This is a genomic window from Pseudoalteromonas sp. SR43-5 (genome assembly GCF_014163835.1).
Lineage (GTDB): Bacteria > Pseudomonadota > Gammaproteobacteria > Enterobacterales > Alteromonadaceae > Pseudoalteromonas > Pseudoalteromonas distincta.
Genome location: NZ_JACJEA010000002.1, coordinates 173015 through 221897 on the forward strand (window position 1 = coordinate 173015; position 48883 = coordinate 221897).

Consider the following 48883-nt stretch of genomic DNA (forward strand, 5'->3'; position numbering starts at 1 on the left):
GCGTGGGATGGTTATCCAAGCGAGCGCGAAGCATTATACAAAAGCGTTACCGCATTAAATAAAAAGTTAGTCGTGGTTGCAGGTGATACGCACAATGCGTGGCATGGCACATTAAAAAATGCAAAAGGCGAAAGCGTAGGAGTAGAATTTGCAACGCCTGGTGTTACATCCCCGGGTATGGAGCATTATTTAGCGCTTAATACAGCACAAGCAAAGCAAATGGCTGACTCGCTTTCATTGTTAATAAACGACTTAAACTATTGTGACTTATTACACCGTGGATATATGTTAGTGACTATTACTAAAGAGCAAATCACAACCGATTGGCGCTATATAGATAACATAAACTCCCCTAGCTACAACATCATTAATCAACACCAAAGTGTTTATAAAGGCTAATACTTTTAAAAAGAAGGTAAATGTATTATTTACCTTCTTCGCATATTTTATTTAACGCGTTTAACTACAGCTATAGATAAGCGTCCACGAAGCATCACTTCCTGGAATGCTGTTTGTATACCAATTTGCGCTGTATGCATTACCTTGATATTGCATTTTATCGTCGGTGTTATTGTGAGTAAACGGACCACCTGAGTAATCTTTGTTCACCCAATTAGGGTATGTATTAATGCCATTACAATCGGTTGAACTTACAACACTGCATCCATTTGTATCTACACTTGTACCAACGGGTGTATCTGGGCACTGATCAATATCATCATTCACACCATCGTTATCCACATCGCTTTGTGGTTCAACTACTTCAACAACACAGCCTACATTATTAACAGTTTCATCTGCAGGTGTATTAGGGCATTGATCAACACTATCGCTGTCAGTTACTGCACAACCAATACTATCAACCGTTGTACCTGCGGGAGTGTTATCGCACTGATCGTTACTATCACTTATACCATCGCAATCAGAGTCTAAAGCAACCGTACTACCACCCCAACCTTGAATGATCTCTTTAACTTTAGTGCCTGACGCGGTTAGTGAATTCCAACTACCGCCTGGAGTAAATAACGAAGCACCTTCGTTTTTATCGTTTAAAGCCCAGTTAGCGTGGCTAATATTGTTTGTTTTAAAAAATGCCATCCATGCATCAGTTTCATTAATATTAACACCCCCATTGCCATCAGCATTAACTGTTCCCCACTCTGTAGCAAATAGTGCAATGCCGTTATCGAGTGTTGTTTGTGCTTTATTTGGATACGATTGACCATGCGTGCCAGCATAAAAATGTAGAGTGTAAGCAATATTGGCGCGATCAATTGGGTTTTGTGATGCCACATCAACATCTTGCGACCACGTAGGTGTACCAACCACAATTAAGTTATCAGGGTCGATTGCTCTAATTTTATCAATAACTGTTTCTGCGTAAGGCTTAATATCGTTAACCCACGAAATTTGTAACGGCTCGTTATAAATTTCATAAATAACATTGTCGTACTGCCCATATTTAGTAGCTACCTCTTCAAAAAAGCGAACTGCAGTTGCTTGATAGGTATGTGCTTCATGGCTATGAAAATCAATAATAACGTACATATCTTCGCTAATAGCTGCGTTTACAACAGTATCAAGACGGCTCATATTGCCCTGCCAATCAAAGTTCAAACTACCACCAGTACTCGTACCATGCCCAATAGCTGCACGAATTAATGTTGCATTAAATTCAGTTTTTGCCTTTGCTACTGTTTGTGCTGTATAGAACTTTTCAGCGCCCCACCCCGTATTACTCCAAAATCGGCTAGGTCCTGCAAAGCTTGTGTTTTCTCCACCTGCAAGAATTTGATTCCCACTCACGTTAACTTCTCAACAGCGGCATTGGCCATGGTTGAGCATCCTAATAATAAAGCTAACGATAAGCTCGCCACTTTAAAATCCTTTCTTTTGTGATTATTTGAACTGTTATTCATCGTATTTCCTTAAATTGAAATTATCAGTCGTCATTGCTTGACGTAATAAATTGATACCAAACCAATACTTAATAGCTAAGCAAAGTTAATTTGGCGAGCAGAAAGTATCATTTATTTATTAACATTAAATGAATAAAAAGGTACAAGGAGAAGGGATTTAATTAACTAAATATCAACAAATGAGCAATTTAACGAGGTTTGAGGATTTTACTAGGTATATACAGGCATTTACACGATGCTTAAATGATGCAGGCAAAAAATCTCCGTTACAAAAAATATATATAAAAATGAAAAGGCGGTAATAATAATTATTACCGCCATTAATAATAGCTAAATATCAGGAATAAATATTAGGGAGGCAATTAATAAGCCAACCAAACCTAGCTCTAATTAATTGGCTTATTTTTTGTGGGAAGTACTTTTCTGCCCAAACGGTATGCATCCATCATGCTCAGCACCCAAATTATAATCATTAAAGGTACATACTTATATTCAGCGAGTTTAGCGCAGGCTTCGGAAGGTTGTTGCGCGGCTTTTAAAATGGCCGTAACCGACATGGGGATTTTACCGTGTACAATTTCATTTGCAGTACACTGTGCAATCGCAAATATATCTTGAAAGGTTAAAATTAAAAAAACAGTAAATACACCCGCAAAAATAGCGCCTATTAGGTGTTTTTTTAAAGAAAAATGCCCCGCTCCAGGATAAACAATGGCGGTAAGTAAAGCAGCTTTTAGATCTTGTTTCATGGTTATTTCAGCTCGTAATATGTATTACACTAGACACCAATATAGTGAATTAATTCTCTTTAAAATCAAGTAAAAGCTAAAGTAGCGTATCAAATAAAGTTATTTAGAATTACTCACAGCTAAGATTGAAACTTTCAGCGTACAGTTGTACATTGAAATTAATTCCAATAGTGGTAGGAACAGTTATGTCGTTAGAAGCGCCTTATTCCCGTAAAGAAGAGAAATTAAACGTAATCAGCCATGCACTCGGTATTATATTTGCCGCATTTGTTATGTGGGATTTATTTAGCCAAGCCACCAGCACTAAAGCGTATATTAGTACTGCAATTTATGGCAGCAGCCTATTTGTGCTGTTTTTGTCATCCACTTTGTACCACGCCAGTATTCAACCGCGCTTAAGAGCCTTTTATAAAAAGTGCGATCACTGCGCCATATACTTATTAATTGCCGGCACCTACACTCCCTTTTTATTAATCTCATTATCCGGTGCTTGGTCATGGGCCACACTTACATTTATTTGGGCGGTGGCACTGGCGGGCGTGGCGTACAAAGTATTTGTAAAAAACGGTAATAAAAAAATATCACTCGCCACCTACTTACTCATGGGCTGGTTTGCACTGGCTATTGTATATCCGCTTTATTCAAGTGTTGATGTAAAAGCACTTTACTGGCTACTTGCCGGCGGTATTTTTTATAGTTTAGGTACATTATTTTACAGCGCTAAAAGCACCCAATTTAGCCACGCTATCTGGCACTTATTTGTTATTGCTGGGTGTGTTTGCCATTATATTTCAATTAGTAATTATGTTTATTAGGCAGGTAAAGCCAATTAGAATGGTCTGGTTTGAGCGAGAAGCAGACGGTCGATCAGACTCATTTTTGGACAAAAGCTCGTCAGAGTAAATAACCTAGAACCCCGCTTTCAGATAACTTCTCGTATCTCAAAACGTCAAAGACCACCGTTGTCAGCGGTGGTCGGTTTGCGCGGAACTGGACAGTTTCGAGCATGGTCGATTTTGGGAGTGAATTATTTTTTGCTGCAATACTGTATATTAATCCACGAAACACCATCACGAAACGATTTGTGCCACTTTCTTCCTGAGCAGTTCCCGAAAAGCAATAACAGCGGGGCTAACCTGCTCTCTGCTTGGACAGATTAGATTTAACTCAACAGGTGGTGATTCAAAGCCTGGTAAAAGCCGTACAAGTTGCCCACTCCGAAGTTCTGAATGGACATCTATCTGAGAGCGATACGCTATCCCTTTACCACTAACAGCCCATTTACGAACAATGTCAGTATCATTGCTGACTCGATTGCTATCCACTTTGACTTTGTATGAGCCAGAATGACCAGCGTATTCCCAGTTGTTCAATAAACGACCAGCTCGACGGTGCAATAAGCAATTATGCTCCTTTAAGCTGTTAGGATGCGTTAGCTCACCATGTTTAGATATATAGGATGGAGAGGCGCAGGTGATCCTGCTCACGGTGGCGATATGAAATGAAACCATCGATGAGTCTTCTAGCTTCCCATAACGAAGTGCCATATCAACTTGGTCGAGAAAAAAATCTGAAATTGAATCGCCAACCGTAAGGTCAATCGACAATAAAGGGTGTTCATCCAGTAACTCTTCTACCCAGTGTAAAAGAGTATTGCGCCCTAAGTCAGATGAAACGGACAACCTTAGCTTACCACTCACCTTACCTTGTGTCTGATGTGCAGCTATACGACCTTGCTCCAAACTGGCTAATGCCTGGCGACAATGAAACAGAAATTGTTCGCCTTGAGGTGTGATCCTTAATTGCCTTGTGGTTCTGATAAGTAGCTGTATATCCAACTTTTTTTCCAGTCTTTTAAGCGCAGAGCTGACTGCCGCAGGAGTGACACTCAGTTGTTTTGCGGTTTCCGTTATGCTGCCTGTTTCCACTATTCGTATGAATAGATTGAGATCTGATGTATTCATTATTAAATAATATTTAAAAGTGTTTGAACTATTGCTATCTTTTTAGTTTAGTAAAAATCGGGGACAATGTCTCTACCGTTATTAATTAACACCGTACATAAGTATTGGTGCCCCGAGAGGTAGATATGACCCAGCCATTACACACCGCGAACTTACTTGATTCTCCTTTAGAGCTCCCTTGTGGCGCAGTCATCAAAAACCGTCTAATAAAGTCAGCAATGTCTGACTCACTCGCTGACGGTGAAGGGAACCCTACTGAAGCTCAGTCTCGACTCTATGAACGATGGGCAGAGGGTGGTATTGGGTTATCCGTCATTGGTGAAGTGCAGGTAGATCCCAGGTTCCCTGAAAAACCAGGAAACCTGGTATTAACTAATCAATCCAACCTAAAAGATTTACAAATGTTAACCTCCCGCGCATCGATTAATGATGCCCACATATGGCCTCAGTTAGGTCATGCAGGAGGACTGGCTTACAAACTACTTAGCCAGCCCAAAGGTCCATCACCTCTTAAGATAAGTGAATTTGAATGTGCAGGTATGTCAGAGGAAGAAGTATCTTTATTGCCAGATGTGTATGCCAGAGCTGCGAAGATTGCTAAAAAAACAGGGTTCACAGGTGTTCAGATACATGCAGGTCATGGTTTTCTGCTTAGCCAATTTCTGTCTCCGCTATTCAATCACCGCAAAGACCAATATGGCGGTTCAATACAAGCACGTAGCAGAATCGTTATAGAGATAATAGAGAAAGTCCGAGATGCGGTGGGGGGGACTTTTCCTATTGGCATCAAGATGAACTCTTCTGATCAACTAGAAGGAGGATTATCTCAAGACGACGCTCTAGAAGTTATTCGCATCCTTAATAAAACGTCTATCGACTTGATTGAGATAAGCGGCGGTTCTTATTTTCCTGGAGCAAAATCCAGCTCTGACAGTGCTTCAAGCGGCCCGTACTTCATTGACTTTGCAATAAAGGCTAAAAGCTTAACAAGTATTCCTTTAGTAGTGACTGGCGGTTTTAAAAAACGGGAGCAGGTAATAGATGCCTTATCTATAAATGCAGCGGACTCCATTGGTCTTGGACGAGCATTGATACTCAGACCCGATTTGCCAAATGAATGGATAGATGGAGAAGGTGTTACTCCTCGCTTTCCAAAGTTTAAGTCACCACCTCAGGGGGGAATTACAGCCTGGTACACAATGCTTCTCACGGCGATAGCTAATGACAACGAAAGAGAGTTCAACTTAGAACTATTACCAGCGATTCAGGCCTATGAAAATCGTGACAAAGCGCGTGTTATGAGATGGCAGGCTAAGTATCAATTATAACCCAACACCTACACACCAAAAAACGCATCGTTATGCGTTTTTTGGGATCGCAATATCTGAAGTGCAATTTGCGTATCTATGGGAGATTCCGAGCACAGCCCCTCAATCGCCACCCATGAGGAAAAGTACTTCGATGTCAGTGGCTCGATCTGCCACCGAGTAATCAAACTAACGCAGAAAGGGGCAGAAACGAGTTATACCGGAATGGCTGCAATTGGCACTGAGCCGAACTTTGGCACAGAGCCATGAGTAGCCACTCAAAACTGTAATGTAAGAAATCAAGATTCTTCCTTTTTTAATTGATTTATCTTCAACCTAGCCTCTGCGGTGTTCGTAAGACTTACCTGTAAAGTGGTCTTCGCCTCATAAAAAAAACACGGTGCACGCACAGTGATAAAAGATAATAATATTTTGTATTAAACAAACTTACTTGACGTTTTATTGCAATTACCATGAAACCCCAGCTTATTTTTACACTAAAGAAAAGCTAACGTCGAAAAGTACAAAATTTAGTTCGAGTGCCACGCATACTTGCGATAGGTGAAAATTTTATATTTGGCTTCTATAATTTTTCGGGGGGATTAGCATATCACTTAACGACACACTTTAACGTGCTGCTATTTTCTGGCTTAATTATAAGCCCATCAGTGCAGCCATAAACGCACCTTCCCAACTTGATTGGCTAAATGAACGGTGTGTAATATTTTCGGTACTAATATCCAATTTTTACCCGTCATCCGCACTTATATTTTCAACAGTTTAAATATAAACACTTTAAAATAAGTAACATAGCTTAATATTTAAAAAGCACCTCTGTGGCATATCTATTGCTTTTTATAAAGAAGGTGGTGTACGTAAACAGCTAAAAATGTCAATTTTAAAGGGGAGACAAAGTGGGAGCATTACAAGCTAACTATAATATTGCTATTCGTGCTAAATCAGTTAGTCGCTCTTTAGCTTCGACACTTTACAACCACACACGCCTCTTATGTTTTTTACATCACCCAATTCACGCTAAGCAAAGAGAAGTAACAGCATTGCTGTGCTGTCTGAGATTACGCTCTTTGTAATTACATGCAATTAACCGAACTTAAACTTTACGTTGAGGAGACTTTGATATGCCAACTAATCAATTTACTATGCAAGATCCTAGAAGCCAATATCAGATGGGACGTACCGAAAAAGACAGTAATCAACCGGACCCAGGGCTAGATGAAATTTTAAAACCTAAAGCAGATCATGGCGAAGACACCTATGAGGGCCACGACAGGTTAAAAGGCCGTAAAGCTTTGATAACCGGCGGCGACTCTGGGATTGGAAGAGCCGTAGCGATCGCATTTGCAAGAGAAGGTGCGGAAGTTGTTATTAATTACTTACCCAGCGAAGAAACCGATGCGAAAGACACACTCGATATACTAAAAGCCAGCGGTAACAAGGCTTGGGGCATTGCAGGTGACATATCTGATGAAGATTTCTGTAACAGCCTTGTCGCTCAAAGCGTTGAATACTTGGGATCAATTGACATACTAGTTAATAATGCTGGTAAGCAACAATTTGTCGCCGAGTTAGAAGATTTATCTACCGAACAATTTTGCCAAACATATGCAACAAACGTATTTGCTATGTTTTGGATAACAAAGGCCGCAGTAAAGCATATGCCACCCGGGGCAAGTATTATTAACACAACCTCTATCCAATGTTACCAGCCTTCTGCTGGACTTCTTGATTACGCATCAACTAAAGGCGCAATTACTAGCTTTACTAAAAGTTTAGCAAAAATGGTAATAGATAAAGGCATTCGGGTTAATGGTGTTGCTCCAGGGCCAATTTGGACTCCGCTACAACAAAGTGGCGGCCAACCGGCGAAAAAACTTCCCGAATTTGGTGATAACGTGCCACTAGGTAGACCAGGCCAACCTGCCGAGCTAGCCCCAACATATGTATACTTAGCTTCGCAAGAGTCAAGTTACATTACCGCTGAAATAATGGGCGTGACAGGTGGGCAACATCTACCTTAATCATCAACAGATGATTGTTAAACAACATAATAGCGGCGAGTATACGCCGCTTTTATTACCTACTCTTTTTGCATCACATCTAAACAAAATCCACTAAGTATTCGTGAAACTGTGGTTATAAACACCCTAAAAGCCTGAGCTACCCACTGCACTATTTGACTTAGTACGAGGTTAAGTGAGCCTATTTAAGCACGCATAAACAAACTGCTTAAACAACTAGAGCTGATTAAGCAGTCAACTTAGGCTTTATACCTATTTATCAAACTGGTTTTATGCGTCGTCTTTTTTAGCACGTATACCGCGAATGAACTCTTCTAAATAAGGCATAAACTCTAGCACGAGTGATATGAATAGCACTGTTATCAAGTAAGTTATTGGTATTGGTGACTCTTTTAATTGGAGCGTAAATTCAGGTGGAAAGCCCCCTGGAGTAAATAATGCTGTAAATTGCTCCCAGTGCCGCGCAATAATTAATACTAAAGCCAACAGCGGTATCATTTCTAAAAAGCTATGTATATGCTGCTCTATTGGCCCCACTCTACGTTTACTTACCGCGTAAGTTACATCCCACATTGCTGTAAGTTCATGAATAAAAAACAACAAGATACTAATAGCAATAATCAAACTATTAACTTCAAAAATTAAAACAAGAATTAACGGTATACCAACTTCGGCAAACATTAATAGATGAATAAACGACTCTTTTGCACCACTTGTTGTAGAAATATTACTACGTCGATGACAAAACCAATCCGCAATGCCAGCTACAAGCCAAATAGGGATCACAAAGTACATCAAAATAACTAAAGTAGGGTCAGTCATATTTGGTTAGTCCTTAAAATCAAGTTTTTAAAAATTGTCACACTCAAAACTAAATATATACGCTTGGTCATTTCGATAATTAATAACGTACCGATGAGCATAAATCGTGTTCTTCAAACACGTTCTTAGCCACCTTTATTATAGCTTTAAGAATTTTTACTTAGCTGTATATGAGATACCTCTTAAAGCGAACTCTTGAACCACCACGGGTATGCTCATTATTTTCTACGACAGATTGTTACTTCAAGTGGTATGCCAAACTTTTATTTTTAGTGGATTGCATGAAAACGCAGGTATAAGTAGGTGTGGAAGAGTTTTAGACTCACCTCTTTGTATTTTTGATGGCTAGAAAGTAGAAAATATGCCCCTTTTTTGTAACTTTTTCATTTATCGATAATCTAGGTTAGTAAGGAGCTTGTATTGAAGATAAAACTAAATGCTCAAATATCAGGTTATTTATATGTATTGCTAAACTTCATAAATAAAAAAGTGGTCAACATGCTTGGTTTGGTAACAGTCCTTAAATACTATTATTAAGCCATTCCTTGTCTTCTACTGCCATCGGCACTCGCGCATATTCACTTTGTCGTTTTTAAACAATACGCCTTCTGATAATAGCTTTTCACGCTGTTCTTGGTATTTTTCGCTACCTTCAGGGAATGATATTTTACCTTGGCTATTCACCACCCTGTGCCAAGGTATAACTGAGTCGTTTGGCATCACTTTTAATAAGCGCCCCACCAAGCGTGAGTTTTGCGGATAGCCTGCAAGAGCAGCAACTTGCCCATAGCTTGCTACTTTTCCTATTGGTATGCCTGCGATAACAGTATAAATAAGTGTTTCTTTATCAATATCAGCGTTCATTTAAATACGCCTCACTAAGTACTTTAAATTGCTCCCAAATAGTACGCGCTACAGGGCCGTGGTGCATTGCATGCTGCCTAAAGGCTCTAATTTGCGCACTAAACTTATGCTCTCGGTCAGTTATGTGTATTTCTTGAAGTAAGCCAGCTTTTATTTCAGAGTCGCAGTGCTCTAAGCTCATCATTGCCCAACCCGCGCCTGAGAGTAAAAACGATTTTAAAGTCGATACATCATCAATTTTCATCATGGCGGAGCCTTTTGAGTACGATAGCCTGTCGCTGTCGATACTCAAGTCACTTTCAAACATGGCTAAACACGGATACGTTTGCAGTTCGTTATAGGTTAGCTTTTTAGGGAGTACGCCTTTAGCGCTGACAATGCCAATATCGAGCCTGCCTATAGGTACGCTTTCTAAATCGCCTGTCGCATGAAATAAGTCAAACCACGGGCCAATGCCTAATTCGGCTTGCCCACTGTTTACTTGCTCTAATGAGATAAAGCGTTTTCCGCTTGTTAAGCTAAATTCGGTGCTAGTAAACAACCTAAAAGTATTACTTATGATCTCGTTGTAACTTTGCATATGGCACAGTTGTTCGTAACAAATTCTAAATTGAGGCTCATTGCCTAATGCTAATTCTTCAGCAAGTTGTGCCAGCTCGTCGTTGGCATGCAGGAGTTGCTTCGCTTCGCGGTGAAAAATTCGCCCTTTTTCAGTAAGCTGTAATCGGTACTTACTTCTGTCTAGTAACTCAAATCCTATTTTGGCTTCTAAGTTTTTAATGGCGAGTGTAAGCGCTGGCTGCGTTTTATGTAGCTTTAGTGCTGCTCCGCTTAAGCTTGCGCTTTGTACTATGGCATCTAAAATTATTAATTGATTCAGCTTCATATACCGCCCTGCAACATCATAAGTAAAACTTATTGAGTTTCTAAAATTTAATGATTTTTATTTTATATGTTTGCAGCGTATGCTGCACTTAATTATTTTGCCATCATTGCAACGGAGAAGACATGAAACTCTTTCGTCTATGTTTATTAACAACGACCTTACTTAGCTTAATAGCCTGTTCTGAGCCAGAACAACAAGTTAAAGAAGAGCCTATTCGCCCTGTTAAATTATTCAACATAGGTCATGATACGCAAACTAACATTCGCAGCTTTCCTGCTGAGGTTGTTGCAAACCAAGGCTCTTACCTAGCTTTTAGGGTAAACGGCGAACTTGTTAAGTTCCCTGTGCTTGCTGGTGAACACGTTGAAAAAGGTGATTTATTAGCAAAACTAGACCCAGAAGATTTTCAGTTACAGTTTGACGAACGTAAAGCACGCTTTGAGCTGGCAAAGTCACAACTTGGCCGTATTGAGCAATTGTTTGAGAAAAAAATCACCAGCCAATCAGAATTAGATGAAGCCACTGCTAATATGCAAATTGCCGAATCTGCATTTAAAATTGCACAAACAAACCTTGAGTACAGCGAGCTGCGCGCGCCATTTTCAGGCACGGTCGCAAAAGTATTTGTTAAAAACTTTGAAAATATTCAAGCAAAACAAAATATATTACGCTTAGAAACACGCGATTTAATGGATGTAGAAATCCAAGTTCCTGAAAAAATAGTCGCTCGTTTTCAAAAAGGCACTGATTACCACCCTACTGTAAAATTCGATGGCTTTGACGATAAAGAATACACACTTGATATTAAAGAGTGGGATACCCAAGCAGACCCTGCAACACTTACCTATAAAGTTGTGTTTTCGCTACCAGTACCTGAGGACTTTAATTTACTAGCGGGTATGACGGGCAGTGTATTTATTGATTTAAGTAAAGTAACGCGCTCGCAAGTGTCTTACACAATACTGCCAATCGAATCAGTGTTTTCTGAACCTCAAGAGTCTATTAAAGATAATGCCTACGTGTGGCTTTTTGATTCAAAAACTAGCCAAGTACATAAACAAGCAGTAAAAATTGGCCAGCTACACCGCGATGGTATTGAGGTGTTAAGTGGTATTAAAGAAGGCCAAATTGTTGTTTCTGCCGGTGTGCATTCACTAAAAGAAGGCATGAAAGTAAGAGCATGGAATAAAGAGCGAGGCTTATAATTATGAGCTTTGCACAACTCTCCATAGAGAAAAAAGTAATCAGTTGGATGTTTACGCTGCTGCTATTAATTGGCGGTACCGTGTCGTATTTTGACTTAGGGCAATTAGAAGACCCTGAGTTTACGCTTAAAAAAGCCATGGTTATTACCATGTACCCTGGCGCATCGCCGCAACAAGTAGAAGAAGAAGTAACTTTTCCTCTGGAAAACGCGATTCAGCAATTACCTTATGTTGATTACGTTACTTCTATTTCATCTAACGGCAAGTCGCAAATTTCGGTAGAGATGAAAAGCACTTATCGAAAAGAGCAACTTCGCCAAATTTGGGATGAAATGCGTCGTAAAATTAACGACCTCTCCCCTTCGCTGCCCAGCGGCGTTTACCCAAGCACTATTTTAGATGACTTTGCCGATGTTTACGGTGTTATGTATTCGGTAACCGGTGATGGCTACTCATATGACGAGCTTAAAGACTACGTAGACTTTTTAAAGCGCGAGCTAGTCTTGGTTAAAGGCGTAAGTAAAGTAACGGTTGCAGGTGAGCAACAACCGCAAGTAATGGTTGAAGTCTCAACGCGTAAATTAGCTCAATTAGGTATTGCACCAAGTCATATATTTCAGTTACTGCAATCGCAAAATACGGTTTCTAATGCGGGTAAAATTCGCGTGGGCGATGAGTCAATTCGCTTGCACCCTACTGGCGAATTTAAAGATGTAAAAGAGCTCGAAACGCTATTAATTTCAAAACCTGGTGCAAGTGAGCTTATTTATTTAGGCGATGTTGCAAAGGTTTACAGAGAGTACGCAGAAGTACCTAACAATGTTATTCGTTATAATTCTCAGCAAGCTTTGCTTATTGGCGTGTCGTTTATGTCGGGAGTTAACGTAGTTGATGTGGGTAAACACATTGACGATCACTTAGCCTCACTTGAGTATCAACGCCCTCATGGTATTGACATAAATTCGGTATACAACCAACCACAAGAGGTTCAAAAGTCGGTTGATGGTTTTATTATCAGCTTACTTGAAGCCATTGCGATAGTTATTGTAGTACTGCTGTTATTTATGGGTTTAAAAAGCGGTATTTTAATTGGTGGTATTTTACTGCTTACTGTACTGGGTACGTTTATATTTATGAAGTTGTTTGCCATCGATTTACAGCGTATATCACTTGGAGCACTTATTATTGCTCTTGGGATGCTGGTTGATAACGCAATAGTTGTAACCGAAGGGATACTAATCAACCTTAAACGTGGGCAAACAAAACTCAAAGCGGCGGTTAATATTGTTGAGCAAACAAAATGGCCCTTACTAGGTGCAACAGTTATTGCAGTCACTGCATTTGCGCCAATTGGTTTAAGCTCTGATGCCAGTGGTGAATTTGCCGGTAGCTTGTTTTGGGTGTTGTTTATTTCGCTTTTATTAAGCTGGATAACAGCCATAACGCTAACGCCATTTTTTGCCAATTTAATGTTTAAAGAAAACGAATTTAAAAACGAAGAAGGCCAAGAAGATGGAGACCCATACAAAGGTTTTATTTTTAACGGTTACAAAGCGATTTTAGATTTAGCGCTGCACTTTAGAAAAACCACGCTTATATTAATGGTTGTTTTACTGTGTACAGCGGTTGTTGGTTTTGGCTCAGTAAAACAGTCGTTTTTTCCTGCCTCTAATACACCTATGTTTTATGTAGATTACTGGCAAGAGCAAGGATCTGATATTCGCTCAACCCTAGAGGGCGTTAAAAAACTTGAAGAGTTTTTACAAAAAGAAGACCTTGTTGAAGAAGTAACAAGTACAACAGGCCAAGGTGCACCGCGCTTTATGCTTACCTACGCGCCAGAAAAATCATACCCCGCGTACGGCCAATTAATTATTCGTGTTGCCGACAGAGAAGCCGTAGCGACTGTAATGCAAACTGTACGTGATTACTCAAATAATCATGCACTCTCTGCACAGCTTAAAATTAAACCGATGGAAATTGGCCCTTCTACTGATGCAAAAATAGAAGCGCGTTTTTCGGGCCCTGATCCTGTTGTTTTAAGACAACTAGCCGCTAAAGCCGAAGAGCTGATTGGTGAAGACGAAGGTGCATATAATATTCGTGATGACTGGCGCGCACGTACCAAAATGATTCGCCCGCAGTTTAACGAGCAAAAAGCACGTCGATTAGGTATTAGTAAATCAGACTTAGATAATGTGTTGCTAACGAGCTTATCGGGTAAACAAGTGGGCGTATATCGCGATGGCACGCAGTTGCTGCCTATTATTGCTCGCTCTCCTGCTAACGAGCGCTTAAACGTAGAAAGCGTACACGACCTTCAAATATACAGCCCAGTTCTTGGTGTATTTATACCAGTGACTCAAGTTGTAGACGAATTTGATGTGCAGTGGGAAGACAGCCTAATAATGCGCCGCGATCGCAAACGAACTATTACAGTAATGGCCGATCACAATGTATTAGGGGACGAAACACCCGCTAAATTATTTGCACGTATTCGCGGCCCAATAGAGAACATGGAACTACCACGTGGTTACCAACTAGAATGGGGCGGTGAGTTTGAGTCATCAAGCAAAGCGCAAAAAGCAATATTTGGCTCATTACCACTGGGCTATTTAGCTATGTTTGCAGTAACCGTACTACTTTTCAACTCGCTCAAACAGCCACTTGTTATTTGGGCAACTGTGCCTTTGGCTATTATTGGTGTAAGTGCGGGATTGTTAGCGATGAATGCTCCGTTTAGCTTTATGGGGCTACTTGGTTTGTTAAGCTTAAGCGGTATGCTAATTAAAAACGGTATTGTATTAGTTGATCAAATAAACCTTGAATTAAGGGAAGGTAAATCGCCCTATGAAGCCGTGTTTGACTCTGGTGTGAGCCGTGTACGACCAGTTGCAATGGCAGCTATAACTACTATTTTGGGTATGATCCCGCTGTTATTTGACGTGTTTTTTCAATCAATGGCGGTAACAATTATGTTTGGTTTGGGCTTTGCTACAATTTTGACTCTAATTGTAGTGCCGGTACTGTACACCGTGATATTTAGAATTGATTACGAGCCACGTAAGTAGTTAAACATATAATTGGTTAACATTAAAAAATGCCACAGGCTCAAAATCCTGTGGCATTTTTATTTAATACCGATAAAAAAAGAAAGGCTACATATTTAGTTGTTAAGAAACTAACCGCAACACTTTTTATATTTTTTGCCACTACCACATACACAAGGTGCGTTACGCTCTGGTACTTTATCAAATACTTGTGGTGTTGATTTACTAAGCGCAAAGTCTAGTTCGCGAATATCTTCTGGTACGTCTGCTTTAACTTCAATTGAAGCAAACAGCGAATGCTCTTCTAATATGGCTTCTATTTCTGATTGTCGTTCAGCTGAGTTTACAATTAGCGTTAACGGGTGTAACTCTGTGCCTGGCTTTGCGGTACGATTTGGCGCAAATCCATTACTGTTATTTTTACCCATTATGTCGGGCTTACCCATAAAGAAAAATTTTGACATGTTACTTCTATAACCTTTCTACATTATTAAGACGGCGCATCTTAACAGCTTACCCAACATATAACTAAGGTGTACTTGCTAATGCACAATATAAATCAGGCTTTAGCGTATATACGCCTAATATAGCGACATAATGAGGCCATTTAATGGATTTAGGCAAAATTTAAATTCGAAATATAGTAAAATTATCATGACTCAACTTAGTGCCGTTTTAGTATCTAACTCAATATTATGGAAAAACCTTGGAAAATTTTAAAACCGCGATACTAATAGCGGGCAGCCTTTTTATACTTTTTGGTTATCTACGCTTTATAACTGACGATAATGGTAACGTGAACTTAAACAACTACCGTTTTACAGGGGGCATACTACTGGTTATTTCCGGTATGTTTGATGGCACACGCGATCTAGGGCGTGTTGATCTTTGTGGATTGAAATTTGTTCAATCTAGGGGCGATTTAATCGCGGCGCGAGGTTTGTAACCTAGTGGGCTAAGTAAAAACTGAGCAACAAAGAGTTAATCGTCCCTAGAAAGAACCCAAAGGGCAGCGCATGTTTGGTCTTTATGCTGCGTTATCGCCAATTTATGGGGAATAACCACACTACATAGGCTCCGCCTTGCCTAAAAATCAAACACGCTGCTGCAAAATCAATCACGAAAGGTCAACACGCCCTAATTAAGCGCCTGCGCTCTAAAAACTCGTTATCGGCGATTGCTGTTTATTTAGGTATACTCTTATTTTATATTGGCTTTAGCATTTAATAGCGAAATATTAAGCGCTAATTTGGGCTTTATACAAGCAACATTTTATAAATGAATACCCTTTGACCTTTAAGCAACTCTTCAACAGCGCCATATTACTCTTAGTAACAGCACCTCCGCTGGTTTTACTTGCATGGGATGAACAAGCCGACCCCGCTTTTATCCCCAACAGTATATATAACACCTTAACATTTACGTTATTTCCAATAACGGCGATAGTGTTGTCGGTTGTTTTATTAAGGCACCTATATAAAAAATACAATAATAACTTTGAATTTAAACATACAGTTAAAAATTATATTGCTGAGCATGGGAAGTTCCGCAGCGCATTTATACCACTGTTTTTGCCTATTTTAATTTACTTATGGTTATGGACGTCAGTTTGTATTTCTGTGAAATTATGGGCCAATAAATACAGCAATAATATATGGCAGCAAGAGCATCAATTACTCGAGGTAGGTAGTTGCCCAAATGATTATGAGTACAGTTGTGCAACGCTAACTGTGCTTAGTTTACAGAACTACAGAAAATACACTTTTAGATGGTATTTAGATAAGAATAAATTGGTGACTTTACAAAATAACAATATAAATTTAGTGGGCGTTACAAGCCCACTTGGTAATATAGTACAAGAAATACAGTGGTAGCAGAATACCACTTAGGTGCAGATTATTTTTTTAAGCTAAGGGTACGCCCCGAGCTAGGTTTTGACTGTGACGACTTGTTCTCTTTAATACTTTTTGGCTTACCAACATACGTGGTAGAACGCTTTTGATAAGGTGCTTTACTGCGCTCATTTTTGCGCTCGCCATTAGCATTACTGCGATCAGAGTTGCGACTTGAATTTCGCTCAGTACTACGCTCGCCACTTTGTTCGCCTTTATTAAAACGGCGAGGATTTTCACCCTGAAAATCACGCTTTTTAGGAATCGACGGCGTATTATTTTCTGATTGTTTATTAGCATCAAGCGAATGTTCTTGAGTTTTACCTGAGTCAGAAATCGAGTCGTTTATTTGCGCCATTTCAGTATCAGATAAATGACGCCACTGCCCTACCTTTAAACCTTTTAGTGTTACGTTCATTATACGAGTGCGCTTTAACGTCACCACTTCGTAACCTAAATATTCACACATACGGCGTATTTGGCGGTTTAAACCTTGTGTAAGTACTATTTTAAATTCTTTAGGGGCAGTTTGTGTCACTTTACACTTTTTAGTCACGGTATCTAAAATAGGCACGCCATTGGCCATTTTTGTAACAAACTGACGATTAAGCGGTTTATCAACCGTAACAACATATTCTTTTTCGTGGTTATTACCCGCACGCAAAATTTTATTAACGATGTCGCCTTCGTTAGTTAAAAATATAAGCCCTTCAGAAGGTCTATCTAAACGCCCTATTGGAAATATACGCGTAGGATAATTTACCGCGCGAATTATATTACTTTGAATTTTACTTTCGGTAGTACACGTAATACCAACTGGTTTATTGTAAGCGATATAAACGCGCTTTGGTGTGGCTTTAAGTGGCTTGCCATCAACCAATACAACATCGGTAGCAGCAACTTTTACGCCCATTTCAGGCGAGTAGCCATTAACGCTGACACGACCTTGCTCAATATATTTATCGGCTTCGCGGCGTGAACAAAATCCTGTTTCACTAATAAATTTATTTAAACGTTTTAATTCGGTCATGGCACTTATAGCGTAGTAATTTTTAAGGCGAGTAGTGTAAACCACCCACACTATTTTTTCGCCCCTAATTTAAAATTTATAGGTGTTTAAGCATTAATTTTTGCTTTCGTTAATTTACGCCATACAAATTCAAGCGGGCCTTGGTTAAAATAGCGGCTGTATATAAAGGTAAATATGAGCTGCAGTGCAACTAATGCCGTTGCAACTAACCAGTAGTCAATACGATCAAAATTGAGCACCCAGTGCGTAAATAGCACTTTATATAACAACAGTTGTATGAGTGTTTGGCTAATATATAAAGTAAATGCTAAGCGCCCCGCTTGTTGAATAAGCGTGCCAACGTGTGCGCTGTTATTGCAAAATTTAACAATTAAATGAATATACAGCGTAGCCATACCTAGCGCCGCAAAAATATTTACAAATTCTTGCACCCCATATCCTAAGCTGCCATTAAGCTGTGATGCATAAAGCCTGATTCCACAAAAAACAAGGGTCATTGCACCGCAAACTATTAATTGCTGAGTCGTTAAGCCTTTACTAAAAACGTCTTGTTTATATAAATAAATGCCAATGAGCATAAGGCCCACGCACATCCACATTGTCATTATTGGCACCATAACAAGCATTAACGTGTTCATAGCAAGGTTACTAATAAAGTAATCAATATAGTGTGGGTTATATAATTCAATAAACTGTGCTGTATCGCGGTAAATTATTTCATCGGGTACGCTAGACATAACAAGTAAGGTAATCACAGCCGACAACAAGGTAAATGCAAACCCTCTTTTTAAAAGTACGTTGCTATCACTTTCTAAATATTTAATAACAAACCAGCCAGATACACCGTAAACAAATAAAATATCACCGGCCCAAAGTAAAAAACCATGCGCTAAACCAAAGAGGATTAACCAATAGAGCCTGCTTTTTATCTGCACTTCAGACTTGTAACGTTGCCACTGAATATAAAGCCCAGCACCAAAAAGCAAACTAAACAGCGTTCTAAAACGCCCGTCTACAAACACGCTGCTAAGGGTGTGAATAATTGAGTCGCTAACAGGAGGATTAGTTAAGGAGGAATACCCATATTCAAAAATGCCGAAGGCGTAAGCATTCATGTAAACGAGGCCAAGCACGGCAACGCCGCGAATAAAGTCCATATTATAATTGCGCATTAAAGCTATTATCCGTTAAATATTATTCTTATAACTGTCAGCCCAATCGACTGACTGCTGGTAAAGTGAAGGTAGTATAGCACTGTCAATATTCAACAAAAGTACAGCTTGTTCAAGTGCCCACCAGCTTCCTGTTTCATATGCTTTAACAACGTTTAAAATATAATAAAGTGTGTTTTTGTCCCCTAATAATGCCGTTTTTATTTCATCAGGGAAAGGTAGCTTTTCAACAAGCAAGCTCATTGGTTGATCAAGGATTGCATCTAGCAGTGAAAATAATCCTGTTAAAAATGCTTCGCCTGACTGACTTTTATTAACCTTTTTTGCCACAAGCTCACAAAAACGAGCACGTACAACACACACTTGCATTAGCTCTGCAGGTTTTTTACCCGCTGTATGAGCAGTAACAATAAGGCTCACAAACTTTTTAAGGCGTTCGTGTCCTAAATACACGAGCGCTTGCTTTAATGACGATATTTGGCTTTGTATAGGAAACACACCGCTGTTTATTAATCTCAGTAACTTATATGCGAGTGCAGCATCTAGCTCAAACAGGCTTGCGATTGTTTTAATGTCAGGGCTTTGCTTCATTATTTCTGCGTAAATAGCGACGACTAAACCATAATTATAATCAATGTCGTTTTGCTTGATCATGGTAGGCTTTGCAAAAAAATAGCCTTGAAAATAATCAAACCCCATATCAAAGGCAAGCTCATAGTCTTCTTGTGTTTCTATTTTTTCGGCTAGTATTTTTATTTGTTTATGCGCTTGTAACTTAGTAACTATGGGCTGTATTTCGCTAAGAGGTGTAATTGCAATATCAAATTTAATGAGCTTCACAAGCTTTAGAAAACGATCCCATTGTGGTTTATATACAAAATCATCGAGCGCGAGTTTGTAGTTACTATGAAATAAACCTCGGCATAGCTCATAGTTGTCGTCGGTAGGTTCTATGGTTTCGAGCAACTCAATCACAACGTCTTGGCATGGTAAGAAAGCACATAAATCGAGTTTTAATGATTCAGGTCCTATATTTATAAGCGCTTTTTTGCCTGATGTAATATGGCGTGTACCTAAATTTAATTGATTTTCCATAATAAGCCTTGCTGTTGCTTGGCCTTCTGCAATATCTGGAAAATAATTTTTTGGACTATCACGAAAAAGTAGCTCATAGGCTACTACTTTTTTACTTCGATTGAATATTGCTTGCCTTGCAACAAATACAGACACATTACCTACTTCTTAGCTTTTATATAATACTAAGTAATTAAACCCTAAGCAGGTAGATTTGTCACTAAACTTTAAAGTACAGAAACGATTTACCGGTATAAGGTTGTTATATAATCAGTTGCCACTTGTGGCCACGAAAAACGCATTTGCTCTGCGCTGTGCTTAATTTTATGCCACTTTTTAGGATTTTGCTTTTTAATTAAGAGAGTTTCGTCTAAACAGCTAATTAAATTACGCGTTTGCGTTGCTAACGTATCTCCATTAAAGCTAAAACCATTTTCGTGGTGTTTAACTGTATCTTTTAATCCACCAACACTGTGTACTAAACACGGTTGCCCCGCTCGCATTGCTAGCATTTGGCTAATACCACACGGTTCAAACGAGCTTGGCATTAAAAATAAGTCACCTAATTGATACATTAAATCGCCAACACCTTGCCCATACCCCTTTAAAAATAAAAGATTGGAATTACGCGCCATTGCTTTGGTAAATATACTTTCGAGCTCTTTGTCACCCGAGCCGAGAATAATAAGTCTGCCGTTATGCTCATTAATTAATTGGCACACTTTATCAATAGCTAAAACCCCATTAACCTGCTGGCACAATAACAACACTTTTTGCTCAGTAAGACGGCCAACGCTTGTAACTAATGGACCGTTATTAACCGTTGCTTTAAATTGTTGTAGTCGTTGGTGGGCAATATAGTAGCCACTTTGTAACTGCTCGCTATTTGCCATCCAAGTAAATAAAGTGTTCTCGGCTTGGCTATAAAAATCGGCGAGAGTTGCTCCTTCAAGTGCATTGCTTGGATATTCGCAGCCATTTAAAATACCGACAAGCTTTCCTTGGCTTGCTGCATTTTGCAGATCTTGCTCAAGCCCTTCGCCACCAAAAAAACCATGTTCGTAATTACTAGGTTCAAGAACCTCTTGGCTATAAGTTGGCGATACAACATGTATTTTATCGCATAGATTTATTGCACTGCGCATGGGATTAAAACAATGAGGGTAACGCGGGTCGCATAATTGCTGGCCATTATAACTAAGTGATGGAAACCACGCCTCTAAGCTTGAATCATCATGTTTGAAAGGCCTTATCCCTTGCAGTGCAATATTATGCACTGTGAAGGCAATAGGTAAGGTATTAAGTGAGCTATAACGTGGCTCAAACTTAAGTAAAACTGCAACGCAGGCACTGTGCCAATCATGTAAATGCAGCGCTGTAGGGCGCTTTAATACACCTTGTAATAACGCTTCGCAGACGGCTGCGTTAAATAGAGCAAATTTAGTCGCATCAGTTGCAAAAGGCCTCCCCGGTGCATCATTACAATATACACTGCCTGATTCACTAAATAACGGGTGGCTAATAACAATTTGGCTTACATTATTTTCGGCTTGTTGTACTTTAAAAATGGTTAATACATGGGGTTGAGCATTAAATGCAACAGTTACTTCACCTATATAAATACGCTCAAGCGGCTCAAACCCGTAGTCAGGAATAACAATATCAACCGTTATACCTTGCTTTGCGAGAGCCTTAGGTGCATCGCGTACTACATCTGCCACACCGCCTACTTTTGCGCCTGGTAACGCGTCATTTTCTGCTGCAACCATTAATACATGCATTAATTTATTATTTCCTTTAAACCTGTGTGAGCTTGCTCACAAATGAGCAAGCTATGTTGTCGTGCTTATCTAACTTGTTGTTACGCTAGCTTTTTATTTTCTCGCGCTTGGCGTTCTAACTTTTTTGCAAGCTCAGTGAGCATATCACGTGTAACAAGAACGATACCTTTTTTAGATACCCTAAAGCCGTTTTCTTCATCTGTTTTTTTGTCAAAACCGATTTCAAGACCTGCAGGTATTTCACAGCTTCTATCTATTATTGCGCGTTTAATTTTACAACCTCGGTTTATAACTGCACCGGGTAAAATTACCGACTGCTCAATGGTACAAAATGAGCGAACGTGAACGTTAGAAAACAATAGGGATTTTCTAACCGCAGAGCCCGAAATAATACACCCACCCGAGACTGTTGAGTCTAAAGCCATACCACGTCTATCTTCATCATCAAAAATAAACTTAGCAGGTGGTAGTTGCTCTTGATAAGTCCATATTGGCCACGTTGGATCGTATAAATCAAGTTGTGGTTCTGGCATTACCAGTTCCATATTAGCTTCCCAGAACGAATCAAGCGTACCTACATCTCGCCAATAAGGTTGCCCTTCTTGGTTTGGATCTCTAAATGGGAAGGCAAACACATTATGCTCTTCTATAATCGCTGGAATAATATCGTGACCAAAATCGCGTCCAGAGCCTTCATTTTCAGAATCTTTTTTAAGTTGCTCAAACAAAAATTCAGTATTAAAAATGTAGTTCCCCATTGATGCTAAACATGTACCTGGCTTGCCGGGTACGGAGCTCGGCATTGCTGGTTTTTCATCAAAACGACACACTCTACTTTCTTCATCAACGGTCATTACACCAAACGTGTCTGCGGCTTCCTCTACTGGGACTTCAATACAACACACAGTCATATCTGCGCCTTTTTGCACATGTTCAGCCAATAAAGCACCATAGTCCATACGGTACACATGATCTCCAGACAAAATCATCACATATTTAGGAAGCTCGTGACGAATAATATCTATGTTTTGAAAAACAGCATCTGCGGTTCCACAATACCAATCATCACCTTGGCGCTGAGATGCAGGTAGTATTTCAACCGACTCTCCTAGCTCTTTTTTAAAGTGCCCCCATGCGCGGTTTACATGGCGTATTAATGAATGTGATTTATATTGTGTAGCAATACCAACACGTCTCACACCCGAGTTAATGCAGTTTGATAGTGGAAAATCGATAATTCGATGTTTACCACCAAAGTAAACTGCTGGCTTTGCTCGCCAATCGGTTAACTCATGCAGGCGAGAACCGCGACCGCCTGCCAGTATTAACGCGTAAGTTTCTCTGGTTAGGCTACTTATGTAGCGATTTGCATAATTAGGCATAATACTCTCTCCATTTAGTCTAGGCTGTTAGTGGCATGGCTTTTAGTTGTCGTTAAGTCTGTTTCACTAATATTGAGGGGTTCTAAATGCCAAATATCTTCACTGTATTGGCTTATGGTTCTGTCACTTGAAAACATACCACTGGCTGCTGTATTTAAAATACTCATTTGTGTCCAGTAGGTCTGATCTGCGTAAGCTTTATCAACTTCTTTTTGAGCTGCTACATAACTTTCAAAATCGTGAGCAACAAGCCATGGATCGTGCGGGCTCTTAATTGCATTTGTTATGTCGTCAAATAAGCATGGTTCAAATAAATTAAAATGCCCGCTCTCGAGTAATTGCATCACATTCTTTAAATCGCTATTTTGCGATATTAAATGCTCTGGATTATAACGTGATTTAATATCGTCAATTTCGTGCGCTTGTGCGCCAAACAAAAAGAAGTTATCAGCACCAACAGCATCTCTAATTTCAATGTTTGCGCCATCCAGCGTGCCTATTGTCAATGCACCATTCATCATAAATTTCATGTTGCCAGTACCAGACGCTTCTTTGCCTGCGGTAGATACTTGCTCTGAGAGATCAGTTGCAGGACAAATAACTTCCATTGCAGTTACGTTGTAATTAGGCAAAAAGGCGACGCGTAAATATGGCACAGCTTGAGGGTCTTTATTTATAACCTCTGCCACGTTATTAATAAGCTTAATAATTTTTTTAGCCATGTAATAACCCGGCGCTGCTTTACCACCTAATAGAACACAACGAGGAACAAGCCCTTGGGTATCCCCACGGCGAATACGGTCATATAAATGAATCACATGAAGTATGTTTAATAGCTGACGTTTGTATTCGTGGATACGTTTTACTTGTACGTCAAACATCATTGATACATCAAAATCGATATCGCAGCGCGCCTTAACTAAATCAACTAAACGTTGTTTGTTTTCACGTTTAGCATTTTGCCACTGCTCATGAAATGCCTTGTCGTCATAAAAACGACGTAGGTCACTAATTTTTGAAAAGTTTTTAACCCAATCATGGCCAATTTTTTCACCAATTAATTCACTTAATACTGGATTACAATGCGCAAGCCATCGACGAGGCGTTACACCATTTGTTTTGTTATTAAACTTATCTGGCCACAGTGCATAAAATTCTTTAAATAATCCCGCTTTTAACAGTTCAGTATGAAGTGCTGCTACGCCATTTACAGAGTAACTACCTACAATAGCTAAATAAGCCATACGAATTTGCGGCTCATCACCCTCTTCAATCAGTGACAATGCACGTTGCTTTTCAACATCTCCCGGCCATTGCTGTGCAACTTGTGCTAAAAAGCGTGCATTTATCTCGTAAACTATTTCTAAAATACGTGGCAATAATTTTGAAAACAACGAAACAGACCATTTTTCAAGCGCTTCAGGAAGTAGCGTATGATTTGTATAGGCCATTGTTTTAGTTGTGATTTGCCAAGCATCGTTCCAATCTAATTCGTAATCATCAATTAAAATACGCATTAGCTCTGCAACAGCAATACTTGGGTGCGTGTCGTTTAACTGAAAAACATGAAAATCAGCAAAGTCACTAAAGCTCTCGCCATGTTGGGAAACCCATTGGTCTACTACGTCTTGAATACTCGCCGATGATAAAAAGTATTGTTGGCGTAACCTAAGCTCCTTACCATTTTCGCTGCTGTCATTTGGATACAGCACCATGGTGATTTGTTCGGCTAGATTTTTTTGTGCGACGGCTTCTGAATAACTGCCCGCATTAAATTCGGTTAAATTAAATTCATCTGTTGCCTCTGATTTCCACAGACGTAGTGTATTTACGATATTGTTTTTATAACCAGGGACAGGTACATCGTACGGTACAGCTAATACATCTTGTGAGCCCATCCATTGACGGTGCTCTCTGCCAAATTTATCTGTGTAACTTTGCACATAGCCACCAAACTTCACACGTTTTGCATGCTCTGGTGCGCTTAGCTCCCATGGATGTCCTTCACGTAGCCAGTTATCTGGTTGCTCAATTTGGTTACCATCTTTAATCGATTGATTAAACATGCCGTATTCGTATCGTAGGCCATAGCCAATAACAGGCAACGCTAAACTAGCACAGCTATCTAAAAAGCAGGCTGCAAGGCGCCCTAGCCCACCATTTCCTAGGCCAGCGTCGTGCTCGGCGTCTTCAATTGTTTCTATTGTTGTGCAGTACTCTTGTAGTGCTGAGCTTACTTGTTCATCTAAATCTAGATTTAAAACAGCATTACCTAGCGCACGCCCCATCAAAAACTCAAGAGAAAGGTAAGCCGTTTTGCGGCGTTTCTCTTGCTTAATTTGTTGATTCGTTTCTCTGCAGCGGGCCACAAGTCTGTCGCGAATAGTAAGCGCTAATGCGTGATACAAATAATGCTGCGATTCCCCCACCTTATCTCGGCCGAGGGTATAATAAAAATGCCGTGTTAAGTCATCTTTAAGCGTACTTTCATCAATAACAGGACCTTCTTGCCAGCCCTTTACTACACACACTTGATCACTTTGTTTAACCATGACTAACATCCTCTAAATTGGCACTAAAAACCCAACTACTTTGTGCTGAAATTTCAACCATCGCATCTTCATTACTGCTCACAGATGCATTATGTACACTTGATAGAATCATTTGCCACGGCGCATTAATTGGCGATGGGGGCATTTGACAAAAAATTGTTTTTTCACTGGCATTAAATACAATCAGCAATGCATGATTGTTTTGCTTATCAAGTAAGCTATACATTAAAAACTGCCTGGTATCTTCATGCCAGTGAGCATCAGTCATGGTTTTACCTTGTTCGGTAAACCACTTAACGGTAAAACGCTCGTCTATATCATCTAAAAATACACTGTGTTTAAACGCACTGTGCGCACGTCTAATTTTTAATGCATCATCAATAAATCGTGTTAACGAATGATTAAGTTGAGAATCTTTCCAGGCAAGCCAACTAGTGCGATTATTTTGGCAATAAGCATTGTTATTCCCCCCTTGCGAGTGCGCCATTTCGCTGCCAGCGGCAATCATTGGAACACCTTTTGAGAGAATTAAAGTAAGTAAAAAGTTCTTTTGTTGCTGTAAGCGCAGTGCGTTTATTTTAGAGTCGCTGGTAAAACCTTCTACCCCACAGTTAAACGAATGATTTGCACTGTGCCCATCTCGATTTTGCTCGCCATTAGCTTCGTTATGTTTATGCTCATAACTCACTAAATCGGCAAGGGTAAAACCATCATGACTCGTTATGAAATTAATACTATTGAGCGGCCCACGTTGGCTGTGCTCAAAAATATCAAACGATCCATGCAAACGTTTTGCAACGCTTGCAATAATGCCTGTTTCACTTTGCCAAAAACGTCTAATTACATCGCGATATTGATCGTTCCATTCTCGCCATGGCGGCGGAAATGCACCAAGCTGATAACCACCTGGGCCTATATCCCAAGGCTCACTTATTAACTTAACTTTGTTAAGCACAGGGTCTTGGGCAACTACTTGTAAAAAAGTATGTGCGGAGCTAAAGCCTGCTTTTGAGCGGCCTAAAATGGTCGCTAAATCAAACCTAAAACCATCAACTCCCATTACTTCAACCCAATAACGAAGGCTATCAAGTACAAGTTGCAGTGTTTTAGGGTGGTCAATATTTATGGTATTACCACAGCCGGTATCGTTTATATATACGTCAGGCTGGCCATCTACTGTGCGGTAATAGGCTAAGTTATCAAAGCCTCTAAGCGATAGTATAGGGCCATCCGCCCCTGCTTCAGCTGTATGGTTGTAAACAACATCTAATATGACTTCTATGTCTGCAGCATGGAACTCTTGCACCATTTGCTTAAACTCGTTTATATCGTCGTTTACCAAATAGTCTTTATGGGGCGTAAAAAAGTTAAGCGTGTTGTAACCCCAGTAGTTTTGCAAACCTTTCCCTGTTAAAAATTGCTCACTAATAAAAGAATGAACAGGCAAAAGCTCAACGGCTGTAACACCAAAGCTTTGTAAGTGTTCAATAAAGCTTGGGTGGCTTAACCCTAAAAACTTCCCTTGTAGAGGTTTAGGAATTTTAGGATGACGACACGTTGTACCTTTCACATGGCACTCATAAATAACCGTGTTTGACCAACGGTGGTTAGGCTTTTTATGCCTATACAACGTAGGAGCCGCTACTTTTGATTTAGGTATATCAATCGCATTATTTACAGTGCTTTTAGTACCGATTGGCATTTGCCCGTAATGGCGTTCACTCCAAGTAAACTCACCAAACAAGTCTTTTGCATATGGGTCTATCAGCAGCTTATTTTCGTTAAACAGTTGACCATTTTTAGGGTTATATTCACCCTCAACTCTAAAACCATAAAGCGCACCGGCGTTTAATGGCGAAATATGAATACTCCAAATGCCACCTTCGTTAATATTCATCGCCATTTTTAGAATTTCTGAATGGCCACTTTTATCAAACAAACACACATAAGCTTGGCTTGCACCTGGCGCATAAAGCGCGAAGTTAACTCCATTATTGATAACACTAGAGCCTAGCGGTTCTACATTACCGGGGGCTACATCAAATCGGTTACTCATCATCAACCTTTTGTAAGTAAATAGTTGTTAAGCCACCAATGGCAATTGAAATACTGTGTTTAAAGCCATGATTTGATTCATTTGTAGCGTGAACTATCTGCGATGAATCTTTAGTTACCTCAACGCCAGAGCCAAAAAACTGAGTATCGTCTGTATTTACAATGACCTTGTAACGCCCTTTACTCGGTACGCCAATAACGTAGTTTTCATAGGACGCGGGGGTAAAATTAGCAATAACAACCACAAAGTTTTTTGCGTTTTTAGCATAGCGAACAAAGCTTAAAATGCTCTGCTGATTATTATTGTTATCTATCCAGGTAAAACCAGCCGCGCTCGAATCTAGCTCATACAACGCAGGTTGGTTTTTATAAACGGTATTGAGCGCTTTTACGGTGTGCTTTATACCGCTGTGGCTTTGGTGCTCAAGTAAATGCCAATCGATAGAATGATCGTGCCCCCACTCTTTTCGCTGTGCAATTTCACCGCCCATAAATAAGAGTTTTTTACCCGGGTGTGCCCACATAAATGCGTAATAAGCGCGTAAATTTGCAAATTTTTGCCAATCATCGCCTGGCATTTTTTCAATTAACGAGCCTTTACCATGTACTACCTCATCGTGGCTTAATGGCAATATATAGTTTTCGCTAAACGCGTATACCATCGAAAAAGTCATTTCATGATGATGATGCTGACGATATAAAGGGTCGTGCTGCATGTAATGCAAACTATCGTTCATCCAACCCATGTTCCACTTATAACCAAAGCCTAAACCGTTGTGCTCAACACTTTGGGTGACACCCGGCCATGCTGTCGACTCCTCAGCCACCATCATAATGCCTGGGTTGTTTTTATAGCTGCGCATATTGACTTGCTTTAGGCACTCAATTGCACCTAAGTTTTCACGCCCGCCGTAACAATTAGCAACCCACTCGCCTTCTTTTCGGCTGTAATCTAAATACAACATAGAAGCTACGGCATCCACACGCAGGCCATCTAAACCAAATTGATGTAGCCAATACATAGCATTTGATATTAAAAAGCTTTTAACTTCAGGACGGTCGTAGTTATAAATGTAGGTATTCCAATCAGGATGAAACCCTTGGCGCTTATCAGCATGCTCATATAAATGGGTGCCATCAAATCGATGTAAGCCATGCGGATCGCTTGGAAAATGCCCTGGTACCCAATCAAGCAAAATACCTAAATTAGCTTTGTGGCACTGCTCTACAAAGTATTTAAAGCTGTTGTAGTCGCCAAAGCGGCTGGTAGGTGCAAATAATCCAACAGGCTGATACCCCCACGAACCATCAAACGGGTATTCACTTATTGGCATAAGTTGCAGGTGAGTAAAATTCATTTCAAGGGCATAGCTAACGAGTTTGTCGGCAAGCTCTGTGTAACTTAAATAGCGGTTGTTTTCAGCCCGTTGCCATGAGCCTAAATGCACTTCATAAATACTAATTGGTGCATCTATATGATTACGCTTTTGTCTGTTTTGAAGTGCCTGCTCGCCAAGCTTTATAGGTTCTGGTTTATACTGCAGTACACTTGCAGTGCCAGGTGCTTGTTGCATTTTAAATGCATAAGGGTCGGCTTTTTCGAGCACCTCTCCACTTTGCGCGGTAATTGCAAATTTGTAGCACATGTCAGCTTTAAGGCCTGGTACAAATAACTCCCATACACCACTTGCAGGATGAAAGCGCATAAAGTGGCGATTCGCTTGCCAAAAGTTAAACTCACCAATAATAGAGACACTTGCCGCATTAGGCGCCCATACACAAAAACGTACACCGTCTACGTTTTGTTGAGTACTAAAATGTGCACCAAAATGCGAGTAAGCATGTTCAAGACTGCCTTCGTTAAATAAATACATTGCCTCTGCATCAAGTGTGCTTTGGAAACTGTATTCATCATAAAAGGTAACGCTGCTATCTGTGTACTGAGCAATGCATTCATATGGCGCAGTGGGCAAAGCATCAACTTTGGCTATAAATAAGTCACTTTGCTGGTAGCGTTTCGCCTTAATACTTTTATTATTTAATGTAACACTTACGCTTATTGCACAAGGTAGATAAAAACGAATTTCAACCTCAGCATCCGTTTTATGTGCCCCTAAGAAGCTAAATGGGTCTTTAAATCGCCCTATATTTAATGCGTGTACTTGTGCATCATAACTATTTTCATTAGTTGTACTGCTCATTTAACCTTTCCTTATTGAATCGATAGCAGCTAAAAGTGAGGCATTTTTGGTAAAAATTTCTTCACTGGTATGCGTTAATACACGTCGCCAATTAGGATATTCTTTATCTGTCCCAGGGATATTAACCGGATACTTTTGCTCATCTAAGTCATCTATTTGTATTGCAAATAAACGCGATTGAGAGCCTGCTAAACACAATGCAAGTGCGCTATAAGCAGTCACAGCTTCACTATGTAATAAAAGCTCAGTTGTATTGCCATGGTGATTAATAAAACGTAGTAACCTTTGTTGCTCTTCTATTCGCTGTTGCTTTAGTTGCTCGTATTCATTGCAAGTTATAAGCTTATATTGTTGCTTAATATCTAAATCATCATGTTGCCACCAGCCTGTAAATGGAGGAACATCGTGATTGGCTATCATTAACAAACAATGTGTTGCTAGCTCATCTACCGATAAAAACTCTCCACTGTGTTGTTTCTCAAAATAAAATAAGCTGTTGGAAAAAATACCGCTAGATGCCAAAGCTTCCCTAACCTCTGGCGGTACGATGCCTAAATCTTCACCAATAACAATACTCTGATTAATATGCGATTCAATTTTTAAAATGGCAAGTAAATGCTCAAACGGATAATAAACATAACAGCCGTCTTGTTCGCCATTGCTTTCAAAGCACCACCATAGGCGCCTAATAGCCATTACGTGGTCAATTCGAAGCCCACCTACGTTTTGCATGTTTGCGCGAATGAGCGAGCGGTAAAATTGGTAGTGATTATTACTAAGGCTTTGGGGATTGAGGGCTGGGAGGCCCCAATTTTGACCTGCTTCAGCCCATGGATCGGGTGGAGCGCCTACACTTGCACCTTGGCTAAACAACGATTGCTGATTTTTAAATTCAGCCCCATCGCCAGCACAACCAACAGCTAAGTCGTTTATTAAGCCAATAGCCATGCCTCTCTCTGCGCAACTTTTTTGACACAGTGCCAGTTGCATATGCGCTTGCCATTGCAGGTAATAAGCAAATGTTAGGTTATCTGATTCGAGGGTATTTAACGTAGTAGAATGAGTATTACAAAAATCAGTAAACGCCTGGCGACGCTCATCACTTGCCGTTAATTCAAACTGATTATAAAGCGCTTCAAATAACGCATACTTTATACGACTTACATTTTCATAATCTATAAACTGATCATTACTTTTAATACGTGCAGCGACATCATCTTGCTGCATAATGGCGTCAAGGTTTTCGTTATTTATTGCGTCTTCGCTTAGTACGATAGAAATATAAAGAGGATTTAATAAAGCGCGACTACTAGGGCTATAAGGGCTGGCTCGCTCTGGCATATCAGCAAATAACAAATGCAGTGGATTAAGTAATATGTAATCCATGTTTTGGGAGCTGCATAGTTTTGTAAGCGCTAATAAATCGTCAAAGTCGCCAATACCCAAATTCGCTCTATTTTTTAATGTGTAAAGCTGAATAGATAATCCCGTGCGCTTTGTGTCTTCCACTTGAAAGACTTGCTCAGGCACGCACCAAATTTGTGTAATAGCGTGTTGCTCACCTACCTGAACATTAGCATCATGATAGCCAATTGGCATATTATCAATGGGTAGTGCCAGCTCAATATAGCGAACGCCATGCAAGTAATATTCACCAGTGACAGCCAAGTTATAAAGGTTATCAAATGCTATATGCATTCCAAGTGAAGGGACATCAATATTAGCGGCTAAATATTGCTGACGTTCATTTATACGAAGCTTTAACAAACATGCAGTTTGCTCAACTAAACTCACACTAGGTACTAAATCAAGCCAAAGCGATGCATCTAAATCATAAGTTAGTTGAGCTATTCCTGCTTCATTATTTGTATCAACACCACAACATTGCAAAGCACGTTTACGCGTTTCTTCGCTAAAAAATACCTGTTCACCTGTATACTTAGTGAATTCAAAGCCAATACCATGCAGGTAAAACAACTGCGAAAGAGCATCCATTGAATCGCCTTAATTAGTGCGTTGAGTATTTACTATGCTGTTTTCTGTGCCAAAAGTATTGCCGATATAACCGTCAGCTTGATGGTCGTTATCCCAAATGTCTCCATTAATTAGATAACGAAAGTGAAATTGTTGATCGATAGGTAAGCGTTGCTTAAATTTAAACACACCTTGTTTTTTATAAAGCTTCATTGGCACTGGTTGCCAATCATTAAATTCACCTAATAAGCAAACTTCTTCTGCCTCTGGATGAGAAAATTCAAAAGTAACTTCAGCTTCATCTTTTGTTTTAAAAAAACGTTTATTCAACATAGCAGTCTCCAACTAAACCAAAAAGGGTACTTAATCTTTGCCACAGGCCATACAACTAAACAAAAAGGCGATGTGGTAACCATCTAAAAATCATTAAACGTGTTATTAGTTAAACAAAACTTTATTTACGCTTTATTACAGTGCAAATAACATTTCAATTACACCAAAAAGGTGCATTAACCTTATATACAATACGCTTTAAATGATACTTAACATACAGAGCAATATTCAAACCAACAAACTATTAAAAACCTCATTAGTTCAATATATAAATATTTATAGCTGCAAATATCCGAAGAAAATTTAAAATCCTAAATTACTTTTTTTATATTACTTCATCATGGATAATACACATCATTCTAATACTCTGAAATATCATTAATTTCATGTTGAAAAAAACCATTTTAATAACTACCACCATCATTTTTTTAGTTGTAGCTGCATTTATTGGTACCTCAATTTATACCCTATACAGTAAAAAAGAAATCTCAGTTGATCCTAAATTAAAAGAAATATCAGGAATAGAATTTGATAAACAACAACGTTTATGGGCTATTAACGACGGAGGCAATGAACCAAAGCTATACAGACTCAATAAAGACGGTTCTATTGCTAAAGAAATTTTAGTTGAAAACGCTAAAAACATTGATTGGGAAGACATGACCCAAAACAAATTTGGGCACTTCTTTTTAGGCGATTTTGGTAATAACAAAAACGATCGTAGATGGCTCACTATTTATAAAATAGAAAACCCGATAGATATAAAAACAGATACGACTCAAGCAGAAATAATTAAGTTTACCTACCCCGAAATGGATGGCAGTCCTATAAAGCCTAATAACCGTAATTTTGATTTAGAGGCATTTGTAGCTCTAGGACGTCACTTATATTTATTTACTAAAAACCGCACAGAGCCATTTGATGGTATTACTAAGGTTTATAAAGTGGGCGATCATGCCGCTAATTTTAAAGCAGAGTTAATAGACTCATTTAAAACATGTACCACTTTAGAAAAGCTATGCTGGATAACATCGGCTGCTTTAAGCCCTGATCGTAAAAAGCTGATATTACTTGATTCAACCAGTATTTGGTTATTCGAAAATTTTGAGGGTGATAAGTTTTTTTCTGGCGATGTATCAAAAATTGACTTAGGAATAGTAACTCAAAAAGAAGCTGTCACTTTTTTTGATGACAATACTATTGTATTTACAGATGAAGAGTTTAAAGGTATTGGCGGTAATGCTTATTTTATAAAGCTTGATGAAGCCAAAAAAGAAATTATAAGAAAAAAGCCGACCTCAGAAAAAATACATCCATAATATAATGTTAGCTAAGCAAAAGTTCCAAAGCTTAGCTAAGTTATGAAAGGTATCGAGTTAGTTACTCTTTTCGTTTGACGAATGGAGTGCTTTTTCTACATCAACACCTAAAATCAACACTCCAATATGGCTATTATTATCTAAAACAGGAAAACTTAGCTGTACTTGAAAATGATGTGTTGATGCATCATATGTAACGCTATCAAAGTTATAGTCCTTTGACTGTTTAAATATTTTAGTAAACTTATTCTCATCTCCTTGCCAGTAATCACTGGTTAACTTACTTATTGCTATATTTTTTCCTTGGCTATCAGTCAATATAAGCTCAGTAACAACACCTTTAAACTGCGATTGCCATTTTTTAAATACCTTAGATAACGGTAAATCAAGCATAGTTAACGCATCAGCATGCCCAACGTGTTTACTTTCTTTTATCCATAGCTGGTCTCGTTTCATAATTTCAGGCTCACTCAAAGGAGACTCATTACTTATTTGAACTTCTTCGACTAAACTAGGTAAGTTTAATAAAGTTTTAGCGCTACTGTAGAGCCTATCAAGTATTTGCGTTTCTTCACTTTTTGATAGTGGAAATTGAGCTTGCGCACAAGTATTTATATTTTCATCGAACTGCTGCATAAATTCAGGAAGGCGTTTGATAAGGGAATGCGAAGCAAATAATCCCAAAGGTACATATCTAAAAAATTCTTTTTGGTACTCGTCTTTATTAATCCCTAGCTTAGAGGCTGCTAATTCAAAATCGTCTAAATCAAGTAGGATTCTATCAATCCGTTTATGGTGCATTACATTTACTATTTCTTCTAATGAATTTACTTCTACCTAAGCAATAATATTCTGAGTTTTAAACCAATTTGCTTGATAACTTCCTCTTACTGCACCATAACGCATTTTATTTTTTGGTTTATTAATGCTCTCTGGGTGAGTGAACCAGTACCAGCTTTCTAAAAAAATGGGGGATGATATACGTCCATAAGCTTTCATTTCAGGCATTAAATGGGTTGTGAAATATCCATCTAAGCGCTCTAACTTTACTTCTCGACGTGCACGTAACCATGGCAAGGTTTGTAGCTGAAAAGGCGCTCCCATTTCAAATAAAATACACTCGACTTGGTTGACTGCATTATTAGGAGCTGTGGTGGGTAAGTTTGTCCCAAACTGGAGAGGCTCAGTTAAACCTAACAAAAGAGTAAAAAGATATACGGGCATAATCCATTGCTAAATATTGTACAAATTAAAATAAGTATAGTCATGCTTATTAAAAAAGTATAAATTTTCCTTACAAAATTTTGTACCTTATCAATGGCTTCAATATTTAAACCTATGATTTATTGCTATTAACTTATAAAAAGCACGCTTAAACATTTAAATTAATGCATTTATATCTAGGGTCTGTTTATCATTGCGGATAAAAATTTGCTCACACTAGGCGCTATTTAATTGCGGCGCAAGATTTATAATCTAGTGTGCTCGATAACTGCTCCTGCGTTATTCTAATTGCTTATATCCATGTAAGAATAAGTAAAAACCGAGCAATGCTTCCGCGCCCTGCTCACGCCCCCTACCCTGCATCTATGTAGGCAACCAAGAGAAAATAGCGCCTAGGAAGAATCTTTTGGGGGCTGTTAATTTAACCTTGAAGGTTCAACAGACCCTAGCCTTTTTATTATTGACCTAAAGTATACCGAGTGTTCACTTAACGACTAAAAACAAAGGAACTACCCAACCCTAGCGCTTAAATTTAGTTTCTAAAATTACAGAAGATGTTGTTCGCTCCACCCCATCAAGATTTCCTATATCGTCCAACAAATGACTAAGCTGTTCTAAATTTTGAGCTTGGACCACTGCAATTAAATCAAACTCACCACTTATGGCATAGAGCTGTGAAATAGCATCAATTTGCTTAAGCTCAATGTTTGTTTTAGTTGTTAATTTTTGTCTTACTTTTATAGACACATGAGCTGATACCATTTTACTAAGGTAGTCGTCACCGTAATCAACGCTATAGCCTTTAATCACACCGGTTTCTTCTAATTTGAGCATTCGGCTTTGTACTGTTGAACGAGATAAGTCAAGCATTCGTGCAAGATCAGAAATACTCGCTCTTGCGTTTGTTTTTAGTACAGAAAGTAGTTTCTCGTCTTGTGGAGTTATCATAATGGTTATTTTCTTCGTTATTTTGACTTTTATTTTAATCATTTTTCACAAAATAGCACTGCAATTTTAACAGCTAACCTTCGATAATGACCTCTACAAGAAATAATAACGTGTTTGCTGAAGAATAAAGGCTATATTCTTCTTTGAGTTAGCAACTAATCTTTTATCTAAGCCCATTAAATTTAGGTGTAAAAATGCAAGTAACAAGAGACTTATTTAACGACGTAATGGTACCAAACTATAATCCATCAGCAATCATTCCAGTTCGTGGTGAAGGTTCACGCGTTTGGGATCAAAATAACAATGAGTTCATTGATTTTGCCGGTGGTATTGCCGTTAACTGTTTGGGTCACTGTCATCCTGCATTAGTTAAAGCATTAAAAGAGCAAGGCGAAAAAATTTGGCATTTATCAAATGTTATGACCAATGAGCCAGCACTTCGTTTAGCTCAAAAAATGGTTGAAGCAACATTTGCTGATAAAGTTTACTTTGCAAACTCAGGCGCAGAAGCAAACGAAGCCGCTCTTAAATTAGCTCGTCGTTATGCATTGGACGTATATGGCGCTGAAAAAACGCAAATTATTGCATTTAATAAAGGTTTCCATGGTCGCACATTCTTTACAGTAACTGTGGGCGGGCAAGCGGCATATTCAGATGGCTTTGGTCCAAAACCTGCTGACATAGTACATTGTGATTTTAACGATATAGCGGCATTTGAAGCGCTGATCAGCGATAAAACATGTGCTGTTATGATGGAACCATTACAAGGTGAAGGCGGTATTATTTCACCAACAGATGAATTTGCTAAAAAAGTACGCGAACTTTGTACTAAACATAACGCGTTACTTATTTTTGATGAAGTACAAACGGGTGTTGGTCGCACAGGCGATTTATACGCTTATGAAGGTTTAGGGGTTGTTCCTGACATTTTAACAACGGCAAAAGCATTGGGTGGTGGTTTTCCTATTGGCGCTATGATCACTCGTACACCTATTGCTGAGCATTTAAAAATTGGTACTCACGGTTCTACTTATGGCGGAAACGCACTTGCTTGTGCTGTGGCCGAAGCGGCATTTGATACAGTAAATACACCAGACGTACTAAACGGTGTTAAAGAGCGCGAGCAATTATTCCGTGACGGATTAAACGAAATTAACGAAAAATACAACGTATTTAGCGAAGTACGTGGTAAAGGCTTATTAATTGGCGCAGTACTAAATGACAAATTTGAAGGCCGCGCACGCGACTTTTTAGTAGCCAGTGCTAATAATGGTTTGATGAATCTTGTAGCGGGTATGAATGTAATTCGTTTTACACCGTCTTTAATTATTCCGTTTGAAGATATTAAAGAAGGCTTAGCGCGCTTTGAAAAAGCCGTTAGCGACGTAGTAAACGGTTAATATAGTTTAAATTAGCACGCCTAATGGCGTGCTATTGGAGCAAGCAATAAATGCAAGTATTACGTCCTATTACTGCCAATGATTTTGACGCGCTTAAACAAATAGCGATTGAATCCGGTCATGGGTTTACCTCTTTACCTGTGGACGATACACAGCTTAAAGAAAAAATTGAACGTGCTGAAAAAAGCTTTGCCAAAAACATTAACCAGCCACTTGATGAAAGCTATTTATTTGTTTTAGAAGACAGTGAAACAGGTGACGTTATTGGCACAACCGCTATAGAAGCCGCGGTAGGTTTATCGGTGCCTTTATATCATTATCATTTGGGTAAAACAGTACACCACTCGCCTACTTTAAATGTATATAACACCGTTGATATTTTAAGCATGTGTAACGACTACACTGGTTGCTCAGAAATATGTACATTATTTTTGCGCGAAAATAGCCGTAAAGGCCTAACGGGTCGATTTTTATCTCGTTCACGCTTTTTGTTTATGGCTCAGCACAGCGAGCGTTTTGCCGATACTGTTATCGCAGAAATGCGCGGTGTTAGCGACGAAGACGGTCATTCTCCTTTTTGGCAATGGCTGCAAGAGCACTTTTTTAGTATCGAATTTCCACAAGCGGATCACTTAGTGGGCTTAGGCGATAAGGTATTTATTAGCGAGTTAATGCCTAAGTACCCTATTTATGTGAACTTGCTTAGCAAAAAAGCCCAAGCTGTTATTGGCCATGTGCATGAAAAAACAAAACCTGCGCTAAAATTATTAGAAAAAGAAGGTTTTGAGCACAGAGGCTACGTTGACTTATTTGACGCAGGCCCAACGGTTGAAGCAAAGCTTGGTAATATTCGCAGCATTCGTGACTCTCAAGTTTGCCCTATTACTATTGGTGAGCTTGATCACATATCACAAAATAGCTCAGATACGCTGGCTGTATGTAATCAAGGCGTAAGTGGCTTTAGAGCAACATTTACCAAAGACGCACACTACAATCATGCAAAACATACTCTCGTCATTAGCCAAGATGTGGCTAAGGCGCTTAATTTAAGCCAAGGAGACGCAGCGCGATTTTTCCGCCTGTAAATAATTTATGAATACACACCTAATTAATAACCAGTGGCATACAGGCCTTGGCCCAGTATTTGAGTCAATCAATCCAAGTAATGGCGATGTGGTATGGCAAGGTAATGGCGCAAACGCTGATCAAGTAGATTCGGCTATAAAAGCAGCCAGAGCTGCGCAATTACAATGGGCAGACAAACCACTTGAAGAGCGTATAGTCATTCTTGAAAGCTTCGCAGCACAATTAAAAGAACACAGCGAAGAATTTGCGACCATAATTGCACGCGAAACAGGAAAGCCATTATGGGAAACCCGCACCGAAGTAGGCGCAATGACAGGTAAAGTAGCTATATCTGTAAAAGCCTACCATGAGCGTACCGGTACAACCGAAAACCCAATGCCCGGTGCTAAAGCGTTTATTAGACACAAACCGCATGGCGTTGTGGCTATTTTTGGCCCGTATAACTTTCCTGGGCATTTACCAAACGGACATATTGTTCCTGCAATTCTAGCTGGCAACACAGTGGTATTTAAGCCATCAGAACTGACGCCGCACGTGGCAGAATTTACCCTCTCACTTTGGCTAAAAGCGGGCTTACCAGCGGGTGTTATTAACCTTGTGCAAGGTGAAATTGAAACAGGTAAAGCACTTGCCTCTCATAAAGATATAGATGGTTTGTTTTTTACCGGTAGCTCAAACACAGGTCACTTACTACATAAACAGTTTGCTGGACACCCCGGTAAGATTTTAGCGCTTGAAATGGGCGGTAATAATCCACTGATTGTAAAAGATGTGAGTGATGTAAGCGCTGCTGTGCACGATATTATTCAATCAGGCTTTATTACCTCAGGTCAGCGCTGTACGTGTGCACGCCGCTTATTTATTGAAAAATCAGCCAACGGCGATGCTATTTTAGAAAAGCTAATAAGCGCAACTAAAAATATAGTTGTAGACGACAGCTTTGCTACAGAGCAGCCTTTTATGGGTGCGATGATAAGCGAAAAAGCAGCACTGGGTATGGTTGCCGCGCAAAGTGAATTAGTCTCAAAAGGTGCACAAATCCTTGTTGAACTTAAGCAATTAAAGTCAGGCACAGGCTTTGTAAGTCCAGGCATTATTGATGTAACAAACATTACCGACATGCCAGATGAAGAACATTTTGGACCGCTAATTAAAGTGTATCGCTTTGATGACTTTGACAGCGCAATCATTGAAGCCAATAACACAAGCTTTGGTCTATCTGCAGGTTTACTTAGCGACAGTGAAGATGACTACACTCACTTTTTAAAGCGCATCCGTGCCGGTATTGTTAACTGGAACCGCCCTATTACGGGTGCCTCAAGTGCAGCTCCATTTGGCGGTATTGGCGCCAGTGGTAATCACAGAGCCAGTGCCTATTATGCCGCCGATTATTGCGCATACCCTGTAGCATCTGTTGAGTCAGACAAAGTGAGCTTACCGCAAACCCTAGCGCCGGGCTTAATAATTGAATAAGTAATAAAACCAAATTTTAGATTTAAGGACTTAACATGCATACTGATGTAAATACATTATTTAATAACCTTTGGGAAAACTATTTAAACGTAACTCCATCGGCAGACAAAATTCATGACCTTTTAGGGTCAACGCAAAAAGATGACATTATTAACGATCATATTGCGCTGCGTACGTTTAATATTGAAAAAGTGGGTCTTGAAAAGCTCGCTGCTCACTTTTTAGCTATTGGTTACAAAGAATGTGGTGAGTACCATTTTGAAGCTAAAAAACTCTATGCAAAGCACTACGAGCATAGCGATCCTAATCAGCCAAAAGTATTTATCTCTGAACTATTAGTAGAAAAATGCTCGCCAGAGTTACAAGCCATCGTGACAGATATGGTAAGTCAAATTGACGAAAGTGCAGTTACAGCAGACAACTTTTTATATTCAGGCACGCATTGGCAAGTAAGCACCGATACTTACAAACAACTGCTAGCTGAAAGCGAATATGCAGCGTGGATGTCGGCGTGGGGTTACCGTACCAATCACTTTACCGTAAATATTAATACGCTTGCTAAGTTTGATAACATTCATGATGTTAACCAAGCCCTAAAAGACGCCGGCTTTTCGCTTAATACGTCAGGCGGTGAAGTTAAAGGCTCACCAGAGGTGTTACTAGAGCAATCGTCAACACTTGCTGATGAATACTCAGTTACCTTTAGTGACGGTGATATGAGCATTCCTAGCTGCTTTTATGAGTTTGCTATTCGTTACCCTAAAGCAGACGGCGAGCTTTATACTGGTTTTGTTGCAGCCTCAGCTGACAAAATATTTGAAAGCACGAACGCTCGATAGCAAAACCTAAAGTACCTTATTTTAAAAAGCCCGTTATGGGCTTTTTTTATGTCGATGTGTCGATAAGTTATATTGATTAATTATAAAAATAGCGGTTTATAATCGTTTTCTAACTTTTCAAACGACAAGTCGCCAATAAAACGACCGAAGCTCAACCAAGTTGCCAAACCGCGTAAATCTTTAAAGTGTGGTGGTACAAATTGTGGACTCTCTATTACACCTAAATCATGAAGCTGCGATATTAATCTAAAATCATCTATCGATATTTTACCTACCAGTAATAAAGGAAGTCTATCTATTCGACCAAGCTGTATTGCAACGCGTATTAAGTTATAAACCAGTACAAAGCCTTTAATGTAAGCAATATCTTTTGTAAAAGGCAAACCTGTTGGCGTACTGCCTCTAAATACACGCTGCGCTAATGTGTAACTGTCGTCTTTTGATAAACCTTGCGCTACGTAATCACGGTAAATGTCTACAAACTCAGCGCCATCTATTACCTTTGTAACGGCTTGAATACGATTCACTAATTTAGATAAACGCCTTGGGGTTGATTTTAATGTAATAATTTCGGTAAGGACCGCTAAGCCTTCTTGGGTAATAGTAGAGCTTGGCGTACCTTTACTCAAACACGTTAAATAAGGCTGAGCTAAACCATTTTGAGTGGTACCGACGTGTATCCACCCTTCGTGAACTTCTAAGATATCAAGTTCACGCTGCGAAAACTTAACATCTTGATTAAGCTTTATATTATTAGCACCTGCGGCTGCATCACTAACAATACCATCGCTAAGCATCACCTCTACGTTTATTCCTGCCATACTAGCGGTTACTTGCTCAGACAAAATACGCACTGCATCAACAGCATCAATATTTTTAGGGTCGTCAGGCAGTATGTCGGCTATAAGTAAATTTTGCAGCGGTTTATCTAGCATATTAGCTAGCTCAGAAAGTGAGGGCTCACCGGCATGAAATAAATCTTTAGGGTGACCAAATAACTCCACCGATAAGTCATGAAACTCTGGTGTGCCACGATACTCAAGCATGCTTAATACTGTTTTGTACTCTGTGCACATTTTTCCCATGTATTGAGCTATGGGATTTAACTGACCCAATTGGTTAATAATGTTACGGTGCAAAGTAGAAAACGCTTGGCGTAACTCGCTAGGTACAAAACCAAGATCGCGCTGTTGATAGTATGCACGATCGATCAGTGGATTTTTTTGACATTTTTGTCTAAAAAACTCCTCTTTAGTTTGTTTATCCCAATTAATAGCATCGAGTATCCTAATAGGCGTTTGCAATGCAATTAATTGATCCGATAACTCACGAGTTTTTAGTAGTAACGCCTTGTCTATCATGGTGTAAGCTCAACAATAAATGAATTTTGAGCATAATTTAAAAAGGCCAAATTACAAAGCAATATCACATTTTTTTAGCTATTGTTTTTAAGATGATCGACCCTCATATCTATATCGTATTAGCTTTTTAATAAAAGGTATAAAACATGAAAAACGAACTCGACAATAAACAGATTTTAGCCGTATATGAACGCATAATTCAAAAAGGTGAAATGACTGATGAAGGTAAGCATTATCAGGGAGTTACTGCATATTCAGACGTAGACGGTTACACCGTATATCTACAAGGTAGCGGCGTAGAACTGCGCTTTGGTTTTCATAATACTTACCACCTTAACTACGAGCATGAAAAGCATAAAGACGACTTTTTGAAAAAATTATATAACATTGCAAACGAGAGCTAATGCACCCACGAAAACTCAGACACCGCCCGACCAGTAAGCTCAATACTACTTTTATTAATCAAGTAGTAGAAGAGCTTAAAGCTAATCCAAGTAAAGTCTCTATTATTCAAGACAACCTAGAACAGTACCGTTCTCAAACTCATTTAAAGCGTGGTTTTTTACTGGCTATAGAGCGCTTTGATTGGGTATTTGAAGCAAGCAAAGATATTGATTTCATTTGCCAGCAAATTTTAGCTGATGACTACATTGGCAATAGACTAAGACGTTACCCCCTACTTTTTAAAGGCGTTATTAATAATGCCTAACCTTTCAATACCAAGCGCTTTAAAGCGATAAAACCACAAAGTTTACTCTCCATATAAATTTATTAGAGCACTAAGCAATTGCAGGTTTAGTGTTCTTTTGTATCAAAATAATACTATTAGTACTCTAACTATTATTGTTCTAATGGTTTTTTGACATTTTATTCATTTATTGCTGTAAACAAATCATTACTATTATTAAATTTAAAAATTAAATTCTCAAGCTACTGTTTTAAATAAAATTAAATAAATAAAAACCACATCTTCTTTGTCCTATTAATTGCTCTTTTATTAATGATTAATCTACATTTTGGCATCTAGATATTTACCTCAACCTTGAATTGTTAGAGCTATTACCTTAAGCTTATCTTTATTGAACGTTCAATTAATAAAAATTATGCCTAAAGTTGGAATGGAACCTGTCAGGCGTCAGCAGCTAATTGACGCAACTATAGAATCTGTTGCGACGAATGGATTACAAGGAACGACTATAAACAGCATTAGTAAAAATGCAGGTTTATCGTCGGGTATTATTAGTCATTATTTTGGTGGTAAGCAGGGGTTGATTGAAGCCACTGTTCGATACTTACTAACAAGCTTAAAACAAGACTTGATAGGCAAAGTAAATCATCAAACAAATGCGACTGAACGTTTAATGTTTATTATCGAAGCCAACTTTGCGCTTGTACAACAGCGTAATGATACAACCCGAACGTGGTTAAGTTTTTGGGCGCAATCGATGCATGATGAAGAATTACACCGACTACAAAATGTAAACAGTAAACGCTTGCAAAGTAATTTAGCATTTTCTTTTAAACAATTAATGCCTATTGAGCAAGCAAATCAAGCTGCAGAACTTAGCGCCGCAATGATCGATGGCCTATGGTTAAGAGCAGTACTGAGTAAATCAGACAATAATCAGTTTAAACACTGTGAAAAGTTAGCAAAAAGCTATGTACTTTCACTTATCAAGCAATATGGAGCCTAGCGTGACTACACCTGTCTATCAAAATTTTATTAACGGCCATTTTCTTGCAAACCAGAACGGCAAAACATTTGATGTAACAAACCCAGCAACGGGCGAGGTTATTTACGCAGTAGAAATTGCCGACGAATTTATTCAAAACGCAGCCATTGAGAGTGCAAAGCAAGGTTTTGCTCAGTGGTCAGCAATGACACCCATTGAACGTAGCCGCATTTTATTAAAAGCAGTGGCTATTTTACGCGAGCGCAACGATGAACTAGCACTTGTAGAAGTACTCGACACCGGTAAACCAATGCAAGAAGCAAATTGTGTTGATATTGAAACTGGCGCTGATGTAATTGAATACTTTGCAGGTCTTGCGCCAGCACAAGTAGGCCAACAACAAATGGTTGGTGATGACTTTTACTACACACGCAAAGAACCATTAGGTATTTGTGCGGGTATTGGTGCATGGAACTACCCACTACAAATTGCATGTTGGAAGTCGGGCCCTGCTCTTGCTGCTGGGAATGCATTTATATTCAAACCATCTGAAGAAACACCACTTGGCGCAATTAAACTTGCAGAAGTATTTGTTGAAGCTGGCGTACCTGCAGGTGTGTTTAATGTTGTTCAAGGCGCGGGCGATGTAGGCCAGTGGCTAACGCAGCATAGCGATATTGATAAAGTATCGTTTACGGGTGAAGTAGGCACAGGTAAAAAAGTAGTAGCGAGTGCTGCCGGTACGTTAAAAGATGTCACGATGGAACTTGGTGGTAAATCTCCACTATTAGTATTTGATGATGCCAACATAGAGCAAGCGGTTAGCGCTGCTATGTTAGGTAACTTTTATACGCAAGGCGAAATTTGTACTAACTGTACACGTATTTACGTTCACAAAAATGTATATCAGCAGTTTATTGATGAGCTTAAAGCGCGCACTGAGAAAAACATTATTGCTGGCGACCCACAAGATTTAAATACTAACTTTGGCGCACTTATCTCTAAAAAGCATCAAGAACTAGTAATGAGCTACGTTAATAAAGGTATTGAAGAAGGCGCAACACTACTAACCGGTGGTACAACGCTTTCACCTGAATCTGCACCTAATGGATACTTTGTAGCACCAACTGTGTTTATTGATTGTAATGACGATATGACTATTGTTAAAGAAGAAATATTTGGTCCAGTAATGAGCGTGCTTGTTTTTGACGATGAAGACGATGTGATTGCACGCGCTAACGGTACACACCTAGGCTTAGCTGCTGGCGTATTTACGAGTGATATTAAACGTGCTCACCGCGTAATTCATAAGTTACAAGCCGGTATTTGTTGGATTAATGCATACGGTAACTCACCGGCTGAAATGCCAGTTGGCGGTTACAAGCAATCGGGTATTGGCCGTGAAAATGGTATACAAACGCTTGATCAATACACGCAAACTAAGTCTATTTATGTTGGTATGGCCGACATAGAAAGCCCATTTTAAGGCGCCCTACTATGAGTAATCATTACGACTATATTATTGTTGGCGCGGGTTCGGCGGGTTGTGTTTTAGCCAACCGTTTATCTGAAGATTCAAGTAACCGCGTGTTACTACTTGAAACTGGCGGTAGCGATAAAAGTATTTTTATAAAAATGCCAACCGCATTATCTATTCCTATGAATAGTGACAAATACGCATGGCAGTTTCATACGCAGCCTGAGCCTCATTTAGATAACCGTGAAATGCATTGTCCTCGAGGCAAAGTATTAGGCGGCTCGTCATCTATCAACGGCATGGTATACGTACGTGGCCACGCAAAAGATTTTGACGAATGGCAGCAACACGGTGCAAACGGCTGGGATTACCAATCGTGTTTACCGTATTTTCAAAAAGCAGAAAGCTTTTATCTTGGTGAAAATACTTACCGTGGTGGCAAAGGCCCGCTTGGCGTTAATAACGGCAACGAAATGAAAAACCCGCTTTACCGCACCTTTATCAAAGCAGGTGTACAAGCCGGTTACGCGTCTACAGATGATTATAATGCATCGCAGCAAGAGGGTTTTGGCCCAATGCACATGACCGTAAAAGACGGCGTGCGCAGCTCTGCTTCGCGTGAGTATTTAGACCCTGTTAAATCGCGTAGTAATTTAACGATTATTACAGGTGCACTAGCACAGCGCGTGATTTTAGATGGTAAAAAAGCCACAGGCATTGAATACAAAGTAAATGGCGACGTTAAAACTGCACATGCTGCAAAAGACGTTATATTAAGTGCAGGCCCTATCGGCTCTCCACATATTTTACAACTCTCTGGTATTGGTGATACTCAAGCGCTTGAAAAAGCAGGCGTTGAAGTACAGCATCATCTACCAGGTGTAGGTCAAAACTTACAAGATCATCTTGAGTTTTACTTTCAATACAAGTGTAAGCAACCTATCACGCTTAACGGCAAACTAGGCATTGTTTCAAAAGGGTTGATTGGTGCGCGCTGGTTATTAACGCGTTCGGGTTTAGGTGCAACGAATCATTTTGAATCGTGTGCGTTTATTCGCTCAAAACCTGGTGTTGAATGGCCAGATATTCAATATCACTTTTTACCAGCGGCTATGCGTTACGATGGTAGAAGTGCATTTGCAGGTCATGGTTTTCAGGTACATGTTGGTCATAACAAACCAAAAAGTCGCGGTAGTGTCACTATTGCTTCTGCGAACCCTGAGCAACCACCAACCATTTTATTTAATTACCTTGAACACCAAGACGATATTGAAGGCTTTAGAGCGTGCGTTCGCTTAACACGCGACATAATCGAACAAAGTGCCTTTGATGAATACCGCGATGAAGAAATTCAACCAGGTAAACATATTCAAACAGATGAAGAAATAGATGCCTTTGTACGCCAAGCCGTAGAAAGTGCCTACCACCCTTCTTGCTCATGCAAAATGGGTGAAGATGATATGGCCGTTGTTAATTCAAATACGCAAGTACATGGTATTGAAGGACTACGTGTTGTTGACTCATCTATATTCCCTACAGTTCCTAACGGAAACTTGAATGCGCCTACTATTATGGTTGCCGAAAAAGCAGCTGACATAATTTTAGGTAAAGAACCATTACAGAAATCGGATGTGAATGTTGCCATAACAACAAACTGGCAAGAAACACAACGTAGTACGGAGATCTAACTTTAGCCACATGCTTAGGTTTAGTCTCGTCGGGCTAAACCAATGCGTGCCTTGCAGTGGCACACGATGTAAATAGGTTACGTTGTGTTAATGCGAGAATAAAACAATAAAATACGGAGTGCTTATGAATTATTTTTATTCATTACTGGAGGGTAACAATGACTATTTGGCTTAATGCAGGCATCATTTTTACCTTACTTGCTATTATCACTATTTTAATAAAATGGGGTAATGTTCGCGTAGTAGGTGTAACACCAGTTCGAACCTTTACCTTTATAGCAATACTATTTACTTCTGGCCTAGATGTTGGCCTTATTATGTTTCCTTTAACTGAGTTTGCAGGTTATGCAGACATAAAAGCAAGCCCAGAATACGCGTTTGCAAATCCACTGGCTATTGAGTTTGGCTACTGGGGATTTTTGATCTGGGGATTTTACTTTCTTACGTGCTTTTATTTCTGTGTAATAGAACCTAAAGTGAAATTTTTCGAAATTCCTTGGGTTAAATTTATCAATAACGTTGTAATTATTGGTACATGTGCATTTACCGCTTATTTACTGCTTACAAACCTACCATGGTATTTACCCGAATTAGGCGATGGAACAAGTATAGTTTCTGAGTTTTACTTAATTGTGTTTGCTGCTATCTGTTTTGCTGTGTACTCAAGTACTGACATTAAATATGTACGTATTTTAAGTATTTCTACTACGTGGTTATTCTTAGCTTTAATCGCCTTTATGTGGACTGGCGCATTTGTAATAGGTGATAGTCAAATGTCAGCATTTACAGATAACTTAGGTTCTATTGGTACTTACTTTGCAAACATTAATGAATTTGTTTTACCGCTTAATGATTACCATGAGTTTTACTTATTCTGGTGGTTTGCGTGGAGCATAATGATTGGTCAATTTACATCACGCTTTGTTGGTGGACTTAAAACATACCAAGTATTAGGTGCAATGTTGATTTTCCCTTCTATTCCTATTGCGATTTGGTTTAGCGTACTTTATCACTACCATGAAGCGGGCATCCCAACTCAAGGTATTAAAAACTTCGCTATGGTATTTGTAGGTATTGTATTTGTAATTAACTCACTTGATTCGTTAGTGCGTTTATATACAGATAACCTAAACTTTACCGTAAAGCGTTTTGGCAAAATGAAATACATAATCGGAAATGTTGTTGGTCTATCATTACTTACACTATTGTTTAAATTAGAATTTTTACAAATTCAGTGGGTAGGCGCATTAGTTATCGGCTTGTTCTTTATCTGTGCAGCCTTTATTGGTTACAGTAAATTTAAAACAGTAACGAATATAGATAGCTCACCAAAAGCAAACGCAATTGATTACACAAAAATAGACACAGTACAATAGGGATTAATAATGAATAACAAACTAAAACAACTTGTAGTAGCACTACCATTTGCACTTTTATCAACAACTGCAGCAGCTGATTGGTCAACAACAATCACTGCAGCGTCTGACTACACTTTTAATGGTGTAACACAGACCGATAGCGACCCTGCAATTCAAGGCAGCTTAGATTATGCCTTTGATAGTGGTGTTTACGCTGGTGTTTGGGCCTCAAACGTAGATTTTGGTGACGACACTGATTTTGAGCTTGATGCTTACTTAGGTAAATATGTACAACTTGATGAGCAATTCAGCGTTGATTACGGTATCGCTTATTACACTTATCAAGGTAATAACAGTGACGGTAACTACGCTGAAGCTTACACTAAGTTTGGTTATGCAAGTGAATACGGCCAAACTGAGCTTAACTTTTGGTATAGCTGGGATTACTTTGGAACAGGTGCGGGTCATGTAATTTCAATGGTTGCTCACACTTATGAACTAGCTCCAAATCACGCACTACGTGCAAGTTTTGATATTTCAAACTCACTTGATGGTGAAAAGTGGGCTTGGGATACAAACCAGAAAAAATCGTACAAGCACTACCGCCTAGCTTATCAAACAAGCTACGAAGGTTTTGGTATTGAAGTGGCTGCTGAAAACACTAGCTTAGATTACGATTATGCTGATGAGCGTATTGTACTTGCTGTTTCACGCACATTTGATCTTTAATACATTAATTACTGATTAAACAAAAAATGCCACTCTATTTAGAGTGGCATTTTTATT

At 39.3% G+C, this 48883-nt stretch carries 40 protein-coding genes and 1 pseudogene (1 of these 41 only partly in view); 20 read left to right on the forward strand and 21 right to left on the reverse strand.

Annotation, left to right across the window (positions count from 1 at the left end; translation table 11 throughout):
- Positions 1 to 399, forward strand: the final stretch of a protein-coding gene (locus tag H5090_RS02205) for an alkaline phosphatase (RefSeq protein WP_182694908.1). The gene continues 1293 nt to the left of window position 1, outside the view; the window shows 399 of its 1692 coding nt (coding positions 1294-1692); its start codon lies off the left edge, out of view; it ends in the stop codon at positions 397 to 399.
- Between the two features lie 60 nt (positions 400 to 459).
- Here the strand turns inward: H5090_RS02205 and H5090_RS20990 are convergent.
- Both H5090_RS20990 and H5090_RS02215 read right to left on the reverse strand, forming a co-directional pair.
- Positions 460 to 1919 (reverse strand): annotated as a pseudogene (locus H5090_RS20990) (cellulase family glycosylhydrolase).
- Positions 1920 to 2305: 386 nt separating this feature from the next.
- The gene (locus H5090_RS02215; RefSeq protein WP_182694909.1) at positions 2306 to 2668 is read right to left on the reverse strand and encodes a hypothetical protein; all 363 of its coding nucleotides are present in this window, start codon (positions 2666 to 2668) and stop codon (positions 2306 to 2308) included.
- A 185-nt stretch (positions 2669 to 2853) separates the two neighbouring features.
- Here H5090_RS02215 and H5090_RS02220 point away from each other — a divergent pair, with 185 nt between their 5' ends.
- On the forward strand, positions 2854 to 3483 hold the full coding sequence (locus tag H5090_RS02220; RefSeq protein WP_165724300.1) for a hemolysin III family protein: 630 nt from the start codon (positions 2854 to 2856) through the stop codon (positions 3481 to 3483).
- A 255-nt stretch (positions 3484 to 3738) separates the two neighbouring features.
- Here H5090_RS02220 and H5090_RS02225 read toward each other — a convergent pair whose 3' ends face one another.
- A complete protein-coding gene (locus tag H5090_RS02225; protein ID WP_182694910.1) occupies positions 3739 to 4632 on the reverse strand; it encodes a LysR family transcriptional regulator in 894 nt (297 codons plus the stop codon).
- A 125-nt stretch (positions 4633 to 4757) separates the two neighbouring features.
- Here H5090_RS02225 and H5090_RS02230 point away from each other — a divergent pair, with 125 nt between their 5' ends.
- Positions 4758 to 5960 (forward strand): NADH:flavin oxidoreductase/NADH oxidase family protein, encoded by a 1203-nt coding sequence (locus tag H5090_RS02230; RefSeq protein ID WP_182694911.1) that lies wholly within the window; start codon positions 4758 to 4760, stop codon positions 5958 to 5960.
- Positions 5961 to 7078: 1118 nt separating this feature from the next.
- On the forward strand, positions 7079 to 7978 hold the full coding sequence (locus H5090_RS02235; RefSeq protein ID WP_182694912.1) for an SDR family oxidoreductase: 900 nt from the start codon (positions 7079 to 7081) through the stop codon (positions 7976 to 7978).
- A gap of 270 nt (positions 7979 to 8248) precedes the next feature.
- Here H5090_RS02235 and H5090_RS02240 read toward each other — a convergent pair whose 3' ends face one another.
- The 3 genes from H5090_RS02240 to H5090_RS02250 form a co-directional block, all read right to left on the reverse strand.
- Positions 8249 to 8800: a diguanylate cyclase gene (locus H5090_RS02240; RefSeq protein ID WP_182694913.1), complete on the reverse strand. Its 552-nt coding sequence runs from the start codon at positions 8798 to 8800 to the stop codon at positions 8249 to 8251.
- A 552-nt stretch (positions 8801 to 9352) separates the two neighbouring features.
- On the reverse strand, positions 9353 to 9664 hold the full coding sequence (locus H5090_RS02245) for an MGMT family protein (RefSeq protein ID WP_182694914.1): 312 nt from the start codon (positions 9662 to 9664) through the stop codon (positions 9353 to 9355).
- A complete protein-coding gene (locus H5090_RS02250; RefSeq protein ID WP_182694915.1) occupies positions 9654 to 10550 on the reverse strand; it encodes a LysR family transcriptional regulator in 897 nt (298 codons plus the stop codon). The genes H5090_RS02245 and H5090_RS02250 overlap by 11 nt, the downstream gene beginning before the upstream one ends.
- A 122-nt stretch (positions 10551 to 10672) precedes the next feature.
- Here H5090_RS02250 and H5090_RS02255 point away from each other — a divergent pair, with 122 nt between their 5' ends.
- The gene (locus H5090_RS02255) at positions 10673 to 11755 is read left to right on the forward strand and encodes an efflux RND transporter periplasmic adaptor subunit (protein WP_182694916.1); all 1083 of its coding nucleotides are present in this window, start codon (positions 10673 to 10675) and stop codon (positions 11753 to 11755) included.
- Positions 11756 to 11757: 2 nt separating this feature from the next.
- Entirely contained in the window at positions 11758 to 14826 is a 3069-nt protein-coding gene (locus H5090_RS02260) for an efflux RND transporter permease subunit (RefSeq protein ID WP_182694917.1), read from the forward strand.
- Positions 14827 to 14936: 110 nt separating this feature from the next.
- Here the strand turns inward: H5090_RS02260 and H5090_RS02265 are convergent, their stop codons facing one another.
- Positions 14937 to 15269, reverse strand: a complete 333-nt coding sequence (locus H5090_RS02265; protein WP_182694918.1) for a PBPRA1643 family SWIM/SEC-C metal-binding motif protein — start codon at positions 15267 to 15269, stop codon at positions 14937 to 14939.
- 242 nt (positions 15270 to 15511) lie between these two features.
- Here H5090_RS02265 and H5090_RS02270 point away from each other — a divergent pair, with 242 nt between their 5' ends.
- Together H5090_RS02270 and H5090_RS02275 are read left to right on the forward strand one after the other, a co-directional pair.
- The gene (locus H5090_RS02270; RefSeq protein WP_259395022.1) at positions 15512 to 15751 is read left to right on the forward strand and encodes a MetJ regulator of methionine regulon; all 240 of its coding nucleotides are present in this window, start codon (positions 15512 to 15514) and stop codon (positions 15749 to 15751) included.
- A 343-nt stretch (positions 15752 to 16094) separates the two neighbouring features.
- The gene (locus H5090_RS02275) at positions 16095 to 16679 is read left to right on the forward strand and encodes a hypothetical protein (RefSeq protein ID WP_182694919.1); all 585 of its coding nucleotides are present in this window, start codon (positions 16095 to 16097) and stop codon (positions 16677 to 16679) included.
- Between the two features lie 22 nt (positions 16680 to 16701).
- On the opposite strand, the gene rluF is transcribed toward H5090_RS02275, so the two are convergent.
- The 10 genes from rluF to H5090_RS02325 all read right to left on the reverse strand — a co-directional run bounded on the left by rluF (position 16702) and on the right by H5090_RS02325 (position 32251).
- Positions 16702 to 17727: a 23S rRNA pseudouridine(2604) synthase RluF gene (gene rluF / locus H5090_RS02280; RefSeq protein WP_165724052.1), complete on the reverse strand. Its 1026-nt coding sequence runs from the start codon at positions 17725 to 17727 to the stop codon at positions 16702 to 16704.
- An 86-nt stretch (positions 17728 to 17813) separates the two neighbouring features.
- Complete coding sequence (locus H5090_RS02285) at positions 17814 to 18884, reverse strand: DUF418 domain-containing protein (protein ID WP_182694937.1); 1071 nt, start codon at positions 18882 to 18884, stop codon at positions 17814 to 17816.
- A gap of 30 nt (positions 18885 to 18914) precedes the next feature.
- Positions 18915 to 20129, reverse strand: coding sequence for an EAL and HDOD domain-containing protein (locus H5090_RS02290; RefSeq protein WP_182694920.1), 1215 nt, complete (start codon positions 20127 to 20129; stop codon positions 18915 to 18917).
- 89 nt (positions 20130 to 20218) lie between these two features.
- Positions 20219 to 21754, reverse strand: coding sequence for a glycogen synthase (locus tag H5090_RS02295; RefSeq protein WP_182694921.1), 1536 nt, complete (start codon positions 21752 to 21754; stop codon positions 20219 to 20221).
- A gap of 80 nt (positions 21755 to 21834) precedes the next feature.
- Positions 21835 to 23136 (reverse strand): glucose-1-phosphate adenylyltransferase, encoded by a 1302-nt coding sequence (gene glgC, locus H5090_RS02300; protein ID WP_182694922.1) that lies wholly within the window; start codon positions 23134 to 23136, stop codon positions 21835 to 21837.
- A 14-nt stretch (positions 23137 to 23150) separates the two neighbouring features.
- Positions 23151 to 25688: a glycogen/starch/alpha-glucan phosphorylase gene (locus H5090_RS02305; RefSeq protein WP_182694923.1), complete on the reverse strand. Its 2538-nt coding sequence runs from the start codon at positions 25686 to 25688 to the stop codon at positions 23151 to 23153.
- Complete coding sequence (gene glgX / locus H5090_RS02310) at positions 25681 to 27744, reverse strand: glycogen debranching protein GlgX (RefSeq protein WP_182694924.1); 2064 nt, start codon at positions 27742 to 27744, stop codon at positions 25681 to 25683. The genes H5090_RS02305 and glgX overlap by 8 nt, the downstream gene beginning before the upstream one ends.
- Entirely contained in the window at positions 27737 to 29944 is a 2208-nt protein-coding gene (gene glgB / locus H5090_RS02315) for a 1,4-alpha-glucan branching protein GlgB (protein ID WP_182694925.1), read from the reverse strand. Before glgB ends, glgX begins: the two co-directional genes overlap by 8 nt.
- Positions 29945 to 31939: a 4-alpha-glucanotransferase gene (malQ, locus tag H5090_RS02320; RefSeq protein ID WP_182694926.1), complete on the reverse strand. Its 1995-nt coding sequence runs from the start codon at positions 31937 to 31939 to the stop codon at positions 29945 to 29947. It lies immediately after the preceding gene.
- A 9-nt stretch (positions 31940 to 31948) separates the two neighbouring features.
- Positions 31949 to 32251, reverse strand: a complete 303-nt coding sequence (locus H5090_RS02325) for an isoamylase early set domain-containing protein (protein WP_002958606.1) — start codon at positions 32249 to 32251, stop codon at positions 31949 to 31951.
- A 386-nt stretch (positions 32252 to 32637) separates the two neighbouring features.
- Between H5090_RS02325 and H5090_RS02330 the strand changes: the two genes are divergently transcribed.
- Positions 32638 to 33570 (forward strand): hypothetical protein, encoded by a 933-nt coding sequence (locus H5090_RS02330; RefSeq protein ID WP_024595451.1) that lies wholly within the window; start codon positions 32638 to 32640, stop codon positions 33568 to 33570.
- Positions 33571 to 33627: 57 nt separating this feature from the next.
- On the opposite strand, the gene H5090_RS20740 is transcribed toward H5090_RS02330, so the two are convergent.
- From H5090_RS20740 to H5090_RS02340, 3 genes are all read right to left on the reverse strand, one after another.
- Positions 33628 to 34371, reverse strand: a complete 744-nt coding sequence (locus H5090_RS20740; RefSeq protein WP_259395023.1) for a hypothetical protein — start codon at positions 34369 to 34371, stop codon at positions 33628 to 33630.
- A gap of 36 nt (positions 34372 to 34407) precedes the next feature.
- Positions 34408 to 34794 carry a hypothetical protein gene (locus H5090_RS20745; RefSeq protein WP_259395024.1) on the reverse strand — a complete coding sequence of 129 codons (387 nt, stop codon included), beginning with the start codon at positions 34792 to 34794 and terminating at the stop codon, positions 34408 to 34410.
- 519 nt (positions 34795 to 35313) lie between these two features.
- On the reverse strand, positions 35314 to 35742 hold the full coding sequence (locus H5090_RS02340; RefSeq protein ID WP_002958609.1) for an Lrp/AsnC family transcriptional regulator: 429 nt from the start codon (positions 35740 to 35742) through the stop codon (positions 35314 to 35316).
- 194 nt (positions 35743 to 35936) lie between these two features.
- On the opposite strand from H5090_RS02340, the gene H5090_RS02345 reads away from it, so the two are divergent.
- The 4 genes from H5090_RS02345 to H5090_RS02360 are packed head-to-tail and all read left to right on the forward strand — an operon-like array spanning position 35937 to position 40540.
- A complete protein-coding gene (locus tag H5090_RS02345) occupies positions 35937 to 37142 on the forward strand; it encodes an aspartate aminotransferase family protein (RefSeq protein WP_182694927.1) in 1206 nt (401 codons plus the stop codon).
- A gap of 50 nt (positions 37143 to 37192) precedes the next feature.
- Positions 37193 to 38227 carry an arginine N-succinyltransferase gene (gene astA / locus H5090_RS02350; RefSeq protein WP_182694928.1) on the forward strand — a complete coding sequence of 345 codons (1035 nt, stop codon included), beginning with the start codon at positions 37193 to 37195 and terminating at the stop codon, positions 38225 to 38227.
- Positions 38228 to 38234: 7 nt separating this feature from the next.
- Positions 38235 to 39701 carry a succinylglutamate-semialdehyde dehydrogenase gene (gene astD / locus H5090_RS02355; RefSeq protein ID WP_182694929.1) on the forward strand — a complete coding sequence of 489 codons (1467 nt, stop codon included), beginning with the start codon at positions 38235 to 38237 and terminating at the stop codon, positions 39699 to 39701.
- A 35-nt stretch (positions 39702 to 39736) separates the two neighbouring features.
- Positions 39737 to 40540, forward strand: a complete 804-nt coding sequence (locus H5090_RS02360; RefSeq protein WP_182694930.1) for a DUF1338 domain-containing protein — start codon at positions 39737 to 39739, stop codon at positions 40538 to 40540.
- An 80-nt stretch (positions 40541 to 40620) separates the two neighbouring features.
- Here H5090_RS02360 and H5090_RS02365 read toward each other — a convergent pair whose 3' ends face one another.
- Positions 40621 to 41901, reverse strand: coding sequence for a flavohemoglobin expression-modulating QEGLA motif protein (locus H5090_RS02365; protein ID WP_002958615.1), 1281 nt, complete (start codon positions 41899 to 41901; stop codon positions 40621 to 40623).
- A 146-nt stretch (positions 41902 to 42047) separates the two neighbouring features.
- Between H5090_RS02365 and H5090_RS02370 the strand changes: the two genes are divergently transcribed.
- The 7 genes from H5090_RS02370 (at position 42048) to H5090_RS02400 (ending at position 48826) form a co-directional block, all read left to right on the forward strand.
- On the forward strand, positions 42048 to 42305 hold the full coding sequence (locus tag H5090_RS02370; RefSeq protein WP_024594831.1) for a DUF3081 domain-containing protein: 258 nt from the start codon (positions 42048 to 42050) through the stop codon (positions 42303 to 42305).
- On the forward strand, positions 42305 to 42610 hold the full coding sequence (locus H5090_RS02375; protein ID WP_002958617.1) for a hypothetical protein: 306 nt from the start codon (positions 42305 to 42307) through the stop codon (positions 42608 to 42610). The genes H5090_RS02370 and H5090_RS02375 overlap by 1 nt, the downstream gene beginning before the upstream one ends.
- A 409-nt stretch (positions 42611 to 43019) precedes the next feature.
- Positions 43020 to 43595 (forward strand): transcriptional regulator BetI, encoded by a 576-nt coding sequence (gene betI, locus H5090_RS02380; protein ID WP_024603276.1) that lies wholly within the window; start codon positions 43020 to 43022, stop codon positions 43593 to 43595.
- A gap of 1 nt (position 43596) precedes the next feature.
- Positions 43597 to 45060 (forward strand): betaine-aldehyde dehydrogenase, encoded by a 1464-nt coding sequence (betB, locus tag H5090_RS02385; protein WP_182694931.1) that lies wholly within the window; start codon positions 43597 to 43599, stop codon positions 45058 to 45060.
- Positions 45061 to 45071: 11 nt separating this feature from the next.
- On the forward strand, positions 45072 to 46739 hold the full coding sequence (gene betA, locus H5090_RS02390; RefSeq protein ID WP_002958620.1) for a choline dehydrogenase: 1668 nt from the start codon (positions 45072 to 45074) through the stop codon (positions 46737 to 46739).
- A 158-nt stretch (positions 46740 to 46897) separates the two neighbouring features.
- Positions 46898 to 48115, forward strand: a complete 1218-nt coding sequence (locus H5090_RS02395) for a BCCT family transporter (RefSeq protein ID WP_182694932.1) — start codon at positions 46898 to 46900, stop codon at positions 48113 to 48115.
- A gap of 9 nt (positions 48116 to 48124) precedes the next feature.
- The gene (locus H5090_RS02400) at positions 48125 to 48826 is read left to right on the forward strand and encodes a TorF family putative porin (RefSeq protein WP_024603578.1); all 702 of its coding nucleotides are present in this window, start codon (positions 48125 to 48127) and stop codon (positions 48824 to 48826) included.
- Positions 48827 to 48883: the final 57 nt, after the last annotated feature.

What these genes read in the sequence shown, in the direction of transcription:
- H5090_RS02230 (WP_182694911.1), top strand. Translation starts at nt 4,758, where the DNA reads ATGACCCAGCCATTACACACCGCGAACTTACTTGATTCTCCTTTAGAG.
- betA (WP_002958620.1), top strand. Translation starts at nt 45,072, where the DNA reads ATGAGTAATCATTACGACTATATTATTGTTGGCGCGGGTTCGGCGGGT.
- H5090_RS02255 (WP_182694916.1), top strand. Translation starts at nt 10,673, where the DNA reads ATGAAACTCTTTCGTCTATGTTTATTAACAACGACCTTACTTAGCTTA.
- H5090_RS20745 (WP_259395024.1), bottom strand. Translation starts at nt 34,794, where the DNA reads ATGCCCGTATATCTTTTTACTCTTTTGTTAGGTTTAACTGAGCCTCTC.
- H5090_RS02285 (WP_182694937.1), bottom strand. Translation starts at nt 18,884, where the DNA reads ATGGACTTTATTCGCGGCGTTGCCGTGCTTGGCCTCGTTTACATGAAT.
- H5090_RS02395 (WP_182694932.1), top strand. Translation starts at nt 46,898, where the DNA reads ATGACTATTTGGCTTAATGCAGGCATCATTTTTACCTTACTTGCTATT.
- H5090_RS02400 (WP_024603578.1), top strand. Translation starts at nt 48,125, where the DNA reads ATGAATAACAAACTAAAACAACTTGTAGTAGCACTACCATTTGCACTT.
- glgB (WP_182694925.1), bottom strand. Translation starts at nt 29,944, where the DNA reads ATGAGCAGTACAACTAATGAAAATAGTTATGATGCACAAGTACACGCA.
- malQ (WP_182694926.1), bottom strand. Translation starts at nt 31,939, where the DNA reads ATGGATGCTCTTTCGCAGTTGTTTTACCTGCATGGTATTGGCTTTGAA.
- H5090_RS02225 (WP_182694910.1), bottom strand. Translation starts at nt 4,632, where the DNA reads ATGAATACATCAGATCTCAATCTATTCATACGAATAGTGGAAACAGGC.
- H5090_RS02250 (WP_182694915.1), bottom strand. Translation starts at nt 10,550, where the DNA reads ATGAAGCTGAATCAATTAATAATTTTAGATGCCATAGTACAAAGCGCA.
- H5090_RS02330 (WP_024595451.1), top strand. Translation starts at nt 32,638, where the DNA reads ATGTTGAAAAAAACCATTTTAATAACTACCACCATCATTTTTTTAGTT.
- H5090_RS02235 (WP_182694912.1), top strand. Translation starts at nt 7,079, where the DNA reads ATGCCAACTAATCAATTTACTATGCAAGATCCTAGAAGCCAATATCAG.
- astA (WP_182694928.1), top strand. Translation starts at nt 37,193, where the DNA reads ATGCAAGTATTACGTCCTATTACTGCCAATGATTTTGACGCGCTTAAA.
- rluF (WP_165724052.1), bottom strand. Translation starts at nt 17,727, where the DNA reads ATGACCGAATTAAAACGTTTAAATAAATTTATTAGTGAAACAGGATTT.
- H5090_RS02245 (WP_182694914.1), bottom strand. Translation starts at nt 9,664, where the DNA reads ATGAACGCTGATATTGATAAAGAAACACTTATTTATACTGTTATCGCA.
- glgX (WP_182694924.1), bottom strand. Translation starts at nt 27,744, where the DNA reads ATGAGTAACCGATTTGATGTAGCCCCCGGTAATGTAGAACCGCTAGGC.
- H5090_RS02260 (WP_182694917.1), top strand. Translation starts at nt 11,758, where the DNA reads ATGAGCTTTGCACAACTCTCCATAGAGAAAAAAGTAATCAGTTGGATG.
- H5090_RS02215 (WP_182694909.1), bottom strand. Translation starts at nt 2,668, where the DNA reads ATGAAACAAGATCTAAAAGCTGCTTTACTTACCGCCATTGTTTATCCT.
- H5090_RS02360 (WP_182694930.1), top strand. Translation starts at nt 39,737, where the DNA reads ATGCATACTGATGTAAATACATTATTTAATAACCTTTGGGAAAACTAT.
- H5090_RS02305 (WP_182694923.1), bottom strand. Translation starts at nt 25,688, where the DNA reads ATGGTTAAACAAAGTGATCAAGTGTGTGTAGTAAAGGGCTGGCAAGAA.
- H5090_RS02265 (WP_182694918.1), bottom strand. Translation starts at nt 15,269, where the DNA reads ATGTCAAAATTTTTCTTTATGGGTAAGCCCGACATAATGGGTAAAAAT.
- H5090_RS20740 (WP_259395023.1), bottom strand. Translation starts at nt 34,371, where the DNA reads ATGCACCATAAACGGATTGATAGAATCCTACTTGATTTAGACGATTTT.
- betI (WP_024603276.1), top strand. Translation starts at nt 43,020, where the DNA reads ATGGAACCTGTCAGGCGTCAGCAGCTAATTGACGCAACTATAGAATCT.
- glgC (WP_182694922.1), bottom strand. Translation starts at nt 23,136, where the DNA reads ATGCCTAATTATGCAAATCGCTACATAAGTAGCCTAACCAGAGAAACT.
- H5090_RS02295 (WP_182694921.1), bottom strand. Translation starts at nt 21,754, where the DNA reads ATGCATGTATTAATGGTTGCAGCAGAAAATGACGCGTTACCAGGCGCA.
- H5090_RS02370 (WP_024594831.1), top strand. Translation starts at nt 42,048, where the DNA reads ATGAAAAACGAACTCGACAATAAACAGATTTTAGCCGTATATGAACGC.
- H5090_RS02345 (WP_182694927.1), top strand. Translation starts at nt 35,937, where the DNA reads ATGCAAGTAACAAGAGACTTATTTAACGACGTAATGGTACCAAACTAT.
- astD (WP_182694929.1), top strand. Translation starts at nt 38,235, where the DNA reads ATGAATACACACCTAATTAATAACCAGTGGCATACAGGCCTTGGCCCA.
- H5090_RS02220 (WP_165724300.1), top strand. Translation starts at nt 2,854, where the DNA reads ATGTCGTTAGAAGCGCCTTATTCCCGTAAAGAAGAGAAATTAAACGTA.
- H5090_RS02375 (WP_002958617.1), top strand. Translation starts at nt 42,305, where the DNA reads ATGCACCCACGAAAACTCAGACACCGCCCGACCAGTAAGCTCAATACT.
- H5090_RS02325 (WP_002958606.1), bottom strand. Translation starts at nt 32,251, where the DNA reads ATGTTGAATAAACGTTTTTTTAAAACAAAAGATGAAGCTGAAGTTACT.
- H5090_RS02365 (WP_002958615.1), bottom strand. Translation starts at nt 41,901, where the DNA reads ATGATAGACAAGGCGTTACTACTAAAAACTCGTGAGTTATCGGATCAA.
- H5090_RS02340 (WP_002958609.1), bottom strand. Translation starts at nt 35,742, where the DNA reads ATGATAACTCCACAAGACGAGAAACTACTTTCTGTACTAAAAACAAAC.
- H5090_RS02240 (WP_182694913.1), bottom strand. Translation starts at nt 8,800, where the DNA reads ATGACTGACCCTACTTTAGTTATTTTGATGTACTTTGTGATCCCTATT.